The following is a 53,261-nucleotide window of genomic DNA, read 5'->3' on the forward strand; positions in this document are numbered from 1 at the left end:
CAAGGGTTTTCCTCCAGAAAGGTCGCCGTCGACACAGCAGACGGCCGAAAGACCAGAGTAACGCACAGAGGGGCCGGAGATATCTCCGACCCCTCTGCACAGTGGTTACTTGACGGAACCGCCGGCCGCCACGATCTTCTGCTCGGCGGAACCCGAGACCTTGTCGACCGAGACGGTGAGCTTCACCGCGATGTCCCCGTTGCCGAGGACCTTGACCTTCTCGTTCTTGCGAACGGCACCCTTGGCGACCAGGTCGCTGACGGTGACGTCGCCACCCTGGGGGTACAGCTCGGCGAGCTTCTCCAGGTTCACGACCTGGTACTCGACGCGGAACGGGTTCTTGAAACCGCGCAGCTTCGGGGTGCGCATGTGCAGCGGCATCTGCCCACCCTCGAATCCGACGCGCACGGTGTTGCGGGCCTTGGTGCCCTTCGTGCCGCGGCCTGCGGTCTTGCCCTTGGAACCCTCACCGCGACCGACACGGGTCTTGGCGGTGTTGGCGCCGGGGACCGGACGCAGGTGGTGCACCTTGAGGACGCCGGGACGCGAGGTCTCGGCCTCCTTCTTGGCAGCGGGCTTCTTGGCGGCCGGCTTCTTGGCCGCCGGAGCCTTCTTCGAGGCCTCAGCGGTCTTCGAAGCGGCAGCCTTGGGGGCGGCCTTCTTCGGAGCCTTCTCGGCCTCGACGGCTTCGTTCTTCTCAGCCATTAGTCGATCTCCTCAACCTTGACGAGGTGGGCGACGGTCCGGACGTAGCCGCGCGTCTGCGCGTCGTCGGGGCGGACGGTGGAGTCACCGATCCGCTTCAGACCGAGGCTGCGCAGCGTGTCGCGCTGGTTCTGCTTCTCGCTCACCTTGGACTTGACCTGCGTGACCTTGAGGCGCGCAGCCATCAGGCACCTACCTTCTGAGCGGCGGCCGCGTCGGCCTCCGCACGGACGAGACGCGCCGGGGCGACCTGGTCGAACTCGAGGCCACGACGCGCGGCGACCGCACGGGGCTCCTCGAGCTGCTTCAGGGCCTCCACCGTCGCGTGCACGATGTTGATCGTGTTCGACGAGCCGAGCGACTTCGACAGCACGTCGTGGATGCCGGCGCACTCGAGCACGGCGCGGACCGGACCACCGGCGATGACACCGGTACCGGCAGCGGCCGGACGAAGCAGCACGACACCGGCCGCGGCCTCACCCTGCACGGGGTGCGGGATGGTGCTTGCGACGCGGGGGACGCGGAAGAAGTTGCGCTTGGCCTCTTCGACACCCTTCGAGATGGCCAGGGGCACCTCGCGGGCCTTGCCGTAGCCGACGCCGACCAGACCGTTGCCGTCGCCGACGACCACGAGGGCGGTGAAGCTGAAGCGACGTCCACCCTTCACGACCTTGGAGACGCGGTTGATGGTCACGACGCGCTCGAGGAACTGGTTGTCGCCGCGGTCGCGCGAGTTGCGGTCGCGGCCGCCCTGGTTGCGGTCACGGCCGCCACGGCGGCCCTCACGCTGCTCGCGAGCGGGCTCAGCGGCCTCAGTCGAGGCTGCAGCCGTTTCGGTCACTTCGTTCTCCTTGATGTCACTCACAGTGCCAGCCCCCCTTCACGGGCGCCATCGGCGATCGCCGCGACACGACCCGCGTAGCGGTTGCCGCCACGGTCGAACACGGCCTCGGAAAAACCGGCGGCCTTCGCGCGCTCGGCGAGGAGCTCGCCGACCTTGCGGGCCTTGGCGGTCTTGTCGCCCTCGAAACCACGAAGGTCGGTCTCGAGCGTGGATGCCGAGGCGACGGTGTGGCCCTTGCTGTCGTCGACCAGCTGCACGAAGACGTGACGGGCCGAACGGTTCACGACGAGGCGCGGACGCTGCTCGGTGCCGACGATCTTCTTGCGAAGGCGGGCGTGACGACGCGCGCGGGCGTCGGACTTCGACTTCACAGCCATGATTACTTACCAGCCTTTCCGGCCTTGCGACGCACGACCTCGCCCGCGTAGCGGACACCCTTGCCCTTGTAGGGCTCAGGCTTGCGGATCTTGCGGATGTTCGCGGCTGCCTCGCCGACAGCCTGCTTCGAGATGCCGCTCACGGTGAGCTTGTTGTTGCCCTCGACCGTGAACGTGATGCCGGCGGGCGGGTCGACCAGGACCGGGTGCGAGAAGCCGAGGGCGAACTCGACCGAGCTGCCCTTCTGCTGCACGCGGTAACCGGTGCCGACGACCTCGAGGCCCTTGGAGTAGCCCTGGGTCACGCCGATGATGTTGTTGTTGATGAGCGTGCGGGTCAGGCCGTGAAGCGACCGCGACTCGCGCTCGTCGTCGGGGCGGGTGACGAGAACCTGGTTCTCCTCGACCGCGACCTCGATGGGGGCGGCGACCGTCAGGGTGAGCTCACCCTTCGGGCCCTTCACCGCGACCTCACGGCCGTCGACCGAAACGGTCACGCCCGCGGGGATCTCGATGGGAAGTCGTCCAATACGCGACATGTTCGTATCACCACACGTAGGCGAGAACTTCTCCGCCCACGCCCTTCTGCTCTGCCTGACGGTCGGTGAGAAGACCGGAGGAGGTGGACAGGATGGCAACGCCGAGGCCGCCGAGGACCTTCGGGAGCTCGGTGGACTTCGCGTAGACGCGCAGACCGGGCTTCGAGACCCGCTTGATGCCGGCGATGGAGCGCTCACGGTTCGGACCGTACTTGAGCGAGAGGGTGAGGTTCTTGCCCACGCGGGCGTCCGAGACCTCCCAGCCGGCGATGTAGCCCTCCTGCTGGAGGATCTCGGCGATGTGCGTCTTCAGCTTGCTCGACGGCAGGGTCACGGAGTCGTGGTGCGCCGAGTTCGCGTTGCGCAGACGGGTCAGCATGTCTGCGACCGGGTCTGTCATTGTCATGGTGTTCTTCTTTCGATCATGAGGTTCCGGCTGCCGTTACACGACAGACGGCCTGCGATGAGCACGCAATCTTCAATTGTACGGCACGCGGGGAGGGCGCCTTGCGGCGTCCCTCCCCGCGTCACCGGATCACGCCTGAGCGTCGTCGGCCTTGAACGGGAAGCCGAGGTGGCGCAGGAGCGCGCGGCCCTCGGCATCCGTCTTGGCCGACGTCACCACGGTGATGTCGAAGCCGCGGACGCGGTCGATCTTGTCCTGATCGATCTCGTGGAACACGCTCTGCTCCTGGAGACCGAAGGTGTAGTTGCCGTTGCCGTCGAACTGCTTGGCCGACAGACCGCGGAAGTCGCGGATGCGGGGCAGGGCGAGCGAGACCAGGCGGTCGATGAACTCCCACGCGCGGTCGCCGCGGAGCGTGACGTGCGCGCCGATGGCCTGACCCTCGCGCAGCTTGAACTGCGCGATGGACTTGCGGGCCTTCGTGACGATCGGCTTCTGGCCGGTGATCTTGGTGAGGTCGTCGACCGCACCATCGATCACCTTGCTGTCGCGAGCCGCCTCACCGACACCGGTGTTGACGACGACCTTGACGATGCCGGGGATCTGCATCACGTTCTGGTAGCCGAACTCGTCCTGCAGCTTCTGCTGGATCTCGGCCTTGTACTTCTGCTTCAGGCGCGGCTGGATCTTGCCAGCCTGCGCGGCAGTGTCGGTGCTCATCAGAGGTCCTTACCTGACTTCTTCGCGTAGCGGACGCGAACGGTGCGCTTCACGCCGTCCTTGGTCTGCTCCTCGACGCGGTGGCCGACGCGGGTCGGCTTCTTCGTCGAGGGGTCGATGACCTGGACGTTCGAGATGTGGATGGGCGCCTCGATGGTCTCGATGCCGCCCGTCTTCGTGCCGCGCTGCGTCTGGCCGACGCGCGTGTGCTTGGTGACGTAGTTGACGCCCTCGACGATGACGCGGTTCTCGGCCACGAGGACCTCGAGCACCTTGCCCTGCTTGCCGCGGTCGCCGCCCTTGTCCTGCTTGCGGCCGGTGATGACCTGAACCAGGTCACCCTTCTTGATGTTCGCCATGATCAGATGACCTCCGGGGCGAGCGAGACGATCTTCATGAACTTCTTGTCACGAAGCTCACGACCGACCGGGCCGAAGATACGGGTGCCGCGGGGCTCCCCGTCGTTCTTCAGGATCACGGCGGCGTTCTCGTCGAACTTGATGTACGAACCGTCGGGACGACGGGTCTGCTTCACGGTGCGGACGATGACCGCCTTGACGACGTCGCCCTTCTTCACGTTGCCGCCCGGGATCGCGTCCTTGACGGTCGCGACGATGGTGTCACCGAGGCCCGCGTAGCGACGGCGCGAGCCGCCCAGGACGCGGATGGTGAGCAGTTCCTTCGCGCCGGTGTTGTCGGCGACCTTGAGGCGGGACTCCTGCTGAATCACTTGGCCTTCTCCAGAATCTCAACCAGACGCCAGCGCTTGGTGGCGCTGAGCGGCCGGGTCTCGTTGATGAGGACCAGGTCGCCGATGCCGGCGGTGTTGCCCTCGTCGTGCGCCTTCACCTTGGAGGTGCGACGGATGACCTTGCCGTACAGCGGGTGCTTCACGCGGTCCTCGACCTCGACGACGATGGTCTTGTCCATCTTGTCGCTGACGACGTAGCCGCGGCGGGCCTTGCGGTAGCCGCGGGCGTCCGCGGGACGCACGTCGTGCTCGGCGTGCTCCACGGTCTCCGCCTTGACGGCAGCCTTCTTCTCAGCCATTACTCGGCCTCCTCCTTCGGCGCCTCAGCCGCGTCGGACTTCTTCGCCTTTGCCTTGGACGCCTTCTTGGCCGGAGCCTCGACCGGGGCGGGCGTCGCACGGATGCCCAGCTCGCGCTCGCGGATCACGGTGTACAGGCGCGCGATGTCGCGCTTGACGGCGCGGATGCGGCCGTGGCTTTCCAGCTGGCCCGTGGCCGACTGGAAGCGGAGGTTGAACAGCTCCTCCTTGGCCTTACGCAGCTCCTCGACGAGGCGCTGGTCTTCGAACGTGTCGAGCTCGCTGGGAGCGAGCTCCTTGGTGCCGATCGCCATTACGCGTCGCCCTCCTCGCGCTTGATGATGCGTGCCTTGAGCGGCAGCTTGTGGATGGCACGGGTCAGGGCCTCGCGAGCGAGCTGCTCGTTGACGCCCGCGACCTCGAAGAGGACGCGACCCGGCTTGACGTTTGCGACCCACCACTCGGGCGAGCCCTTACCGGAACCCATGCGGGTCTCGGCGGGCTTCTTCGTGAGCGGACGGTCGGGGTAGATGTTGATCCAGACCTTTCCACCACGCTTGATGTGACGGGTCATCGCGATACGAGCGGACTCGATCTGACGGTTCGTCACGTAAGCGGGGGTGAGAGCCTGGATGCCGAACTCGCCGAAGGAGACCTTCGTGCCGCCGGTGGCCTGGCCATCACGCTTGGGGTGGTGCTGCTTGCGGTACTTGACCTTGCGGGGAATAAGCATCAGGCAGACGCTCCTTCTGCGACGGGAGCCTCGTTGCGCGGGCCGCGGCGACGGTCGCCACGGTCATCACGACGGGACTTCGGTGCGTTCGCCTGCTCGCGAGCAAGCTCCTTGTTGGTCAGGTCGCCCTTGTAGATCCAGACCTTCACGCCGATGCGGCCGAAGGTGGTCTTGGCCTCGTAGAAGCCGTAGTCGATGTTCGCGCGCAGCGTGTGCAGCGGCACACGACCCTCGCGGTAGAACTCCGACCGGCTCATCTCGGCGCCGCCGAGGCGGCCGGAGACCTGGATGCGGATGCCCTTGGCGCCGGCGCGCTGAGCGCCCTGCAGACCCTTGCGCATCGCGCGACGGAACGCCACACGAGCAGACAGCTGCTCGGCGATGCCCTGGGCGACGAGCTGAGCGTCGGCCTCGGGGTTCTTGACCTCGAGGATGTTCAGCTGGATCTGCTTGCCGGTGAGCTTCTCGAGGTCGCCGCGGATGCGCTCGGCCTCGGCGCCACGACGACCGATGACGATACCCGGGCGCGCGGTGTGGATGTCCACACGCACGCGGTCACGGGTGCGCTCGATCTCGATGTTGCTGACGCCGGCGCGGTCCAGCTGCGTCTGCAGCAGGCGACGGATCTTGATGTCCTCGGCGACGTAGTCCGCGTAGCGCTGACCCGGCTTCGTCGAGTCGGAGAACCAGCGCGAGACGTGGTCGGTGGTGATGCCGAGGCGGAAGCCGTACGGGTTTACCTTCTGTCCCATTACTTGCTCGCCTTCTTGTTGCTGTCACCCTCGGCCGCGGCAGCGACCTCCGGCGTCGAGAGCACGACCGTGATGTGGCTCGTGCGCTTCTTGATCTGGAAAGCGCGACCCTGAGCGCGGGGCTGGAAACGCTTGAGCGTCGTGCCCTCGTCGACGTACGCGTTCTTCACGTACAGGTCCTGCTCGTCGAGGTACTCGCCGTCGCGATCCGCCTTCACCTGCGCGTTGGCCATGGCCGACGCGACAAGCTTGTAGATCGGCTCACTGGCGCTCTGCTGTGCGAACTTCAGGATCGCGAGAGCTTCCTGGGCCTGCTTGCCCTTGATGAGCGCGACGACACGACGAGCCTTCTGAGGGGTCACGCGGATGTGTCGCACGCGTGCGATGGACTCCACCATTTCTCTCTCCTCTATCGCCCCCGCGTCAGCGGCGGCGGCCCTTCTTGTCGTCCTTCTCGTGGCCGCGGAAGGTGCGGGTGGGCGCGAACTCGCCCAGCTTGTGGCCGACCATGGTCTCGGTCACGAACACGGGGATGTGCTTGCGACCGTCGTGGACGGCGATGGTGTGACCCAGCATGGCCGGGATGATCATCGAGCGTCGCGACCAGGTCTTGATGACGTTCTTCGTGCCGGCTTCGTTCTGACCGACCACCTTGCGAAGCAGGTGCTCGTCGACGAAGGGGCCCTTCTTGAGACTGCGAGGCATCTTCTCTTACTCCTACTTGCGCTTCTTGCCGGCGTTGCGACGACGCACGATGTACTTGTCGCTTTCCTTGTTCGCGTGACGGGTGCGGCCCTCGGCCTGACCCCACGGCGTGACCGGGTGACGACCACCGGAGGTCTTGCCCTCACCACCACCGTGCGGGTGGTCGACCGGGTTCATGGCGACACCGCGCACGGTCGGGCGGACGCCCTTCCAGCGCTTGCGGCCGGCCTTGCCCCAGTTGATGTTGGACTGCTCGGCGTTGCCGACCTCGCCGATCGTGGCGCGGCAGCGGGCGTCGACGTTGCGGATCTCGCCCGACGGCAGACGGAGCTGCGCGTAGGGACCGTCCTTGGCGACCAGACGCACCGAGGTGCCCGCCGAGCGAGCCAGCTTCGCGCCTCCGCCGGGGCGGAGCTCGATCGCGTGGATCACGGTACCGGTGGGGATGTTCTTCAGCGGCAGGTTGTTGCCCGGCTTGATGTCGGCCGACGCGCCCGACTCGACGATGTCGCCCTGGCTCAGCTTGTTCGGCGCGAGGATGTAGCGCTTCTCGCCGTCGAAGTAGTGCAGCAGCGCGATGCGTGCGGTGCGGTTGGGGTCGTACTCGATGTGAGCGACCTTGGCGTTGACGCCGTCCTTGTCATTGCGACGGAAGTCGATGACGCGGTACTGGCGCTTGTGGCCACCACCGATGTGACGGGTCGTGATGCGGCCCTGGTTGTTGCGGCCACCGGTCTTCGACAGGGGGCGCAGCAGCGACTTCTCCGGCGTCGATCGGGTGATCTCGGCGAAGTCGGCCACCGACGAACCGCGACGACCCGGGGTCGTGGGCTTGTACTTGCGAATAGCCATGATTGTCCTTTATCCCCCGGATCAGCCGATTGCCGTGAAGATGTCGATGGTGCCCGACTTCAGGGTCACGATGGCGCGCTTGGTGTCCTTGCGCTTGCCGGTGCCGAAGCGGGTGCGGCGGGCCTTGCCGACGCGGTTGATCGTGTTGACCGCCGCGACCTTGACGCCGAAGATCTTCTCGATGGCGAGCTTGATCTCGGTCTTCGAGGCGCGCGGGTCCACGAGGAACGTGTACTTGCCCTCGTCGATGAGCGAGTAGCTCTTCTCGGACACGACCGGCTTCAGGATGATGTCGCGCGGGTCCTTGTTGAGAGCGGTCGCCAGGACGGATGCCTGCTCGGTCATGCCGAGACCTCCTCGGTTGCGCCGGTCTTCGAGGCGATGAACGCCTCGAGCGCGGCCTTGGTGAAGACGATGTCGTCGGAGACGAGCACGTCGTAGGCGTTCAGCTGGTCGAAGGTGAGCCAGTGCACGTTCGACAGGTTGCGAACGCTCTTGACGGTCACTTCGTCGTCACGCTGGGTGACGACCAGGATGTTCTTCGACGGGGCGACCTGGGCGAGCAGGCTCGCGGCGGTCTTCGTCGAAGGCGTGGAGTCGATGCCGAAGGTCTCGACGGCGTGCAGACGCTCACCGCGGAAGCGGTCGCTCAGCGCGCCCAGCAGGGCGGCGGCGATCATCTTCTTGGGGGTGCGCTGCGCGTAGTCGCGCGGCTTCGGGCCGTGGACGATGCCACCACCGGTCATGTGCGGCGCACGGATGGAACCCTGACGGGCGTTACCCGTGCCCTTCTGCTTGAAGGGCTTGCGACCGGCACCGGAGACCTCACCGCGACGCTTGGTCGAGTGGGTGCCCTGACGCGCAGCGGCGAGCTGGGCGACGACGACCTGGTGGATGAGCGGGATGTTCGTCTTGACGTCGAAGAGTTCGGCGGGCAGCTCGATGGAGCCGGCCTTCTTGCCGTCGGCCTTCAGGACGTCGAGCGCGAGAGTCGAGTCAGCCATGATCAGGCACCCTTCACTGCGTTGCGGACGTAGACGACGCGGCCACGCGCACCGGGGACGGCGCCCTTGACGAGCATGAGTCCCTTCTCGGCGTCGATGGCGTGCACCGTGAGGTTCAGGACGGTCACGCGCTCGCCACCCATACGGCCGGCCATGCGCATGCCCTTGAAGACGCGGCTCGGGGTCGACGATGCGCCGATGGAGCCGGGCTTGCGGTGGTTGCGGTGTGCACCGTGGGAAGCCGAGACGCCCTTGAAGTTGTGGCGCTTCATGACACCCGCGGTGCCCTTGCCCTTGCTCGTGCCGACGACGTCGACCAGCTGGCCCGCCTCGAACAGGCCGTCCACCGTGAGCTCCTGACCGAGTGAGTAGTCAGCAGCGTCCGCCGTGCGGATCTCGGTGACGTGACGGCGCGGCGTGACGCCGGCGGCCTCGAAGTGAGCCGTGAGGGGCTTGTTCACCTTGCGGGGGTCGATCTGACCCGCGGCGATCTGGACGGCGTTGTAGCCGTCCTTCTCGGGCGTGCGGATCTGCGTGACCACGTTGGGGGCGAGTTCGATGACGGTGACGGGAACGAGCTTGCCGTTCTCGTTCCACACCTGGGTCATGCCGAGCTTGGTGCCCAGCAGTCCCTTGGAAACCTTTGCGTTGATGTCAGCCATGTCGATCCTCAGAGCTTGATCTCGATGTTGACGTCAGCCGGCAGGTCGAGACGCATCAGCGAGTCGACGGCCTTGGGCGTCGGGTCGACGATGTCGATCAGACGCTTGTGGGTGCGCATCTCGAAGTGCTCGCGGCTGTCCTTGTACTTGTGGGGCGACCGGATGACGCACACGACGTTCTTCTCGGTCGGAAGCGGCACGGGGCCGACGACAGTCGCGCCCGCACGGGTCACGGTGTCGACGATCTTGCGCGCCGACGTGTCGATGACCTCGTGGTCGTACGACTTCAGGCGAATGCGGATCTTCTGTCCCGCCATTGTCTGCTCACTCTCTATAAGGCGTCTTACCGTCCTGGGCCGGGTGACCCAGGGGCATTGGACGCACGTCGGCGCTGTTCACGCCTCGGCACTCGACCGGCTCCGGAGAGCAGGTCTGCGCACCACTGTTCTTCTGTCAGCCCGCGCGCCTCTCAGCGCACGGCAGAACCTCTCAGCAGAGGTGTCGGGGATGTTCTCCTACCCGCGGCCTAGAACCCTGCTGCCTCACGAAGAGACGCCGTCTATGCACTGCCCTGGTAGTGATCCGGTCGGCACGCACAGCGCACCCCCGGAATGTGGAACCTATCTATTGTGCCATGGGGGATTTCGGTTGTGCAAACCCGGGCGTGTCGCGCTTCGCGACGGGCCTCTCCGACCGAGTTGAATGGCGCGGCATCCGCCGGGAGATCGCGGGGCGAGGCATCCCCATGCCTCGCCCCGCGTGGGGATGCGTTCAGTGCGAGGGGGCACACCGAACGCGAGGATCCGGGCGTGAAGGGACACCCCGATCCTCGTCGGAGGCATGGCGGATCGCCCGCAGCAGCGGTGTCGCAGGCCGGCGCACGAAGGGCGCCGTCGACGCATCGATCCCCACAGTCAGTTCCCCAGTCAGGTGCGCGGCGAACCGCGCGATTCGGGAGGGCGAACCCCTTCGCACTCCCCGCCGCAAGATCCCCAGGCGGCAGAAGCGATCGTATCGGAAAAGGGGCCCCTCCGTGAAGAGGAACCCCTTTTCCGTGTCACGCGTGTCTACTCGTTGCCGACCGCCTTGTCCGCGCTGTCGCGGATCTCGTCGATCTTGTCCGCCGCGCCCGGAGCGATCTTCTTGGCGAAGTCCGCGACGCCGTCGAGGACCTTGTCGCTGACGTCCTCGGCCTGCTCGCTCTTGACGGCCTCGGCGATCTTGTCCTTGTTCTGCTCGTAGAGGTCCTTGCCCTTGTTCACGGCGTCGTTGATCGACTCTTCGATACCCATTGCATCCCCTTCTCGGTCGCTGCGCCGACGAGGAAGCGCGTCGGCCTTCTCATTCTGTCCGTCGACGGCGGTCAGCGGAAGCCTCCGCCATGACTGTGCTGGAAAACGACGACGGGGCCGGACCCGAAGGTCCGACCCCGTCGTGGCTGAGGTTTCGACTCGCGCTCTGCTTCGCAGCGCTCGCTCAACCTGACTCGATGCCGCGTCAACGCGGGCTACGCTCGCATTGACCCGGCCCGAATCACTTGATGATCTTCGTGACCGTACCGGCGCCCACGGTGCGTCCACCCTCACGGATGGCGAAGCCGAGGCCCTCCTCCATGGCGATCGGCTGGATCAGCTCGACCGTCATGTCGGTGGTGTCGCCGGGCATGACCATCTCGGTGCCCTCGGGCAGCGAGATGACGCCGGTGACGTCGGTGGTGCGGAAGTAGAACTGCGGACGGTAGTTCGTGTAGAAGGGGTTGTGGCGGCCACCCTCGTCCTTGGACAGGATGTACGCGGTGCCCTCGAAGTCGGTGTGCGGCGTGACCGAACCCGGCTTCACGATGACCTGACCGCGCTCGACCTCTTCGCGCTTGGTGCCACGGAGAAGAAGACCGCAGTTCTCGCCGGCCCATGCCTCGTCGAGCTGCTTGTGGAACATCTCGATACCGGTGACGGTCGTCTTCTGCGTCGGGCGCAGACCCACGATCTCGACCTCGGAGTTGATGGCCAGCGTGCCGCGCTCGGCGCGACCCGTGACGACGGTGCCACGACCGGTGATCGTGAAGACGTCCTCGACGGGCATCAGGAACGGCTTGTCCTTGTCGCGCACCGGGTCCGGGATGGACTCGTCGACGGCCTCCATGAGCTCGAGGATCGCGTTGACCCACTTCTCGTCGCCCTCGAGAGCCTTCAGGCCCGAGACGCGGACGACCGGAGCGTTGTCACCGTCGAAGTCCTGGCTGGAGAGCAGCTCGCGGACCTCGAGCTCGACGAGCTCCAGGATCTCCTCGTCGTCGACCATGTCGCTCTTGTTCAGCGCGACCAGCAGGTACGGAACGCCGACCTGCTTGGCGAGCAGGACGTGCTCGCGCGTCTGAGCCATCGGGCCGTCGGTGGCGGCGACCACGAGGATCGCGCCGTCCATCTGAGCGGCACCGGTGATCATGTTCTTGATGTAGTCGGCGTGACCCGGGGCGTCGACGTGCGCGTAGTGGCGCTTCGGCGTCTCGTACTCGACGTGCGAGATGTTGATCGTGATACCGCGCTGGCGCTCCTCGGGAGCGGAGTCGATCGACGCGAAGTCGCGCTGAACGTTGGTCGCCGACGGGTACTTGTCGGCAAGAACCTTCGAGATCGCTGCGGTGAGCGTGGTCTTGCCGTGGTCGACGTGACCGATCGTTCCGATGTTCACGTGCGGCTTGGTCCGCTCGAACTTGGCCTTGGCCACTGGGTCCTCCTCAGGACGTTCGTGTAGAGATTCCCGGGCACTGGATTGTGACCGGTTCTCTACGGTGTTTGATTCTCAGTTTAGTAGAGAGAGCTTTATGAAGTTGTGCGTTGTCCGGTCGGCTCCGAGCGGGGCCCGGAGCCGACCGGGCAAGGGCTTACTCGCCCTTGGTCTTCTGGACGATCTCGTCCGCCACGGCCCGCGGGACCTCGGCGTAGGAGTCGAACTCCATCGAGTACACGGCACGACCGGACGTCTTCGAACGCAGGTCGCCGATGTAGCCGAACATCTCGGACAGCGGGACCTGGGCACGGACGACCTTCACGCCCGCGGCATCCTCCATCGACTGGATCTGACCACGACGCGAGTTCAGGTCGCCGATGACGTCGCCCATGTACTCCTCGGGAGTGCGGACCTCGACGGCCATCAGCGGCTCGAGCAGCACCGGGTTGGCGCGGCGCACGGCCTCCTTGAAGCCCATGGAGCCGGCGATCTTGAACGCCATCTCCGAGGAGTCGACGTCGTGCGAGGCGCCGTCGAGCAGGATGGCCTTCACGCCCACCATCGGGTAGCCCGCCAGAGCACCGGCCGCCATGGCGTCCTGGAAGCCCTGGTTGGTCGGCTCGATGTACTCGCGCGGGATGCGGCCACCGGTGACCTTGTTCTCGAACTCGTACGTCTTCTCGGCGTCGAGCTCGAGGGGCTCGATGGTGAACTGGATCTTGGCGAACTGGCCCGATCCACCCGTCTGCTTCTTGTGGGTGTAGTCGTGCTTCTCGACGGCCTTCTTGATCGTCTCGCGGTAGGCCACCTGGGGCTTTCCGACGTTCGCCTCGACGCGGAACTCGCGCTTCATGCGGTCCACGAGGATGTCGAGGTGCAGCTCGCCCATGCCCTTGATGGTCGTCTGACCGGTCTCGGGGTTGAGCTCCGTGCGGAAGGTCGGGTCCTCCTCGGCGAGCTTCTGGATCGCGAGACCCAGCTTCTCCTGGTCGGCCTTCGTCTTCGGCTCGATCGCGACCTCGATGACGGGCTCGGGGAACGTCATCGACTCGAGGACGACCGGCTGAGCCATGTCGGCCAGGGTGTCACCGGTGGTGGTGTCCTTCAGGCCGATGACGGCGTAGATGTTGCCGGCGGTCAGCTTGTCGACCGGGTTCTCCTTGTTGGCGTGCATCTGGAAGATCTTCCCGATGCGCTCCTTCTTGCCCTTGGTCGAGTTGATGACCTGGGCGCCGGACTCGAGCTCGCCCGAGTACACGCGCACGTAGGTCAGACGACCGAAGAACGGGTGGACGGCGACCTTGAACGCCAGCGCTGCGAAGGGGTCCTTCGCGTCGGGGTGACGCTCGATGATCTTCTCCTCGTCCTTGGGGTCGTGCGCCTCGATGGCGGGCACGTCCAGGGGCGAGGGAAGGTAATCGACGACCGCGTCCAGCATGGGCTGCACACCGCGGTTCTTGAACGCCGAGCCGCAGAGGACCGGGTAGATCTCGCTCGCGATGACCAGCTTGCGGATCGCGCCCTTGATCTCGGCGACGGTGAGCTCCTCGCCGCCGAAGAACTTCTCCAGAAGCTCCTCGTCGGTCTCGGCGACCGTCTCCAACAGCTGCTGGCGGTAATCCTCAGCCTTGTCCTTGAGGTCGGCGGGGATCTCCTGCACCTCGTAGGAGGCGCCCATCGTCACGTCGCCCTTGGCGTCGCCCGGCCAGACCAGCGCGCGCATCTCGATGAGGTCGACGACGCCGACGAAGTCGTTCTCGGCACCGATCGGCAGCTGCAGCACGAGGGGCTTGGCGCCGAGGCGGTTGATGATGGTGTCGACGGTGAAGTAGAAGTCGGCGCCCAGCTTGTCCATCTTGTTGACGAAGCAGATGCGCGGGACGTTGTACTTGTCCGCCTGACGCCACACGGTCTCGGACTGGGGCTCGACGCCCTCCTTGCCGTCGAACACGGCGACCGCACCGTCGAGGACGCGGAGCGAGCGCTCCACCTCGACCGTGAAGTCCACGTGACCGGGGGTGTCGATGATGTTGATCTGGTTCTTGTTCCAGAAGCAGGTCACGGCGGCAGACGTGATCGTGATGCCGCGCTCCTTCTCCTGCTCCATCCAGTCGGTGGTCGAGGCGCCGTCGTGCGTCTCGCCCAGCTTGTGGTTGACGCCCGTGTAGAACAGGATGCGCTCGGTGGTGGTGGTCTTGCCGGCATCGATGTGCGCCATGATGCCGATGTTGCGGACCTTGCTCAGGTCGGTGAGCACGTCTTGTGCCACAGGAGTGTCCTTATCTTTCTTGCAGGGATGCTGCGAGGAGAGGGAGGGTGCCCGCCCCCGGCGCGAGTCCGGGGACGGGCGAAGCTGTTACCAGCGGTAGTGAGCGAACGCGCGGTTCGACTCGGCCATCTTGTGCGTGTCCTCACGGCGCTTGACCGCGGCACCGAGACCGTTCGAGGCGTCCAGGATCTCGTTCTGCAGACGCTCGGTCATCGTCTTCTCACGACGGCCCTTCGCGTAGCTGACGAGCCAGCGCAGCGCGAGCGTGTTCGCGCGGTGCGGCTTGACCTCGACCGGAACCTGGTAGGTCGAACCGCCGACGCGGCGGCTGCGGACCTCGAGGGTGGGGCGGACGTTGTCGAGCGCCTTCTTGAGCGTCGCGACGGCGTCCTGGCCGCTCTTGGCCTCGACACCGGCGAGGGCGCCGTAGACGATCGACTCGGCGAGCGACTTCTTGCCGTCGACGAGGATCTTGTTCACGAGCGACGTGACGATCGGAGCGCCGTAGACCGGGTCGTTGACGACGGGGCGCTTGGGGGCGGGACCCTTACGAGGCATCTAACTCAACCCTTCTTCGCGCCGTAGCGGGAACGAGCCTGCTTACGGTTCTTGACGGCCTGGGTGTCCAGGGCGCCACGGACGATCTTGTAGCGCACACCGGGGAGGTCCTTCACACGACCGCCGCGGACGAGCACCAGGGAGTGCTCCTGCAGGTTGTGGCCCTCGCCGGGAATGTAGGCGGTGACCTCGGTGCCGTTGCGCAGCTTCACACGGGCGACCTTGCGCATCGCCGAGTTCGGCTTCTTCGGGGTGGTGGTGTAGACGCGGGTGCAGACCCCGGCCTGCTGCGGGTTCGACTTCAGGGCGGGCGCCTTGGTCTTCGAGACCTTGGGCGAACGACCCTTGCGAACCAACTGCTGAATGGTTGGCACGTTCTCTCCTTGTTGTGCTGCACGGTGACAGCGCGATGGATTTCACATCATGACCCACCGGCACGTCGGATCCGACGAGCCTTTGGTGTGGTGGGTATGCCGTGGGGGCGGACCGGTATCGGACCGGCGCCCTGCATGCGGGCACGCCGAGACGTGCACACACCTGATCAAGTGTAATGCCGCGTCACATACTCGGTCAAATGAGTCCGCGCCCCGCATCGCGGTACCCTGAGAACGTGGAGCGCTCGCTGGAGACGCAGGTCGACCAGGCCGTCGAGGCCTGGCTGCGCTGGGTGCCGCGCTGGGAGCCGGCAACCCACCGCGGGCGGGTCGCGCCCTGCCGTCGTTGCCTGGGCTCCCCCGTGCTCTCCGCCGTCGGCATCGGCGGCAACGTCCCCCACGGCGTCCAGCACGGGCTGTCCACCCGCATCAAGACGATCGTCGACCACGCGGTCGCCGACTACACGGCGCAGAACCTTCCGATGCTGCAGCGCGAACTGGACCAGCAGGCGGCGCGCAATCGCGCGCGCAGCTACCGCCCGGGGGAGGATCTCGCTCCCGAGTTCGAGGGCATGCCGCTGGACCCGGATCCGATCCCCGGAGCACCGTTCCTCTTCACGATCGCGGGTCTGGCCGATCAGGAGGCCGCCGAACTCCCCCCGCTTCCGCCGCTGACGGACGAGGCCAAGGCCGCACTCCGCCAGGAGGTCACGCTCGCCGACGAATACGCGAATCTCGTCGGACGCGAGATCTGCGGAATCCTGCTGCGGCACCGTCTGGCCGTGCAGGCAGCGATCTCGCAGTACGTGGAGCCGCAGATCGAGGCGATGCTCGAGGAGCTGACCCGGTCGCTCGACGCCCCCTTCGACCCCGACGCCCTCTAGCCTGCGGGATCTCCGGTCTACTCGTCGTGCTCCCACGGCCAGGTCGGATGCTGAGCGCGCGTCCGTCGCAGGGCCACGCCGCCCCAGGCCGCGACGGATGCGGCAGCGAGGATGACGAGGCTCGGCCCCGTGGTGACCAGGCCACCCGCCACGGCGAGCGCAACGACGACATCGCCCGCGGCGAGCAGGACCCCCGCCGAGACGACCATCAGGTGCACGAGGACCGTCGCCAGCGCCGTCACCCACACCGAGCGGTAGACGGGACGGGAGATCCGCACGGCCAGCCACTCGACACCCGCGAACGCCGCGACGGCCGCGGCCATCCCGATCGCACCGGGCGCCGGGCCGAGATCGGGAACCGCGATGACGTCAGTATCCGTCGCGAAGCTCAGCGCACCGAGGCCGACGATCGCGAGCGCGAAGAAGCTGATCGTCGACAGCACCAGCGCCAGGACAGCCGAAACCCCCGCGGGCTCGGGCCCGCGGGGGTTCGGCGTGGAGGCGTCCGTGGTCACCTCGGCAGTGTCGGACCGGCCTCGAGCGTGCGCTCGTACTCGCGCTGCGCCTCGGCGTTCAGCTCGGTCTTGCGTGCGCCGCTGCGGGCGACCCATGCGCCGAACCAGATCGTGAGCTCACGGCCCAGCACGAAGGCGGCGATCGCGAGCGGGGAGAAGAGCTGCTCGTTGACCAGCTCGGCGCCCTGAGAAGCGGTGATCATCCAGAACGGCGCCTCGAAGAGCTGGCCGAGGATGAACCCGAAGTACGAGGCCACTCCGACGAGCAGTCCGAACACCACCCACAGGCCCCAGCGGCCGCGGTTGATGATCGCGCCCAGCAGCCAGAACGACAGGAAGAACACGACGACCGGCGTCCAGAAGCCCCAGGTCGTCAACGGTGCGAGTGCCGCCTCGCCGATGTTCGCTCCGGTGACGTCCCCGTGGATCGCACCGAGCGCGAGCACGACGCCCAGGAACAGCGCCGCGAACACGGCGGTCGCCAGCAGGCCGATGGCTCCGGCGGTGCCGCGGTTGCCCCGGTCGCGGGGCGGCTCCGGCGCCTGGACGAAGATCGGCTGCAGCGCGGCGGGCGCCGCGGCGGCGGCCACGACGGGCTCGGACGGCAGAACGTGGGTCTCGGCATCCGACGGCTGGTCGTAGACGGAGGTGACCGAATACGGCTCCTCGGCCACGATGTTCGCGCGCTCGTTCAGCGCGTCGGTCGTGGTGGCGGCGACGGCCACCTCGGTGACCTCGTCGTCGGATGCGGCCGGCACCGGGGTGTCGACCGACGGGGACTCGCCGCCCGCGATGCCGTCACGCGCGGCGGGGATGCCGTCCGGCAGTGCGCCGAACGTGCCGGGGTGCTCGCGCTCGGCCGCTTCGAACGCGGCCAGATCGGGGTCGACGGGTGCATCCGCCGTCTCGGCGGGGACATCGGCACCGGCGGCGGCGGCCTCTTCGAGACCGGCCTTGGCGCTGTCGACGACGTCGTTCACGTCGGCCGGCTTCTCGGGCTGGGGAACCTCGGGGTCACTCATGGGGGCGCCTCTCGTCGGATATGTGCACTGCGAGGGTATCGCCGCGCGAGCAGGCGCCCGCGGAGGCGTGCCGACGTGTCCGCGTGTCGGTCGCGTCACGGAGTGAGCTGGCGGAGGCCGTTGCCCACCACCTCGAGCACAGCCGGTCCGGCCGGCACCGCGAGCCACAGCAGTGCGCCGACGACACCGGCGCACAGCATGCCGACGATCCAGCTGATCACCGGATTGCGCCCTCCCACGCGAGCCATGTCCTCACCGTACGACGGCGGGAGCGGACCGACCGGAAGCAACGCCGCGCCGCCGCGCTTCGCGCGGGTTCTGCGCCACTTCTCGACGAATGCGCCGGTTGTTTCGTGACGCATTCGTCGAAAGGTGTGGCAGACGCGTAGGTGGGGCGGGGCCGGCTGAGCGAGGACAGGACGGCTGGGCGGATCGACGCGCGTCAGCGCTCGGTGCGGCCGCGCAGGCGCCAGAGCAGCCACAGTCCCGACGCGGGCACGAGCAGGATGCCGATGAGCAGTGCCCCGGACCAGACGACGTCGTACCAGGCCGGCACGAGCGGGTTGACCGTCTCGGTGATCCCGCTGCCGGATTCCTCGACGGTGGCGACCACGCTGAACGAGCTCCACACGAGGATCGAGAACGCCGCGGTCACGAACGGGATCAGGACCGCGACGACCTTCTCCCACACCCGCCACAGCGTGCTGAAGCACACCAGCACGACCCCGACGATCCACCCCGCGAAGGGCAGCACGATGCCGCCGAAGCTCAGCGTGAGGGCGGCGGCGATGGCGAAACCGCGGGTGCCGGTCGCCGGCGGTCTGCCTCCCGCCGGGGCGGCGACCGGCGGAGCGACCATCACGACCGGCGGGACCGGGACCTCGTCCTGCGCTTCGCGGGCGATGTCCGCCGGGTCGCCGAGCGCGGCGATCCGGGCGGCGATGGCCTCGGCATCCCGTCCTTCGAGCTCCTCGGCGATTCCCGCCCTGATCTCGCTCGCGACGCCGTGCGGCAGATCGCGCATCGCAACGTCCAGGCGCGTCAGGTACTCGGTGCGCAGCCGGTCGGCATCCGTCTCGATCATGAGGGCTCCTCTCCCACGATGCCCGTGACGACACGGGCGAAGGGCGTCCATTGCACGCGGAACTGCGCGAGCTGGGCGGTTCCGGCATCCGTCAGCCGGTAGTACTTGCGGACGGGACCGGTCTCGGAGGGCTGATCGAAGGTCGTCACCCAGCCGTTGTCCCGCAACCGTCCGAGCAGCGGGTACAGGGTGCCGATGCTCGCGATCAGTCCCGCGCCCGTCAGTGCGTCGGACAGCTCCCACCCGTACATCGGCTGCCGCGAGAGCAGGCCGAGCACGCAGTACTCGACCACCCCCTTGCGCATCTGCGCCCCGACATCCGCTGCCATGCATGACAAGATAGCATGCGTCGCACGATACCGATCCCGCCCGTCAGCTCCAGCCGAGGCGTCGGGCCACCGCGTCCGCCGCTGCCGCGGGGAACTCCGCCCAGCCCGGTTCGAGCTCGCGCAGCAGCGCGAACAGGGCGCGCGCCGCGCGTTCCGGCTCCTGCGCGACGGCCTCGGCGATCCGCGAGGCCCAGTCCGGATAGTCCTGTTCGAACCGGCGCACCGGGTCGATCGTGTCGCGGGAGGCCGACGTTGCGCCGGCGCAGCGTCCGCGCACGGCCCGGACCAGATGCACCACGGCCCACTGACGGATGAACGCCCCGCCATTGAGCACTTCCCCGCGTCGGACGCGCCCGGTGCCGATCAGCAGCTTCACCAGGACGAGTCGAACGTCGTTCGCGGGATCGAACCGATCGCTGCCGGCGGCGCGCTCACGCGCCTCGGCGATCAGCGTCGCCGTGGTGCCTGCGGCGTCATCGACGAGCACAGTCGCCTCGCGGGCCTGCGCCCCGGCGAGCTCCGCGGCTTCCGCGAACGCGAACTCGAACACGTGCCCGTCGTCGTAGAGGGCGACGAACCCGATCTCGCCCTCGCGAGCCGTCAGCACGATCCGATCCTCCTCGGGGAGCCAGCTCAGATCCGACCGCAACATGGTCCCGCGGCCCGGCTCGACGACGGCGAAGAAGTCATGATCGGACCATTCGTCGCGCCGAAAGCGCGCGTCGTCCGAGGCCGAACCGAGCAGCACGAGGCCGAGCATTCCCGGGGTTGCGGCAACACCCTCGGCCAGGCCGCGACTGAGAGCGTCGTACCGCCGCGGATCGGTCATCCTCGGGGAGCCGTCACGCCGGGCAGGCTCCACGCCGCGAACGCGGGCCCGCTCGCGGCGAGCGCGGTCGCTCCGTCGGATGCCGGGACCAGCGTCGCGTCGCCCACGAGCGCGTCCGCCCGTTCGGCGCCGCTCAGCGCGCCGGGTGCGAGCGCGACATCCGCCCCGCCGCGCGTGGCCAGCACGAGCACGCACTCCTCGACGCTCTCCCGGACGAACACGACGGTCTCGTCGTCGACGTGCAGCCACCGCAGCCCGCCGGTGCCGAGCACGGCGTGCTGCCGGCGCAGGCCGATCAGCGTCCGGTACAGCACGAGATGCTCCGCCGTCTCGGGTTCTGTCTCGCTCCCCCACGGCATCGGCGTCCGGCTCGCCTCGCCGTCGGCGCCGGTCAGCCCGAACTCGTCGCCCGCGAACACGACCGGCAGTCCGGGCAGCGTCATCGACAGGCCGAGGGCGACCGGCACCGTTCCGGGCGCCGCGTTCGTCGCGAAGCGCCCGGTGTCGTGCGTGTCCAGGGGCTGCATGTTGCCCAGCCGCACCCGCCACGGGATGCCGGCGGTGAAGCGCGTGACCGCGTCGACGAAGTCCGCTGCGGTGTAGCGCGGGATGCCGCCGATCGGCTGTCCGAAGAACCACGGCTCGGTGCGCTCCTCCCCCTCCGCCGTCAGGTACGGCGCACCGGTGGGGGTACTCAGCCACCCCCACAGCGGGCGGGTGAACGAGGGATAGGTCATTGCGCCGTGCCATCCGTCGCCCTGCAGGTCGCTCGCCGCATCGTTCGTCGACTCCCCGAGCAGGATCGTGTCGGGATTGATCCGCAGCATCGTCTCGCGCAGCAGCTGCCGGACCTCAGCGTTCAGGTCGACGTCTCCCAGTCGTCCGGTCATGTTGGCGACGTCGATGCGCCAGCCGTCCGCGTTGTACGGCGGCTTCAGCCACTTCGCGACGATCGAGTCCTCTCCGGAGACGAACGCCTCGCGCAGCTCGGGCGATGCCCAGTTGAACTTCGGCAGCGTGCGCGTGCCCAGCCACGACTCGTACTCGGTGTTCCCGGCATCCGTGAAGTAGTAGTAGCTCTCCGTCTCGGCGCCGGGATGACCGTACGCCTGCTGGAACCACTCGTGCCGGTCGCCGGAATGGTTGCTCGTGAGATCGCCGATGACCCGGATGCCGCGGGAGTGCGCCTCCTCGATGAGGCGGATGTAGGCCTCATCGCCGCCCAGCAGGGGATCGATCCGGTCGAAGCTCGCGGCGTCGTAGCGATGGTTGGAGGCCGCCGGGAACACCGGCGTCAGGTAGAGGATGTTGACGCCCAGCGACACGAGGTGGTCGAGGTGCTCGATGATCCCGGGGATGTCGCCGCCGTAGAACTGCTGCGAGCGACCGGGCATGACCGGGTCCACCGGATCGTCCCAGGCTGCAGGGATCGCCCATTCCGGCGTCGGGTGCTCGTCGGCCTGCGCCGAACGGGCGAAGCGGTCGGGGAACACCTGGTACATCACGGACTCGTGCAGCCACGCCGGCGGGGCCTCGTTCGCGACGAGTGCGAAGTCCTCGGCATCCAGTGTCTCCCCGCGGTGCAGGCCGCTCTGGTTGAGCCACTCCACCGTGCCGTCGGCGTGCACGAGGACGAATCGATAGCCGTGCCGCGGATTGCGCACGGTGACCGGCGCCTCCCACCATTCCCAGCCGTCGGCCTCGCCGACGCGCGTCGCGTCGGTCCATTCCGGCTCGTGATCGGGGTTGGAGCGGGTGCGCACGGCATCCAGGGGCCCGTACCCGGCGGGCACGCGCAGCCGGACCGTGACGACGTCGCCGAGAGCGGGCGCCTGGTCCGACACGTACAGGCCGGAACCGTCGTGATGCGGAAGGAGGGTGGTCATGTGCTGTCCTTTCGGGAGACGCCGGCGATGCACCATCGCCAGATCGATCGACGTGGTTGCACGGCCGGATGCCATGACAGAGCCCCTGAATTGTGCGTGTTCGGTTATCGGATCACTTGACGCTGCCGGCGGTGAGACCGCCGACGATGTACTTCTGCAGCGCGAGGAACAGTGCGACCGGCAGGATCGCGGCGAGCACGGCCCCTGCCGCGAAGATACTCCAGTTCTTGGAGAACTCGTCGGAGATGAACTTGTACAGTCCCACCGCGAGGGTCTGCTTGTCGGGGTCGATGAGGATGACGCTGGCGAGGACGAACTCGCTCGAGGTGCCGATGAAGCTCAGCAGCCCCACGACCGCCAGGATCGGCGCCACCAGACGGAGGATGATCGTGAAGAAGATCCGGGCGTGGCCGGCGCCGTCGATCTTCGCCGCCTCGTCGATGGATGCCGGAACGGTGTTGAAGAAGCCGTACATGAGATAGGTGTTGGCTCCCAGCGCGCCACCGAGATACACCATGATCAGGCCGATCTGGGAGTTCAGTCCGATCGCGGGGAAGATGTCGCCGATCGTCACCATGAGCAGGAAGATCGCGACCATGGCGAGCATCTGCGGGAACATCTGCACGACCAGCAGAGCCGTCAGGCTGAACCGGCGGCCGGTGAACCGCATGCGCGAGAAGGAGTACGCGGCGAGCGCCCCCAGGAGCACGGTGCACACGGCGGTGATCAGGCCGATCACGAGCGTGTTGACGAACCAGGCCCCGTAGGGATGGGTGCTGCTGGTGAACAGCGAGACGTAGCTGTCGATGTTGAAGTTGCTGAACAGCGCATTGGCCGTCAGCAGCGTCCCGCCCGGGTTGAGCGATGCGGAGAAGATGTACAGCAGGGGGAACAGGGCGAAGACGCCGACGACGATGCCGACGAGGTGGCGCCAGCCCGTCTCGCGGAAGTACTTCTTGAACGGGCGCCGGGGCTCGCGGCCCCCACCGCGGACGCCGGCTTCGGTGACGATCGCGCTCGTGGACGGTGCGACGGTGCTCGTGCTCATGTCAGTTCAGCTCCTCGAGTGCCTTGGTGCGGCGGAACGCGATCACGGAGATCGTCGCGACCAGGATGAAGATGATGATCGAGAAGGCGCTGGCCAGGCCGTAATCCGATTTCGAGCCCACGAACGCCACCTTGTAGACCATGGTGATGAGGATGTCGGTCGCGCCGACGTTGACGCCGGCCTCCACGTCTCGCGGCCCGCCGCCGGTGAGCATGTAGATCAGGCTGAAGTTGTTGAAGTTGAAGGCGAACGACGAGATCAGCAGCGGCGCGACCGCGACGAACAGCAGGGGGAGCTTGATCGAGCGGAACACCTGCCAGGCGCTGGCGCCGTCGACGCGGGCGGCCTCCTGCACGTCCTCCGGGATCGCCTGCAGAGCCCCCGTGCAGATGAGGAACATGTAGGGGAATCCGAGCCACAGGTTCACGAGCAGGATGCTGAACTTCGCCAGCCACTCATTCGTCAGCCACGGGACCTGGGCCCCGCCCAGCAGCACCTGGTTGATGAAGCCGAACTCCTGGTTCATCATGCCCGCCCACACCAGCGCGGAGAGGAAGCCGGGGAACGCGTAGGGCAGGATCATGATCACGCGGTAGTACCGCTTGGACTTCATCCGCGGATCGTTGAAGACGATGGCCACGAACAGCCCCAGCGCGAAGCACGTGAACACCGACAGGAACGCGAACACGAACGTCCAGATCAGCACCGAGAAGAACGGTGCACGGATGGACTCCTCGGTGAACGCGCGGACGAAGTTGTCGAAGCCGACGTTGATCTGCCAGCCCGGCATGAGCTCGGTGCCGTCCTCGGCCGTGAACGCCCCGGTGCCGATGTCGGAGTAGACCACGCCCGTGCGCGTGTCGGTCATCGTGTCGGCGTCCTCGTCGTACACGAGCTTGGAGAGGTACACGTAGGCGGTCGAGCCGTCCGGAGTGCGCAGGGCGCCGTCGTTCGGGTCGTCGCTGAGCGGCACCGCCATGTCGGCGATGGCCTCCTGGTTCTGCACGATCTGCGCGAAGCCCAGCGTGTTGTATCCGGCCAGCCCGACGGCCTTGCCGCCGTCCATCTCCGCGCCGTCGACCTCTTCGAGCGGCCGCTCCTCGCCGCCGATCGAGACGTCGCCGTCGGGGCTGGTGACGAGGAACGAGAACTGCCCGAGCTGCTCGACGACCGTGAGGTCGTACGCCGGCGAGTCCGGGACCCGTTCCTGCGCGGAGAGCATGAGCGAGTTGACCGCGCTCTGCTTGTCGCTGTTGTGTCCGGTGCCGTAGTTCGTGAACGCGATGTAGCCGGTGTAGACGGCCGCGAACACCTGGAACACGAACAGGAAGACGAGCCCGGGGATGAGGTACTTCGCCGGCAGGTTGCCCCGGCTGAAGTAGATCCAGTTCGCCCCGCCGGTGACGAGGAGGACGATGATCGCGGGGACCCACTGATCGCTCTGGACGAGGACGAAGATCGCGTAGAGCGCGAGGGCGTCGATGATGCCCAGAGCCACCACCTTGAACAGCAGCAGCTTCCAGCCTCCGCCGGCGTGCTCGGCCAGTCGCGCGGCCTGGCGCTGGCGCTTCGTCGGCGCGGATGCCGCGGTGTCGCGGTCTTCAGTGGTGGGCGTCGTCATCGGCTTTCCTCGTTCGAATCCCCTGGAGCAGGACAGGATCGGCGCGGCACCTCAGCGGATGCCGCACCGATCCGTCGTCGTCACTTCTGGATGGCGGCCTGGATGTCGGACGTCATCTTGTTCCAGAGCTCGGTCGGGTCGCCGGAGCCGTTGATGATCGCGGCCTCGGTGACGCCCCAGAACTCCCACACGGCGCCCATCTCGGGGATGCTCGGCATCGGGACGGCGTTCGCGCCGATCTCGCCGAAGCCGGCGGTGATCGGGTCGCTCTCGACGGCGGCCTCGAAGGCGCTGGTCAGTGCGGGCGTGCGACCGCCGACCTCGTACAGCGCGGTCTGGACCTCTTCGCTTCCGATGTAGTTCGTGAGGAACTCGTTGGCGGCGAGGCGGTTCTCGCTCTGGGAGCTGAGGAAGAAGCCCTGGACACCCGCGAAGGGCTGCGCGTCCTGGCCGCCGGCCGCGGGGATCGGGTCCACCGCGATGTTGAGTCCGGCTTCCTCCGCCGCCGGGACGTTCCACGGACCGGTGAGGAAGAACGGCGACTTGCCCGCGACGAAGTTCTCCTTCGCGAGGTCACCGGTGATGTTGGTGTTGAGGATGCCGGCTGCGCCCTGAGCAGCGAGCCAGTTCGCGAACTCGACGCCGCCCTCGTTACCGATCTGCAGGTCCTCGGGGTTGTAGCTGCCGTCGTCGTTCGTGCCGAAGACCGGAGCGCCGAACGAGGTCTGGAACGGGTACAGGTGGTACGGGTCGGATGCTTCGGGGTCGAGACCGACGAGGAAGGCGTACTCGGTGCCGGCCGCCTTGCCCTTGGCGATCATGTCGTCATACGACGTGGGAGCCTCGGGCGCGAGGTCGGTGTTGCGCAGCAGTCCGATGTTCTCGATCGCGTACGGGACGCCATAGGTCTGGCCCTCGTAGCTCCACGCGTCGACGGCGACCTTCTCGAAATCGCCGGCCTTGTCGCCGAGCTCGACCGGGGCGACGACGCCGTTGGTGGCGAGCACGCCGAGCCAGTCGTGCGCGCCCACCGCGATGTCCGGTCCCTCGCCGGTCGGAACCTGCTGCACGAACTGGTCGCGGATCTCGCCGAACTCCTTCTGCACGAGCGTGACCTCGACGCCGGTGTCCTCGGTGAAGGAGGCCGCGGCATCCTCCAGGACCTCCGCACGGTCGGCGTCCACCCAGACGGTGATCTCGCCGGAGAACTCGGCGTCGCCGGAGCCGGTGTCGCTGCCGCCGCCGGTGGAGCAGCCAGCCAGCGTCAGGGTGGAAATCATGGCGATGGCGCCCGCGGCGACGATGCCCCTCTTGTTCACCTTCATTGGTGTGTGCCTCTCTGAGTGCTGATGGCCTGCAGGACTGCAAGCGCTTACAGTATGCAACGAGTTCACCCGCTTCCGCAACGACCTGTACGGCCGATACCAACCTGTGACCGTCGACGGAAGGAACCGACTCCAATGGAAGCGCTTCCAAGAGTTCCCGGCAAGAGCAGGCTCGCTACACTGCCTGTATGGCTGACAGCTCCTTTGACATCGTCTCCAAGGTCGACCACCAGGAGGCCGAGAACGCTCTGAACCAGGCACGCAAGGAGGTCGAGCAGCGCTACGACTTCAAGGGCACCGACGCCTCGATCGCGTGGAGCGGCGAGCAGATCCTCATCAAGGCCAACTCCGAGGAGCGCGCGAAGGCGGTGCTGGACGTGTTCCAGTCCAAGCTCATCAAGCGCGGAATCTCGCTGAAGAGCCTCGACTCCGGCGAACCCTTCGCGAGCGGCAAGGAGTACCGCATCGTGTCCTCGCTCAAGGACGGCATCTCCTCCGAGAACGCGAAGAAGATCAGCAAGATCATCCGCGACGAGGGCCCCAAGGGCGTGAAGAGCCAGATCCAGGGCGACGAGCTGCGCGTGCAGTCCAAGAGCCGCGACGACCTGCAAGCCGTGATCGCGCTGCTCAAGGGCAGTGACCTCGACGTCGACCTGCAGTTCGTCAACTACCGCTGAGAAGGGGCACCCCTCGACCCGGATCGCATACTGATATACGGGTGGAGATCCTCAAGACTGGAGAGCGGTGTCTCTTCACGGGGGACGGAGGAGTCCGTCCGGTGGGGACCGGAGGACGCGCGGCGACGGCCGCGTGACACCGCCTGTGGCCGGCCGACGCGTGTGCTTCCGCCGGCCACAGCACACATGGGTTTGGCATCGGAGCGCCGTTCGTGATGTAGTTGCCCTCCCAGCCGCATCGTGGCGGCCGGGACAGCAGGAGCACTGGGGGCAGGTCGATGACTGGGGACTCGCGACGGATCGGACGGGCGAAGCATCTGCTGGCGGAGGAGGTCTTCCGCCATCTCGGCACCGCGATCGTGAACGGCGAACTGGCACCGAAGGAGCGCATCCGCGATGCGGAGATCGCTCTGCAGCTGCACGTGTCGCGTATGCCGATCCGGGAGGCGCTGCAGCGTCTCGAGCGCATCGGTCTCGTGCGCATGTACCCGAGCCGCTACACCGAGGTCACCGAGGTGACGGAGCGCGTGATCGACGAATCCCGCGAGTTCGCCGCGTACCAGGCCGGTTCGTCGCCCGTCTTGCCGCTGAACGCATGAACGCGGACGAGCGGGCGGATGCCGCAGCCCTCGTGGACGCGATGACGGCGGCGGTGGACGACCCGATCCGCTACTCGACCGCGCGCAATGCGGCCTTCCTGCACCTCTCCGAGCACTGCGGCAACGGACTCCAGCACGGTCTGCTCCGCGAGACCAGCATGGCCCTGGCACGAAACTTGCGCGGCACGACGCCGGCGGATCTCGACCGGACCGCACTGGTCACCCTGCACGCCCGCCTGCGCGACGCCCTCCTCGCCGAGGATCCGGAGGCCGCCGAGCAGGTCAGCCGCGCCCTCTTCGGAGTCTGATGGTCGCCGCCCACCCCGTGACCCAGGCGTCCAGTCGGCGGTAGGCGTCCTCGCGCGCGTCGTGGCGCGACAGGAACACGTCATGCAACGCACCGTCGATGCGCTCGACCGTCACGGACGTACCGAGCTTGAGCGCGGCCCGGGCGATGTCGTCGACGACGAGGACGCTGTCCGCGGAGGTCAGCTCCTCCGACCAGCGCGTCGGGACCGCGGTCCGTGCCGACAGCAGCACGCACACCGGCGCGTCGATCGCGAGCCCCGCGGCCACTCGCGCGTGGCCGACGAGGATGGCGTGCAGCCAGCCCGCGTGAACCGTCATGGTCTGCTCCGGCCGCCATGCCAGGTTGACCTCCATCGGATCATCCGGATCGGCCGCCTCCGCCTGCGCACGCGTGTAGAACCCGAGGTCGACCTGCGGCGCAGCATCCTTCGGCCACCAGCGCGCGCCGAGCTCGACCACCGGGGCGATCGCCTGACGGATCGGGCCGAGCTGGAACTCCAGCCACGGCGAGTTCAGGATCACCGCCGACGCCCGGCCCGGATTGCGGGACGCCCACAGGCTCAGGATGAGTCCCCCTGTGGAGTGCCCGAACAGCACGAGTCGCCGACCGGATGCTGCGCCCTCCGCCATCGCCTCCAGCGCAGCCTCGATGTCCTCGTCGTAGGTCGCGAGGTCCGCGATGTAACCCGGCGTCTGCCCCTCCCGGAGGCTGCGCCCGTACTTGCGCAGGTCCAGGGCGAAGAAGCGAGCCCCCCGTTTCGTCCAGAACCGTGCCAGCCGCTTCTGGAAGAAATAGTCCGACCAGCCGTGCACGTAGAGAACGTCCACGTCGGCGAGTTCCGCGACGGACGGGGGCTCGGGCAGACCGCGCACCCGCTGCAGAAACCTCTGCCACCTCCCGACCTCTGCCGGTGGTGTCGGCACGGCACGCACCAGGGTGGCGACGACCTCGCCCTCGGCGTCCTCGCCGAGCGGCAGGGTCCGCTGCTCGAACCCGTCGCCCAGGACATCAGGGCCCCAATGCGTCATGTGCCCAGGGTACCGATCCGGCGGCGCGGCCCGGCTGATGCCCCGCCCCGGCGCTCAGTCCCGGGAGATCTGCACCATCTCGTCGCGGTCGACGACCTTGATGCGGGCGCGGCCCTCGGGAGCGCCGAGGGCGATCTCGTGCTGGTCGAGGCGGTGCCAGCCGTCGAGGTCGGTCCACGCCACCCCGCGCTCGGCGAGCAGAGCCGGGATCGCCTCCTCCGACGGGTCCTCGGGCTGCCACCACGAGCCCTGGTCGTTGACGAGGTGCTGCACGGTCTCCATCGCGTCGGACTTCGTGTGGCCGATGAGCCCGACCGGTCCGCGCTTGATCCATCCCGTCGCGTACACGCCGGGGACGCGCTCGTTCGAGTCCTTCGCGAGCACCTGCCCTTCGTGGTTCGGGATCACGCCGTGCTTCTTGTCGAAGGGCACCCCCGGAAGCGGCGAACCGAAGTAGCCGATCGCGCGGTAGAGCTGGCCGATCGCGACCTCACGCATCTCGCCGGTGCCCTGAACGCCGCCGGAACCGTCCGGCTGCGTGCGCTCGTACACGATCGCCGCGACGCGGCCCTCGGCATCCTTCCGGATCTCCACCGGACGGGCCCAGAAGTGCAGGTGCAGGCGACGGGATGCCTCGCCGCCGGCGTTGTTCGCCCCCGGCCGGGTGCGCCACTGCTGCAGCACGCGGTCGATGACCTTGACCTGCTTGTTGCTGGCGACGGCCGCCTTGGACGCCTCGTCGTAGTCGAAGTCCTCGTCGTACACGACCATGTCGACGTCGCGCAGCTCGCCGAGCTCGCGCAGCTCGAGCGGGGTGAACTTCACCTGGGCGGGGCCGCGGCGTCCGAACACGTGCACGTCGGTGATCTTCGACGCCTCGAGTCCGGCGTGCACGTTCGCGGGGATCTCCGTCGGCAGCAGGTCCTCGGCGTGCTTGGCGAGGATGCGCGCCACATCGAGCGCCACGTTGCCGTTTCCGAGCACCGCGACCGATTCGGCATCCAGCGTCCACTCGCGCGGCACGTCGGGATGCCCGTCGAACCAGCTCACGAAGTCGGCCGCCCCGAAGGATCCGACGGCGTCGACGCCGGGGATGTCCAGGGCCGTGTCGCGGATCGCTCCGGTGGCGAAGATCACCGCGTTGTAGTGCTTCTTCAGATCGGCCATCGTGATGTCCTCGCCGAAGCGGACGTTGCCGAAGATGCGGATGTCGCCGCGGTCGAGCACGTCGCGGAGGGCGCCGATGACGCCCTTGATGCGCGGGTGGTCCGGTGCGACGCCGTAGCGGACGAGGCCGTACGGCGCGGGAAGCTGCTCGAAGAGATCGATCGAGACATCGAAGGAACGCTCGGTCTTGAGCAGGATGTCGGCGGCGTAGATGCCCGCGGGGCCTGCCCCGACGATGGCCAGCCTGAGCTTGGTCATGGTTACCTTTCGGATGCTGCTGCGACCGGCCAGCGTCAGCTGCTGCGGTCGGCGAGGGTCTCGGCGAAACGGGTCAGCGCCTCGCGCACGGTGCCCGCCGGCAGCGGCTCGAGCACGGCGATGGCGTCGCGCGTCCAAGTGCGGGCGAGTTCGAGGGTCTGCTGCGTGACGGCGTGGTCGCGCAGCTCGGCGAGCGGCTCGTCGAGGATGCCGGGATCAGCGCCCTCGGCGATCCGGGCGACGCCGTCGTCGATGCGGGCGGCGAGCGCCTGCGCCTCGGCATCCTGACGCGCCTTCAACAGGAGGTAGGGCATCGTCGGCACCCCGGCGCGGAGGTCCGTCCCCGGGACCTTGCCGGTGTCCTCGGGCTTGGCGGACAGGTCGATGACGTCGTCGATGAGCTGGAAGGCGACGCCGACCTTCTCGCCGTACACGCGCAGGGGTTCGTGGTAGGTCTCCGGCGCGTTCGAGAAGATCGCGCCGGCCTGGGTCGCGGCGGCGATCAGAGAACCGGTCTTGTCGGCGAGCACCTGGATGTAGAACTCGATCGGGTCGTCGCCCGGCTGCGCTCCCACGGTCTCGTGCAGCTGTCCGAGGACCAGGCGCTCGAAGGTGTCGGCCTGCAGTCGGATGGCTCGGTCCCCGTACTTCGCCATGAGCTGGCTGGCGCGCGAGAAGAGGATGTCCCCCGTGAGGATGGCGACGCTGTTGCCCCAGACCGCGTGCGCGGCCGGCACTCCCCGACGGCGATCCGCGCCGTCCATGACATCGTCGTGGTACAGCGACCCGAGATGGGTCATCTCAAGCGCCTTGGCGATGTCGATGACGGCGGGGATGTTGCCCTCGCCCAGCTGCGCGGTCAACAGGGTCAGGACGGGGCGCACGCGCTTGCCGCCGGCTTCGAGGAGGTAGCGGCTGGCGGCGTCCGCCACCGAGTCCGCGACGCGCAGGTCGACCGCGAGTCCTTCCTCGACGAGTTCGAGGCCGTCCTCGATCCGCCGCGCGATGCGCCGGGCCGCAGGACCGATGAAGACGCGGTCGCTGAAGCCGAGTCGGCTCGCCAGGCGCGAACCCGGCGCTGTGGGGCTCGAAGTCACGTCTGCCAGCCTACCCGTCCCGGCCGCAGGGCCGATCACGCCGGTTTGGTCGCCCGGTGCAACGCGACGATCCCGAGACTCAGGTCACGATGGGCGACCTCGGTCCATCCCGCCTCGCGGATCCAGGCGGCGAGCGTCTTCTGGTCCGGCCAGTCGCGGATCGACTCGTTGAGGTAGTCGTACGCCTCGCTGTTGGTGCCGGCGAGGCGTGCGACGCGGGGCAGGATCTGCGCGTTGTAGAACCGGTACAGCGCGCGGAACACGGGGTTCGGCGGTGTGGAGAACTCGTTGATCAGCAGCCGACCGCCCGGCTTCGTGACGCGCAGGAGCTCGCGCAGCGCTTTCTTGGGGTCCTGGACGTTGCGCAGCCCGTAGGACATCGTGACCGCATCGAACTCGTCGTCCTCGAACGGCAGGTCGGTCGCGTCGGCCTCGACGAAGGACAGGTTCGGGAGGTGACCGTGGCGCCGGCGCCCCTCGGCCAGCATGCCCGGCGAGAAGTCGGCGGCGACGACCTCTGCGCCGCTGCGGGCGAGGGATGCCGAGGACGAGGCGGTCCCGGCGGCCAGGTCGAGGATGCGCTCCCCCGGCCGGGGCGCGACGGCGCGCGTGGCGGCGGCACGCCACAGCGCGTCGTTGCCGAACGTCATCACGACGTTGGTGCGGTCGTAGCCCGCGGCGACCTGGTCGAACATGCCGCTGACGCGCGACGGGTCCTTGCCGAGATCGGCGCGGTTGGGCTCAGTCACGCTCCCAGTCTAGGCACGCCGTTCGTTTCCGCCCTCCGTTCGTTGAGCGAGGACGGCGGAGCCGGACGAGTCGAAACGGGCTGCGTGCCGAGGCTCATTCGCGAAACTGCGTTTCGACTCGCTTCGCTCGCTCAACGAGCGAGGGATGTGACCTCCCGTTCGTTGAGCGAGGACGGCGGCCCGACGCCCCTCCGCTCGTTGAGCGAGGACGGCGAAGCCGGACGAGTCGAAACGGGCTGCGTGCTGAGGCTCATTCGCGAAACTGCGTTTCGACTCGCTGCGCTCGCTCAACGAGCGAGGGGACGGAAGCCCAACGAGCGAGGGACGGAAGCCCCACGAGCGAGGGACGGAAGCCCCACGAGCGAGGACACGGCAGCTCGACGAGCGGAGGGGCGGCCGCTCAGCGAGCGAGGGGACGGTCGAGACCGAGGGCCGCGAGGCGGTCGAGCCAGGCATCTCCGGTCGCGTCGTCGAAGGGAGCGACCTGCCCGCGCACCCGCTCCTCGAGGTCGAGGGTCAGCGCCTCGAGGCGCTCCATCACGTCGGCCGGGTATCCGTACTGGACGCTGTGCTCCGCCCACTCATCGCGATCGTCGACGTAGGTCCCCTGCGCGTTCGTGCGACGGATGACGTCGAGGTCCATGTCGATTCCTGTTGCGAGCAGAGGGTCGTCCGACCAGCGCACATCCCACGCGATGTCGATGTAGACGCGCAGGTCGCGCGGATGATCCCGATTGACCGTGAGGGCGAAGTCGGCGGAAGGCGGCACGAGCGTGACGTTGGGCGTCTCGGCATCGAAGGCCGCTCCGGGCCGGAAGCTGTGGTAGCCCGCCGGCTGCCCCACCCAGTCGCCCCACTGGTCGGCGCCGAGGTAGACGCATTCGTGCCGCCAGTGCGGGGAGCCGTCCCACTTGCGCCACTGGAAGATCATCTCGGTGCCGGGGGCGGGGCGGTCGCTCATCCGCCCAGCCTATGGGCGTTCACGCAACCTCGTTCGTTGAGCGAGCGGATCGAGTCGAAACGCGGCGCACCTCTCCTCGTTCGTTGAGCGAGCGAAGCGAGTCGAAACGCGGTCTCACCAACGGGCCTCAGAGTTCGGTCCGTTTCGACTCGGGCGGCTCCGCCGTCCTCGCTCAACGAACGGAGGGCGAAGCGGCTCCGCCGTCCTCGCTCAGCGAACGGAGCCACACCACCTCGTTCGTTGAGCGAGCGGATCGAGTCGAAACGCAGGCTCACCAACGGGCCTCAGCCTTGAGCCCGTTTCGACTCGGGCGGCTCCGCCGTCCTCGCTCAACGAACGGAAGGGAAAGCGGCTCCGCCGTCCTCGCTCAACGAACGAAGGGCGGGACGGGCCGCCGTATCCTGGGAGGGTGAGCGAACGCCTCGTCGTGCAGACCCGTGAGATCGAACCGATCGAGGATCTGCTGGCCTATGCCGACCCCGCCGCACCGCTGGCGTGGCTCCGTCGAGGCGACGGACTGGTCGCTGCGGGATCGGGTGTCGCGGCCACCATCCGGGTCGCCGCAGGCGAAGGGCCCTCGCGGGCCGCGATCGCCGCGAAGTCCTGGCGCTCGTTGTGCGCCGAGGCCGAGATCGACGATCCGATCAGCCTTCCCGGTACGGGACTCGTGGCGTTCGGAGCGCTGACCTTCGACGAGGAGTCGGCGGCGGACAGCATCCTGACCGTGCCGTCGATCATCCTCGGCAGGCATCGCGGGCGCAGCTGGATCACCCGGATCGGCACCGCTCAGGACAGCGCGCCGATGCCGGAGGCCGTCGAGTACGGACCGCATTGGGCCGGCACGGTCGGCCCGGGCGCGCAGACCCCCGAGGGATATCAGGCCGCGGTCTCCGCCGCGCTGGAGCGCATCTCCGCCGGCGAGGTCAGCAAGGTCGTGCTCGCCCGCGACCTCGCCGGAACGATCCCGGCCGGATCGGATCTGCGCCGCCTCGTTCGTGCCCTCTCGACCGGCTACCCGGACACCTGGACCTTCGCCGTCGACGGTCTGATCGGCGCGAGCCCGGAGACCCTCGTCACGGCGCACCGAGGCAGCGTCACGGCGCGCGTCCTGGCCGGCACGATCGGCCGGGGTGCGGATCCGGATGCCGACACCATCGCCTCGGCATCCCTGGCGTCGAGCACCAAGGACCTCGACGAGCACCAGTACGCCGTGCAGAGCCTGCTGGTCGCGCTCCGCCCGCACGTGCGGGCGATGGCCGCGAGCGAGCAGCCGTTCCTGCTGAAGCTGCCGAACCTCTTCCACCTCGCCACGGACGTCGAAGGCGAGCTCTCGGACGGCGAGTCGGCGCTCGATCTCGTCGGCGCCCTGCATCCGACGGCCGCCGTCGCCGGGACGCCGACCGATGCTGCGATCACCGCGATCCGGGAGCTCGAACCGTTCGATCGCGGCCGCTACGCCGGGCCGGTCGGCTGGGTGGATGCCGCAGGAGACGGCGAGTGGGCCATCGCGCTGCGCTGCGCGCAGTTCCGCGCGGAGACCGGCTCGGATGCTCCGATCGCGGTCACCGCGTACGCCGGCGCGGGCATCGTCGCCGGCAGCGATCCGGAGACCGAGCTGCTGGAGACGCGCGTGAAGTTCCGGCCCCTCGTGGACGCGCTGGCGTAGCGTCCGGCGGCGTCAGCTCGCCGCCAGGCGGCGCTTCTCCGCCTCCACGTCGAAGTCCGCCTCCGGCCACCGCGGATCGATGTCCTGCAGCACGCCGAGCAGCAGCTCCTGCACCGCGAGCCGCGCGTACCACTTGTGATTCGCGGGGACCACGTACCACGGCGCGGCGTCCGTCGAGGTCCGCTCCAGCGCGGTCTGGTACGCCGCCATGTACCTCGGCCACAGCATCCGTTCGTCGACGTCGCCGGGGTTGTACTTCCAGTGCTTGTCCGGTCGCTCGAGCCGCTCCATGAGCCGCTCCTTCTGCTCTTCGGGCGAGATGTGCAGCATCACCTTCACGATGCGCGTCCCCGATGCGACCACCCGCTGCTCGAAGTCGTTGATCGCACCGTAGCGGCGCTCGATCTCGTCCGGTTCCGCGAAGGAGCGCACCTTCCCGATCAGCACGTCCTCGTAGTGAGACCGGTCGAAGACGCCGATGTAGCCAGGGGCGGGCAGTCGCCGCTCGATCCGCCAGAGGAAGTCGTGGGCGAGCTCCTCCTCGGTCGGCGACTTGAAGGCTGCGAGCTCGACGCCCTGCGGGTCCACGCCGCCCACGACGTGCCGCACGATGCCGCCCTTGCCGGCGGAGTCCATGGCCTGCAGCACCAGGAGCACGGCATCCTGCCGGTCGCCTGCGCGGCTGCCCGCCCACAGTCGTTCCTGCAACTCGTCCAGCTCGTGCACGCGGGCCGCCAGGTCTTTCACGCCGTGCTGCTTACCTCCGCGGTATCCCGGGGTGCCGTCCGGATCGACGTCGGACAGGCGGAAGCCGTCAGCCACCCGCAGGATCTCGGAGGGGTCCGCATGCCATCCGTGCGCGCTCATTCGCCCATCATCCCCGATCGCGGTCCCGCGCGGGTGCTGCCACACCTTTCCGCATCCGCCACAGGAACGAACAGGCGCATCCGTCGAGAAGTGTCGCAGAACCCGAGGAGGGCGAGGACGCGAGTCAGCGCGGCAGCGGGACCTCGATGAGCTGCCGGCCGCCGGACGGAGCGGTGAGCGCCTGGTCGAGAGCGGCACGGGTCGTCACACGCAGGTACTCCCAGCCGTAGGCGAGCGCGAGCTGCTCCAGCCGCACGGTGTGCGGCGTGTAGAACGCGCGGTCGAGATCCTCTCCCGGCGCCTCGGAGGCGACCTCCAACGAGTCGAAGATGGTCCCTCCGCCGTCGTTGCCGACGATCACCTGCAGGCGGGGCTCCGGCTCGTCCGGCGGGAGCAGCAGCGCGCCGACGTCGTGCAGCAGCGTCAGATCTCCCAGCAGCACGCGCGTGACGCCGGGGGCACCGGCCGCCTGGCTCGCGATCGCGATGCCCGTGGCCGTGGCGATCGTCCCGTCGATGCCGGCCAGCCCGCGGTTCGCGTGCACCGGCACCTTCTTGCCCGGAAGCACCGCGTCGGCCACGCGGACCAGCCGCGAGGATCCGAAGACGAGGCGGTCGTGCGGCCAGGTCGCTCTCCACACGGCGTCCGCGAGCAGTGCGCGGTCCAGTGGTCGACGAACGCTCGCCAGCTCCGCCCGGACCGCGTCGCGTCGGGCGCCGGAGTCCGCCGAGAGCAGACCCTCCGCGTCCGGGGCCGGCTCGCTGAGGTCGACGGATGCCGCGGCCGACGCCGCGCGCCACGCGTCGAGCCAGGACCGGTCGGTGTCCGGGCCGGCGACGACGACGGATGCCGCGGCCGCCGTCCGGCCGTTGAGGTCCAGTGCTTCGCCACCGCCCCGGACCGCGATGGTCTCGACGTCGGCACGCCGCAACAGCGCCGTCACCTCGCGACTGAGGGTCGGATGCCCGAACACGATCGCGCGCTGGATCCGCCCGCCGAGGGCCGGGTCGCGCAGGAGCTCGCGGTACCCGTGGACGAGGTTGCGGCCGTATCGCGCGCCGCTGACGATCTCGGCGATCAGCGGCCACGAGCCGGCGTGCGCGACCTCCTCGGCATCCGGGCCCGCGTCCGCTCCGGCGATGACGACGGTGCGCGGACCCTGCTCGATGCGCATGGGCGGCTCGACCTCGACGGCGGCTGCGCCCGGGCCGGGCCGCGCCGTGACGGACGCCGGCAGCGCGGCAGAGAGCGGTTCGCGCGCCGGGAGGTTCAGATGCACGGGTCCGGCGACGCCGTGCAGGGCGGAGGCCGGCACGGTCGCGGAGGCGCGCGGTGCGTCCGTCGAGGCTCCCAGAGCGACGGCCACGGCTTGTGCGCCGAGGTCGGTCCAGTCGAATCCGGCGTCGTCCCCCGGAACGGGCGCGTCGACGCTCCATCGCGCGAACGGGTCGAACAGCCCGGGCTGGACCGTCGCCTGGTTGGCTCCCACCCCGCGCAGCTCGGGCGGGCGGTCGGCTGTGAGCAGCAGCAGCGGGACGCCGGCGTGGAACGCCTCCATCGCGGCGGGCAGCAGGTTCGCTGCAGCGGTCCCCGAGGTGCACACCACGGCGACGGGCAGACGCTGCTCGCGGGCGATGCCGAGGGCCGTGAATCCCGCCGCGCGCTCGTCGATCCGCACGTGCACGCGCACGGCGTCCTGGCGGGCGAAATGGGTCGCGGCGAGCGCGAGCGCCTGAGAGCGCGACCCGGGCGAGATCACGACGTCGCGCAGACCGTTCGCGATGAACGAGGCGAACAGGGATGCCGCGGCATCCGTCGCCGGCGAGGCCGTCACGGCCGCGGTTCCGCCGGACCGTCGGTCTCGTCGTCCAGGCGGGCGAGCTCCTCCTCCAGACGGCGGATGCGATCGTCCTGCTCGGTCTTGCTGATGCTGCGCAGGAACTCCGGATCGTCGTCCGGGGCGACCGTGCGCGATCCCCCGCCGCCGCCTGCCCGGAAGCGTCCGATGGTGAACCAGAGGATGCCCCCGATCACCGGGATCAGCACGACGATGGCGATCCACACGCCCTTGGACACGCCGCGGTGCCGCGTCGCCGGCTGCACCGCGCAGTCGACGATGCTGAACACCCAGAAGACGAGGGCCAGCAGGCCTCCGATGAACAACAGTCGAACCACATCACCAGTCTAGGCGGGTCGGGTGCCGGCCGGGCCCGGGAGTCGCCCCGCGGCCTCCCGCCGACAGTCTCTCCCGGCCACAGCGATGTCCGGGTCGATGCGGGTGCTCATCGGAACACTCCGCACCGACCCGGACGCGCTCACACGGCGGGCGTCACGCGCGCCGGCGGCGCCAGATGAGCGTCGCGGCGCCCGCGAGGAGCAGCGCGAGCGCCGTCGCGGCCAGACCCAGCGGAAGCGGACCGCCCGTGAGCGGCAGCTCGTTCACCCCAGGGGTGCCGGGCTGGGCAGGATCGGTCCCGCCCTGACCGGGCTCCTGCGGGGTCCCCGGGTCCACCGGAGTCTCCGGGTCGACCGGGACGTCGCGCACGATCACGCCGGCATCCCAGGTCGGATCGATCCCCTGGGTCGCGCGGACATCGGCCCACGGGTACTCCTGGGTCAACCGCGTGTTGTCCTCGCCGAGCACGATCGTGGCGGTGAGGCCCTTCGTGGGATCGGCATCGGAGTCGACAGCGTCGTCCCCGCCGGCATCCGCCGTGGTGAAGGCGTAGACCTCCTGCTGACGCTCGGTCAGCGTGAACTTCACGCGGTACTCGCCCGCCGGGAGCTCGTCGAACAGGTAGCGTCCGCGGTCATCCGTCGTGGTGGTCGCGATGACCTTCCCGTCCTGGATCAGCTCGACCGTGACACCGGGGAGGACCTGCTCGGCGTCGTCCTGCACACCGTCCCGGTCGGCGTCGATCCACACGACGTCGCCGATGGCGTACGTCTTGTCGGGCTCGACGGTCTCCCCGGGGGTGTTGAACAGCACGACGTCGGCCGATCCGCCGTTCTCGTCGACGACGATCCGGCTCGGCTCGGAGGCCTTCTGGTAGCCGGCCGGTGCGACGTCCTCACGCAGCCAGTACGTGCCGGTCTCCTCGACGACGGGCGTCGCGCCCTCAGCGGTGACGATCTTCCCGTCCACGACGCGCAGATCCTTCAGCACGACCGTGCTGCGGTCCGCGGCGAGGACGGAGAAGCGGGCACCCGGATCGGTGATCAGCTTCGCCGCATTCGTGCTGTCGCGCTTGAGCAGGCTGAGCGGATAGTCGTTCGTCGGCGTGATGGTGGCGCCGACGGAGCCGATCACGTTCGTGATGCCGACGTTCGCCTCGTGCTCGACGACGCGCACCTTGAAGTGCAGCGCCACCGCCTGCCCCGAGACGAGGCGTCCTCGGGCGAGCGTCACCGTGTCCGACTCCACGTCGTAGGACGCGACGATGTTCGAGCCCGGGATGGCGTACGTCGCTCCGCTCGTCGTGCTCCCCTCGGTCACCTGATCCTCGGGCACGAATCCCACGAACTCGACGCCGGCCGGCAGCACGTCCACGACGTCCTCGACCATGTTCGAGAACGTGCCGTGCGGCATCAGCTCGACGCGGTAGATGAACTCGTCCTCCACCAGGGCGCCCTCGGCGTCGGTCTCGACGCGGAGGTTCGACGTGAAGGAGTCGTTCGCGGCGTCGTAGACGCTCTTGCGCACCTCCATCTCGTTGCCGAAGGTCGTCGCCGTCGTGCTCGAGCTCGACGTGTAGACGATCTCCTGGTCGGCACCCTCGTACCGTGCGGAGTTGTCCACGTCGATCGTCTGCTTGCCCTGCAGGACATGCGTGGGCAGCGTCACCGTGATGTTCCAGGTGTCGGTGTACGGCGCCGGCGCGTCCGCGCCCCACGAGGCCTGCTTCGGGAACGCCGCGTTCGGCGTGATCACCAGGTCGCCGGTCTCATCCAGCGCGACATCGAACGTGTCTCCGTCGAGCGGGTAGTTCCACGCGTAGGTGCCGGTGATCGATTCCTTGATCTGCGGAAGCGTCTCCTCCGTCACGTCGAACACGTCGTGATCGATGTCGTCCACGATGCGCGAGGACGCCGCGTCTCCCACGCCCCGTCCTACGGTGAACGTGTACGGGATGAGCGCCGCCGTGCCCGAGGTGACGGTGATCGTGCCGCCGCGGGTGGTCTTGGCGAACCGGGACGGATCGTCCACCCCGCCCGAGGTGTCCTTCGGCACGATGATCGTGGTCGAGGCCCCCTTGGCCTCGTACCGTCCGTCGGCGTAGACGAAGTAGGCGTTGTTGTCGACGCGGTATCGCGTGTCGTACGGCGTCTGCGAGGCGGCCCAGGACGGGAGCGCCTCGATGGTGGCCTTCGCCGTGAGCGTGTACTTCTTCGTGACGTCCTTGCCGATGTTCACGTAGAGGGTGCGGCCCGAGATCGCGTACATGCCGACGTAGGCGTCGGCGGCGATCGCCTGCTCGACATCGCCGGTCAGATCGGATGCCGGAGCCAGCGCGATCTGCTCGCCGTTCTGGTCGGTCACGTGCAGGAATCCGTCGTCCTCGACGTTCCAGGACGCCTGATCCGCCAGCGTGTCGCGGATGACGACGTTGCGCGTCAGGGCGAAGGGCCCGTCGGCGAAGTCCGCGAACACGGTGAGGTCCGCGCCGAGCGTGTAGGTCACCGGGATGCCGTCGGCCAGTTCGCCTCCCGCCTCGAGCCGCTCGTCCAGAGCGACCTCGGTGCGGTCCACGGTCTTGCTGAAGGCGGTGCCGGTTCCCGGACGCTCCTGCCCCTTCACGGTGCCGCCGATCCGCGTCTCGGTCGTGCTCGTGCGGCCGTTGATCTCGGCGGAGTTGGTCAGCACCACGGAATAGCTGCCGCCGTCGAGCGGGTCCACGGCGTCGTACGCGGCCTGCAGTTCGTCGCGCAGTTCGGCGAGCGCCGCGGGATCCGCGATCTTCGCCGCGTAAGTGAACGTGTAGACGGAGCGTGCCTCGGCCTCGAACTCGTGGGCGAATGATCCGCCCGAGATGTCAGGCAGTTCGGCGAGTTCAATGCGCGTCGGGTTCAGACCGTTCTCGTCGCGGACGACCTTCGATCCGGACAACGAACCGGGGACGAACGCGAGGTGATCGCCGAGCGTGTCGGCGATCGTCACGCTGCGCGCCTGAGCACTGGAGACCGTGATCGTGTAGGGAATCTCGATGTCCAGGACGCTCTCGTCGAAGACGACGGTCCCGTCGACGATCGTGTGCGGGATCGACACGCCGGACACGGTCTTGCGCGCCCCGTCGTTCACGTTCTGGGGGTTGTCGCCCTGCTCGGTGACGATGACCTTCTGCGTCGTCCGCTCGCCGTCGACCTCCCAGACGAGGTCGCGGACCTCGGACTGCTCGACCACGTCGACCGTGAAGCTCAGATCCAGCACGCCCTGGTTGACGTCCGCAGGGAACGGATCGCTGAAGGTCACCACGAGCCGCCCGGCGTCGTTGACGGCCAGCGATTCGACGGCGGTGTTCCCCGCCGGGACGACCAGCGCCGGCTCGGGGATCGTGATGCCCTCGGGCAGTGCGATCTCGACCACGGCTCCGTCGTCCATGCTCCCGTAGCCCAGTTGCAGGCGGTAGGTTCCGCCTTCGGTCAGCACCGGCATGCCGTTGTGGTTGGTCCCGGATTCCACCGGGAACAGCGTGACCTTGCCGCCCGCCGCGAACGCCGGAGTGCTGAGGCCTCCGACTGCGAGCAGAGCGACCAGGATCCCGGCCAGCCAGTGGACGAATGTGCGCGCGCGCGAGCGCGGCGCGATGTGTTCGGACATTTCTCCCCTTAGTCCCCGTGTGTACGCCGAAAGGCGCGTGAAGATCACGCGCCTGTGCGTCGGCACCGCTGGGGCGGCACCATGAACGACGGGCCCTTCGGGTAGGCCCGTCACCCATGAGAGTTCATCCCGTTGCATCCATTACGCGGAAACCGCAAGAATCTTCCGACACGTGCGACACAGGCGCCTCCCAGCCGCTCCGCACGGCCTGTCAACCCCCTCCCGAGGTCGCTTCGTCGATTCGAGACTCGAGCCGACGGAAGGAAGCATGCGCATGACGGCAGAACTGCTCCAGCGGGAGACCGGAGAACTCCAACGGGAGACCGGAGAATGAGGGCGCTCACCTGGCAGGGGACGCGCCGCGTCAGCGTCGAGGACGTCCCGGATCCGACGATCCAGGAGCCGACAGATGCGATCATCCGCGTCACGTCCACCGCGATCTGCGGCTCGGATCTGCATCTGTACGAGCTTCTCGGGCCCTTTCTTGATCCCGGCGACATCCTGGGTCACGAAGCGATGGGCGTGGTCGTCGAGACAGGCACCGCCGTCACCGAGCTGTCGGTCGGTGACCGGATCGTCGTACCGTTCAACATCGCGTGCGGGCATTGCTTCCTCTGCCGGCGCGGGTTGCAGTCGCAGTGCGAGACGACCCAGGTGAAGGAGTACGGCAGCGGAGCCGCCCTGTTCGGGTACACGAAGCTGTACGGGCAGGTTCCGGGCGGGCAGGCGGAACTTCTCCGCGTGCCCCTGGCGGACTACAACCACATCCGCGTCCGCACGGGACTCCCCGACGAGCGCTACCTGTTCCTCAGCGACATCCTGCCCACCGCCTGGCAGGCGGTGGACTACGCGCAGGTCCCGGAGGACGGAACCCTCGCTGTGCTCGGGTTGGGACCGGTCGGACAGCTCGCGGCCCGGATCGGGGCCTTTCACGGTCACCGCGTCATCGCGGTGGACCCGGTGCCCGAGCGACGTGCCATGGCGGAGCGACACGGCGTGCTGGCCTACGATCTCACCGACACGATCGTCCAGGATCTGGTCGCGGCCGCCGGTGGGCGTGGTTTCGACTCGGTGATCGACGCGGTGGGCATGGAAGCGCACGGGCACCGGGCTGTGGCCGTGGCGCAGCGTGCGACCGGGCTGCTCCCCGATGCGCTGGCGCGCGGAGTGATGGGCAAGGCCGGGATCGATCGTCTCGGCGCCCTGTACAGCGCGATCGACCTCGTCCGCCGCGGCGGCACGGTGTCGGTCAGCGGCGTCTATGCGGGCGACGCGGATCTGCTCCCGATGAAGACGCTGTTCGACCGGCAGATCACCGTGCGGATGGGGCAGTGCAACGTGAAGCGCTGGGTCGACGAGCTGCTGCCGCTCGTCGAGGACCCCGACGACCCGCTCGGCGTGATGGATCTCGTCACCCACCGTGCTCCGCTGGAGGATGCGCCCGAGCTGTACGGGACGTTCCAGCGCAAGAAGGACGGATGCATCAAGGTGGTGCTGCGACCGTCCGCATCGGAGTGATGCCTGCCCGGCCGACCGGGAGTGGACGCGGCGGCGGGAGTCGAACCCGCAACGCTCTCAGGTATGAGCCGGAGCCCGGGACCGCCCGGACCGCCGCGATGTCGTGCGACGGGGTCGACGTTACCTGGCCGTGACCATCGTGGCCAGGGTCGCGACCTGGGATAAACCTATGAGTCGACGGATGACGCTTCGTGACGCGGGTCCGGCGGCTCGGCGCCCAGGGCGCGCAGCGCGCGCTCGAGCGATTCGCGCAGCTCGGACCGCTCCGGCTCGGGGAAGTCCGTGACGTACTCGACGCCGGCCGGGATGTAGAGCATTCCGTACAGCGCCTCGCGCCAGTCGCCGCCGCCGATCGGCCAGCGCGTGCGTGCGGCATCCTCCGCGGTCGCGCCCTGCGCCCACACGCCGAAGTGCTCCTGCATCTCCTCCAGCGGCAGGTCCATGACGACGTCGGCCTCGACCTTCTGCGGGGACCAGGACGTCGCGAGCAGGATGCGCTCGGCCACCTCCTCTTCGCTGATCGCGCGCGGCGAGAAGAGCACGCGGGTGTGCTCCACCTCGTCGATGCGATCCACGCGGAAGGTCCGCCAGTCGTCCCGGTCGAGGTCCCAGCACAGCAGATACCACTTGCGGTCGGCGGGCGAAAGCACGTGCGGCTCGACCCGGCGGGTGCTGCGGACCCCGGCGGCGTCCGTGTACCGCAGCCGCACGCGCTCCCCGTCGCGCGCGGCGAGCGCGAGCTCGCCGAGCACGACGGGCGACACGGCGGGCCCCTGCCCGAGGCGCGAGGGATGGACGGCCGAGGCGAGCGCGTTCACTCGGCGACGCAGAACCGCCGGCAGCACCTGCTCCAGCTTTGCGAGGGCCGTGAGCGACACCTCGGGGCCGCCGACCAGCTGCTGCGTCGCCGCGACGCGCAGCCCGATCGCCATCGTGACCGCCTCGTCATCGGTGAGCAGCAGCGGCGGCACGGCGCTGCCCGCCTCGAGACGATAGCCCCCGGCGGACCCAGGAGCCGATTCGACCCGATAGCCGAGCTCGCGCAGACGGTCGACGTCGCGCCGCACGGTGCGTTCGGTGACGGCGAGGCGTCTGGCGAGTTCTGCTCCCGACCAGTGCCGATGCGTCTGCAGCAGGTTGAGCAGCGCGAGTGCTCGCGAGGTGGTGTCGGTCATGTCCTCAAGATTGTCTCATCATGCGGACAGGATCTGTCCGCATCGATTTCTACGCTCGGTGCATGGCACACGAACACATCATCGAGACCGAGGGCCTGACCAAGGTCTTCACCGTCAAGAAGGCACAGGTCCCCGCCGTCACCGACCTCACCTTCGCAGCGAACCGGGGCGAGCTCGTCGCGTTCCTCGGTCCGAACGGAGCAGGCAAGTCCACCAGCCTCCGCATGCTCACCACGCTCATTCCCCCCACGTCAGGCACGGCACGCGTGGTCGGCCGCGACATCCGCGCGGATGCCGCGGGCGTGCGCGCCCGGATCGGCTACGTCGGTCAGCTCACCAGCGGCAGCTTCGCGCAGCGGGTGCGCGACGAGCTGCTCAGTCAGGGCGCCTTCTACGGGATGTCCAAGAAGGCCAGTGTCCGCCGCGCGGACGAGCTCATCGAGTCGCTCGACCTGGCGGGATTCGCCACCAGAACGGTGCAGCAGCTCAGCGGCGGTCAGAAGCGCCGCCTCGACATCGCGCTCGGCCTGATGCACGCGCCGCCGCTGCTCTTCCTCGACGAGCCGTCCACGGGCCTGGATCCGCAGAGCAGGGCGAACCTGTGGGAGCACATCCTGCAGCTGCGCCGGGAGCACGGCACCACCGTCTTCCTCACGACCCACTACCTGGAGGAAGCCGACCGCTACGCCGAGCGCGTCATGGTGATGGACCGCGGCCGCATCATCGCGGACGACCACGCCGACGCACTGAAGGCGACCCTCGCGGGAGACGTGCTGACCTTCGGCTTCGCGGATGCCGCGGAGGCGGCCTCGGCGCTGCCGATCATCGCGCGGCTCACGGACCGCGACGTGACGCGCGACGACGCCTCGCTCTCCCTGGCCGTCCCCGAGGGCAACCGCCTGCTGCCGGCGGTGATCCGCGACCTGGACGCCGCGGGGATCTCCGTCCGCAGCGCCACCGGAGTCCCGCCGACGCTGGACGACGTCTTCCTCGCCCTCACCGGTCGCACGCTGCGCGAGGCGGGAGAGGGCGAGGAGGCCCCGTCGGCGGACGACGAGGCCGGCGCCCCGGCATCCGACCTCGCGGACAGCGCGGCCGACACCTCATCCCAGACAGGAGCACTCCGATGACCACCGACACCCTCGTGCGCGCCAACCTGGTGCGCGACACCCGCAATGTCCTCGTGCGCGAGCTCAAGCCGACCCTGCGCGATCCGTTCACGCTGATCTTCAGCCTGCTCCAGCCGCTCGTGTTCCTCGGCCTGTTCGCGCCGTTGCTCGTCGGCGGCTCCGGTGAGCCGGCCGGCGAGACGCTGCAGTGGTTCGTGCCGGGCGTCCTCGTCATGATCGTGCTGTTCGGCACGGGAGCGACCGGCTCCAACCTGCAGTACGAGATGATGACCGGCTCCCACGAGCGCACCCTGGTCGCTCCGCTCGCGCGCTCCTCGCTGCTCATCGGACGCGCCCTCAAGGAGATCGCGCCGATCGTGGTCCAGGCCCTGATCATCGTGCTCATCGCGTGGCCGTTCGGCTTCACGATCGATCCACTGGGGCTGCTCGTGGGCCTCGCGCTGCTGGCCGTCTTCGGTGTCGGGCTCGGTTCGCTGTCCTACGCACTCGCTCTCGGGACGAAGGACCGCGAGTGGCTGTTCTGGGGCGTGCAGCAGTCGCTGATCTTTCCGCTGCTCATCCTGTCCGGCATGCTGCTGCCGCTGGACGACGGACCGGCATGGATGCGCGTGGTCGCGTCGGTCAACCCCGTCAACTGGGTCGTCCAGGCCGAGCGCGCCCTGTTCGCCGGGGACTTCGCCGACGCGGCGATGGCGTGGGGCTGGGTGTCTGCGGCCGCTGTCGCGGTCGTCGGACTCGCGGTCGGCATCCGAGCCATCCGGCGCAGCAGCTGACGACGTCCCTGTGCGGCATCCGAGCACGGATGCCGCACAGGCGCGCCGCCTAGAATGTCCGGGTGAAGAAGCTGCCGCCCCTCCTCGTGTACTCCGTGCTGCGGCTGCTGGCGTTCCTGGTTCCCCTGGCCGTCATGTGGCTGTTCTTCCCGATCCTGCGCGAGTACTGGTGGCTGACCGCGATCTTCGCCGCACTCATCGGCACGAGCATCTCGTTCCTCTTCCTGCGTCGCCCGCTGACCGAGGCGTCCAGCGACATCCACGAGCGCCGGACGGCCCGGGCCGAGGGCCGGACGCAGAGCACAGCCGCCGAGGACGCCGCCGCAGAGGATGCCGCGACCGCCGAGGACTGAGATCCTCGGCGCACCGGATCAGCCGACGAACGCCCAGTACAGCGCTCCCGCGTACAGCACGGACGTGAGCGACGTGAGCCCCAGCGCGATGACGAGTTCGCCCGCCCGCCGATAGCTCCAGACGATCGCGAGCGCCGGAAGGCCGGCCAGGAGCGCGAGCAGCGCGAGCCACCCGATCGGGTAGAGCAGCGCGATGAGGCTCGAGATCACGAACGGCACGAGCAGGAACAGCGTGTACAGCACCTGCGTGGCCCGCTTGCCGATGAGCACCGTGAGCGTGCGCTTGCCGGCGACGCGGTCCTGGTCGATGTCGCGCAGGTTGTTCGCGAGCAGCACGGCGCATGCGAACAGGCCGGCCGCGACGGCTCCCAGCCACGCCTCGTGCGGCAGGGCGAACGCCTGGACCCAGGTCGTTCCGAGGGTGGCGACGAGTCCGAAGAACACGAAGACGAAGACCTCGCCGAGCCCGAAGTACCCGTACGGGCGCTTGCCGCCGGTGTAGAACCAGGCGGCGACGATGCACACCGCGCCGACTGCCAGCATCCACCACTGCTGCGTGCGGATCACGATCGACAGGCCCGCGACGGCGGCGAGGGCGAAGAACACCAGGGCGACGGTCAGCACGCGCCGCGCAGGAACGCGGCCCGAAGCGGTCAGGCGGGCGGGTCCCACGCGGTGCGCATCGGTGCCGCGGATGCCGTCGGAGTAGTCGTTCGCGTAGTTCACGCCGATCTGCAGCAGGACGGCTACGGCCAGGCACGCGAGCGCGATCACCCAGTGCAGGTTCGGGTCCACCAGCTGGGCGGCACCGGTGCCGATGACCACGGGGGCGACGGCGAGCGGCAGGGTCCTCAGGCGCGCCGCCCCGACCCAGTCCCGGACCGTGACCGGCCCCGCCTCGACGACGAGGCGCTTGGCCGGGTTGCCGCTGGTACGGGTCGGCCGGCGCTTGGTGTTCTTCTTGCGGTTCGAGGATGCTGCCACGGAGGGAATCCTAGTGGCAGCATCCTTGCCCCACCTGGGGGTCAGCGGCGCGTGAACGTGATGTGGGTCACACCGCTCTCGGCGACCTCGCTCGTGATGTCATAGCCGTCCTCGAACCCGCGCAGACCGTCCCAGAGCCGGATCCCCTGGCCGAGCACGATGGGGACGACCGCGACGTGCAGCCGGTCGACGAGCCCCGCGGAGAGGAACTGCCGGACCACGTCGACGCCGCCGCCGACGCGCACGTCCGCGCCTGCGGCCGCCTCGGTCGCGCGGCGGAGGACCTCCTCGGGTGACGTATCGACGAAGTGGAACACCGTGCCGTTGTCGAAGGCGATGGATGGGCGCGGCACATGGGTGAGCACGAAGACCGGGCACGAGAACGGCGGCTCGTCGCCCCACCAGCCCCGCCACTCGGGGTCTTCGCCGTGGAGGTGCAGACCGAACATCCCCGCGCCCATGATCTCGGCGCCGATCCCCTGGAAGTACGCGCTGGCGTACTTCTCCTCCACACCGGTCGTGCCCGCCCCCGACGTGTCGCCGAAGACGCGCTCCTGCATCGTCCGGGTGCCCGTGTACGCGGCGACGAGACGCATCCAGTCCCGGCCGATCGGGTCCTCCGGCGTCTGATCCGCTGTCGCCGCGAATCCGTCGAGGGAGATGTTGAGGTCGACGCGCACGGTCATGCGTTCTCCTTTCCGGACTGCGGGTTGGTGGCCTTCCCGTCCAGCCACAGCGTGTCGGACGGGTCGGCGTGCGCGCCGTCGGTGCCGACGTGCTTCGCGCTGATCTGCGGGCCCTTCGTGATGACGTGCACGAGGGCCATGCCATAGCCGCGTGAAAGGTCGTAGTCGGCCTTGAGCCATTCGAGGATGGGTGCGGCCTTGGTGTCCGCGCCGAATCCCTTCTCCGCGGCGAGGTCGATGAACTGCCTCGGGGTGAGCCCCGTCTTGGTCTCGATGTTGTCGAGGTAGGCCTGGAAGGACATGCGTCTCCTGGTTTCGTCAGTCCTCGTCGAGGAACGTCTGGATCATGATGGCGGACGCGTGGATGCACAGGATGCGCAGCACGCCGGTGCCGGCGTTCACGAATCCGTGCGGCACGCGCGCGGCGACCGTCGCCGTGTCGCCGGCGACGGCGTCGAAGGTGTCCCGGCCGCGCGTGATGCGCGCGACGCCCTCGAGAACCACCCAGGTCTCGGAGTAGGGATGCCAGTGCAGTCCCGGCCCTTCGCCCGGCTGATTCTCGACGTAGAAGTAGGACACGTCGGCGCCGTGCTCGGCACCGACGAACTTGCGGCTTCGACCGGAGCCGAGGCGGATGTCCTCCGCGGCGACGACCCCTTCGGGGAATGGTGTGCGGTTCATGACTTCAGTCTCGACAGGGCCATGGCCGCGTCCTAGAGTTTCGATGTGGATCGAAATACGGCTCCGGTGGAGGGCGTCGAGCATCCCGATCACCGGGTCGAGTTCCACCTCACGCCGGGCGACATCCAGGCAGTGCGGTTCGGCATCTCCCCCGGGCACGAGCTCGCGCACGCCGTACGCGTACTGCTGCGCCCGGCCCAGCATCCGCTCCAGTGGGGCTGGCTGCGCACGGTGCGGGATCGCCTCCCCCGCGAGAGCTTCGGCCTGCTGGCGGCCGTCATCGGCGATGACGGGTACATGCCTGACTTCCTCACGGCCGCGCCGCGTTGGGACATGACCGCCGAGGAGGAGCTCGACGCCCTGCGTTCGGCGGAGCTCGATCCCATGCGCGTCGACTTCGGCAAGATGGTGCTGCGATCGAGCGGTGCCCGGCAGCGGGCCCTGCAGGACATGCGGGAGCATCCCGTCCGCGCACGTCGTCTGATCGCGCAGGCCTGGTCGGACGTGTGGGACGCGGCGATGGCCCCGGTGTGGCCGCAGTTGGAGCGGTTGCTGCGCGCCGACATCGCCGCCCGGTCGCGCACGATCGCGACGTCGGGCATCCACGCGATGGCCGGCGACCTGCACCCGAACGTGAGCTGGGGCGACGGAGCGGTGCGCGTCCGCCTGCGCCGTCACAGCGAGCAGGTGGACTGCCGCGGCAGTGGTCTGGTCCTCGTACCGAGCGTCATGTCGTCGTGGGGGTGCATGGTGCTCACCGAGCCCCCGGCGCAGCCGACGCTGTTCTATCCGGCTCGGGGCGTCACGGCAGGCTGGGCGCGCGACGCCACGGAGATCGCTGCAGCCCTCGGCGCTCTTCTGGGTCCCGCGCGCGCCGGCATCCTCCTGTCTGCGGGGTCCGCGCGCACCACATCGCAGGTGGCAGCGGACGCCGGGATCGCGGCGTCGACGGCATCTCATCACCTGACGGTGCTGCGCGAGGCGGGGCTGGTCGGGAGCGAGCGCAGCGGGAACCGAGTGCTGCATCTGCGCACCCCGCTCGGCGAGGCGATGGTGGGCGCGGTGCTCTGAGCGCCGCGGCAGGTCACTCGGCGGGGACGACGGGACGATTCTCGTAGAACGTCTGCAGGACGACCGTGGTGCGCGTGCTGACGTTGGCCGCGAGGCGCACGTCGCGCACCAGCTCCTCCAGCGCCCGCGGGGAGGGGACGCGGACGAAGAGCATGTAGCTCGCATCTCCGGCGATCGAGTGGCAGGCCTCGATGGCCGAGAGGTGCTCGAGAAGCTCGGGGGCGTTGTCGGGCTGCGCGGGGTCCAGGGGCGTGATCTCGATGAAGGCCGAGAGAGGCTTCCCGACCCGCTCGGCATCGACCAGCGCACGGTAACCCGTGATGATGCCGCGCGCTTCGAGGCGCTTGAGCCGGGACTGCACGGCGGAGGTCCCCAGCCCCACGGCATCGGACAGCTGCGCGAGGGTGGCTCGCGCATCCCGGGAGATCTCGGCCAGGATCGCGCGGTCGACAGCATCATCCATGCATGGAAGAATATCGGTTGCATCCGGTATCCACCGGAGAATTTCCGCCAATCGTCCGGATCGGAGGTCCCGATGTCCACTCTTCCTGCTGTCAAGGCCATCATCGGCGAGCCCGAGGTCGTCGAGGACGCTCGGACCGCAGAGTCGAGCGCTGCCTGGCGGATGCTGAAGGACGCCGCGATCGCGATCCGGGAGCTGCAGGTCAAGGACGGGTCGATCCCGGACGCCGCCGACCACGACGCCGCCCGGGCGCACGTCGCCGCGATCATCGCGGGCATCCGCGCCCTCTCCCCCGCGTTCCCGCACGACGCCGAATACCTGGCGGCTTCGGTTGAGGACTTCCGGCGCTGGGCGGACACCGGCTTCGGCGTCCCGGACTTCCTGGACTCGCTCGTCGCGTTCCAGCCTCAGCAGCACCGCGTCGACGGCATCCGGCATCTCGTCGTCTTCCCGATGTACACGCAGAACGGATCGAGCGACCGGCTCGTCGAGGCGCTCATCGTGCAGGCGATCTGGCCCGACTTCGTCGCCGAGCTCGAAGCCGGCGACTACGGCAACAAGCTGTTCGTGTCCCTGCGGCTGATCGACTTCACACCCGGATACGACACGAACTCGGCGGTGCTGTTCCCCGAGACCGTCGCGATGCGCGAGATCCCGCCGTTCACGTGGGGGGCGATCTTCCAGGATCGCGAGGCGGCGCGCTATCGGCGCGTGGTCCGCGCCGCCGCCGAGATCACCAAGCTCGACCTGCCCGCGGAGGCCGCGCGGATGCTGGACGACCAGGATCTGACCGAGAAGACGTTCGTGATGTGGGACATCATCCACGACCGCACCCACATGCGCGGAGACCTGCCCTTCGATCCGTTCATGATCAAGCAGCGGATGCCGTTCTTCCTCTACTCGCTGGAGGAGCTGCGGTGCGACCTGACGGCGTTCCGCGAGTCGGTGGCGATCCAGCGACGGCTCGCGTCCCGCGCCGCGGACGGGGAGGACCTGTCGGATGCCGAGCGGGAGATGCTCGAGCACGCGGGCCTCGTGCAGTACGCGGTGATCTTCGACCGGATCTTCCGGTTCGCGATCACCGGCACGCGGGTGCGCAACTACGACGGACTCGGCGGGCAGCTGCTGTTCGCGTGGCTGCACCAGCGCGGCGTGCTGCACTGGACCGACACGGCCCTCGCGTTCGACTGGGACGGCGTTCCGGATGCCGTGATCGCCCTCGGCTCCGCGATCGACGAGCTGTACTGGCGCTCGATCGACCGGCCGAAGACCGCGCACTGGCTCGCCGCGTACGAGCTCGTCAGTTCGGTGGTGACGCCGAACCCGGCATCCGCGTGGGCGCGCGGCCTCCCGGACGAGGTGCTCGCCGGCGCCCCCAAGGGGTACACGGATGCCGTGCTCCCCGACGAGTTCCCGCTGTCGATGTTCTTCGAGGCCCTGGAGAAGAAGATGCGCGATGTGATCGCCTCGACCTCCGGGATCCGCGGGACGGACGACTGACCGGGCGATCGCGCCCTCGGAAGGAGCCGGAATGAGCCAGACGGGGGCCGCAGGGCGCGTGGTGCTGGTCGCGGGGGCGACCAGTGCTGCGGGGAGGGCGGTGACGCGTGCGCTGGCGGGGGCCGGCGCGCGCGTCATCGCGACCGGGCGTTCATCGGAGCGGCTCGCGGAGCTGCGGGATGCCGGCGCCCGGGTCGAGGTGGCGGACGCGACGTCGTTCGCCGCCATGTCTTCGCTCGCCGCCCGGACGGGCCGGGTGGACGGGGTCATCCCGCTGGTCGGCGGCTGGCGCGGAGGCGGCGGCCTCGCGGGGCAGGGCGACGAGGACTTCGACGCTCTGCTGCCCGCGCTGCAGTCGGTTCGCGCGACGAGCCGGGCGTTCGACGCAGCGCTTCGAGCGTCGGACGCCGGCCGGTTCGCGATCGTGTCGTCGACCGCCGTCGCCCGCCCTCTGGCCGGCGGGGCGAACTACGCAGCCATCAAGGCCGCGAGCGAAGCCTGGACCAGGGCCGTGGCGCATGGTTACGCGAAGTCCGCGCGGGACGCCGGGGAGACGCTTCGCGCGGCAGCCGTCGTCTTCCGAGCGAAGAGCCTGCATCCGGATGCCCTGGCTGCCGCTGTGCTCGCCCTCTGGGATACCGACGCCTCCGCGCTGAACGACCGGATCATCGATCTCTGAGCGGTTCCGCGACACCTTTCGACGAATGCGCCAGCAAGGACGTGGCGCGGATGCCGAGAGGTGTCGCAGAACCCGTTTCGGCGTTCAGGGCCGGTGTTCGGGGATCTCGGGCGGCATGCCACGCACGGGCGGCGGAGCGTCCGGAGAGTGCGCAGAGCCGGATGCCGCGGCATCCTGATGCTCGTCGGCCCCGGCGTGCGCCTCGGCATCCGGGCCGACCTCCTGCTCCGGAGCCGTGGCGTACAGCTCACTGAGCTTGCGGTACGAACGCGTGAGGAAGGCGACGCCCGCGGCCACGACCAGGACGATCCCCGCGAACAGGCAGATGAGGGCGATGCCGCGGGCCTCTCCCTCGCCCAGGAGCCAGCCCCACTGGCGCTGACCGGCCGGGCTGTCCATGTACGGGATGACGAGGAACTCGGCGATCGGGGCGATGAGGAACGCCGTGATCGGAGCGGCTGCCGCCTCCATCGCCGCGGCGACGCCGAACACGCGCCCCTGCCGCTCGAACGGCACGACCTTCTGGATCACGGTCTGCTCCGCCGCCTCGGCCGGCGGCACCAGCATCATGTAGACCCACATGCCGACGACGTACAGCGGCCACCATTCCCGCAGCATGAACACAGAGCCGAGCAGCCCCATCGCGATCACGACGAGCAGCAGGGTCCGCACAGGCCGCTTGCCGAGCCCGAACTTGGCGACCAGTGCACCGCCGATGAGGAAGCCCGTCGAGGAGAACGCCAGCGCGAAGCCCCACTCCTGCGCGTTGAACAGCGTGAGCCCGTAGGGGTCCATCAGCGCCATGTACACGCCGCCGATGAGATTGTTGAACGTGGAGAAGACGATCAGCGCGAACAGTCCCGGTGCCAGCCGGATGGCCGTGACGCTGCCGCGGAAGTCCAGGGCGCTCGGCGCGTCGGGATCCGGGTGCGGCTCGCTCTCGGGGATGCGCACGAAGAGCAGATGCAGGAACGTCAGCCCCATCGCCGCGATCGCGATGAGGAGCGTCCAGCCCATGCCGAGGAATCCGATGGACAGGCCGGAGAACACGCTGGTGACGAGGAACGCGATGCCCTGCACCGTGCCGACCAGGCCGTTCGCGTTGGCGCGCTTGTCCTCTTCGATCAGCAGCGTCACGGTCGTCGAGAGGGCGATGTTGCGCAGCTGCTCGATGACGCCGCCGAACAGGATGATCCCGGAGAACAGCCAGAACCAGGGCGCTCCGAGG

64 protein-coding genes and 1 tRNA gene (2 of these 65 only partly in view) are annotated in these 53,261 nt (G+C 68.6%); 12 read left to right on the forward strand and 53 right to left on the reverse strand.

Going from position 1 to position 53,261, the window contains the following annotated elements; translation table 11 throughout:
* The 26 genes from secY to rpsL all read right to left on the reverse strand — a co-directional run.
* Nucleotides 1-3, reverse strand: the 5' end (the start) of a protein-coding gene (gene secY / locus AC3RXZ_RS15445; RefSeq protein ID WP_243229802.1) for a preprotein translocase subunit SecY. The gene continues 1,320 nt to the left of window position 1, outside the view; only the first 3 of its 1,323 coding nucleotides appear in the window; its start codon is at nt 1-3; its stop codon lies off the left edge, out of view.
* Nucleotides 4-105: 102 nt separating this feature from the next.
* A complete protein-coding gene (gene rplO / locus AC3RXZ_RS15450; RefSeq protein WP_243229801.1) occupies nt 106-705 on the reverse strand; it encodes a 50S ribosomal protein L15 in 600 nt (199 codons plus the stop codon).
* Nucleotides 705-890 (reverse strand): 50S ribosomal protein L30, encoded by a 186-nt coding sequence (rpmD, locus tag AC3RXZ_RS15455; RefSeq protein ID WP_243229799.1) that lies wholly within the window; start codon nt 888-890, stop codon nt 705-707. The genes rplO and rpmD overlap by 1 nt, the downstream gene beginning before the upstream one ends.
* The gene (gene rpsE / locus AC3RXZ_RS15460; protein WP_374208984.1) at nt 890-1,570 is read right to left on the reverse strand and encodes a 30S ribosomal protein S5; all 681 of its coding nucleotides are present in this window, start codon (nt 1,568-1,570) and stop codon (nt 890-892) included. Before rpsE ends, rpmD begins: the two co-directional genes overlap by 1 nt.
* The gene (gene rplR / locus AC3RXZ_RS15465; RefSeq protein ID WP_243229798.1) at nt 1,567-1,926 is read right to left on the reverse strand and encodes a 50S ribosomal protein L18; all 360 of its coding nucleotides are present in this window, start codon (nt 1,924-1,926) and stop codon (nt 1,567-1,569) included. The genes rpsE and rplR overlap by 4 nt, the downstream gene beginning before the upstream one ends.
* A 2-nt stretch (nt 1,927-1,928) precedes the next feature.
* On the reverse strand, nt 1,929-2,465 hold the full coding sequence (rplF, locus tag AC3RXZ_RS15470; protein WP_243229796.1) for a 50S ribosomal protein L6: 537 nt from the start codon (nt 2,463-2,465) through the stop codon (nt 1,929-1,931).
* 7 nt (nt 2,466-2,472) lie between these two features.
* Entirely contained in the window at nt 2,473-2,871 is a 399-nt protein-coding gene (gene rpsH, locus AC3RXZ_RS15475) for a 30S ribosomal protein S8 (protein ID WP_243229794.1), read from the reverse strand.
* 129 nt (nt 2,872-3,000) lie between these two features.
* On the reverse strand, nt 3,001-3,591 hold the full coding sequence (gene rplE / locus AC3RXZ_RS15480; RefSeq protein WP_243229793.1) for a 50S ribosomal protein L5: 591 nt from the start codon (nt 3,589-3,591) through the stop codon (nt 3,001-3,003).
* The gene (gene rplX, locus AC3RXZ_RS15485) at nt 3,591-3,950 is read right to left on the reverse strand and encodes a 50S ribosomal protein L24 (protein WP_243229792.1); all 360 of its coding nucleotides are present in this window, start codon (nt 3,948-3,950) and stop codon (nt 3,591-3,593) included. Before rplX ends, rplE begins: the two co-directional genes overlap by 1 nt.
* A 2-nt stretch (nt 3,951-3,952) precedes the next feature.
* Nucleotides 3,953-4,321, reverse strand: coding sequence for a 50S ribosomal protein L14 (gene rplN / locus AC3RXZ_RS15490; RefSeq protein ID WP_067354309.1), 369 nt, complete (start codon nt 4,319-4,321; stop codon nt 3,953-3,955).
* Entirely contained in the window at nt 4,318-4,641 is a 324-nt protein-coding gene (gene rpsQ / locus AC3RXZ_RS15495) for a 30S ribosomal protein S17 (protein ID WP_243229791.1), read from the reverse strand. Before rpsQ ends, rplN begins: the two co-directional genes overlap by 4 nt.
* Nucleotides 4,641-4,955 (reverse strand): 50S ribosomal protein L29, encoded by a 315-nt coding sequence (gene rpmC, locus AC3RXZ_RS15500; protein ID WP_243229790.1) that lies wholly within the window; start codon nt 4,953-4,955, stop codon nt 4,641-4,643. Before rpmC ends, rpsQ begins: the two co-directional genes overlap by 1 nt.
* Nucleotides 4,955-5,374 carry a 50S ribosomal protein L16 gene (gene rplP, locus AC3RXZ_RS15505; RefSeq protein WP_067354305.1) on the reverse strand — a complete coding sequence of 140 codons (420 nt, stop codon included), beginning with the start codon at nt 5,372-5,374 and terminating at the stop codon, nt 4,955-4,957. The genes rpmC and rplP overlap by 1 nt, the downstream gene beginning before the upstream one ends.
* Nucleotides 5,374-6,126, reverse strand: a complete 753-nt coding sequence (rpsC, locus tag AC3RXZ_RS15510; RefSeq protein ID WP_067354301.1) for a 30S ribosomal protein S3 — start codon at nt 6,124-6,126, stop codon at nt 5,374-5,376. The genes rplP and rpsC overlap by 1 nt, the downstream gene beginning before the upstream one ends.
* On the reverse strand, nt 6,126-6,524 hold the full coding sequence (gene rplV / locus AC3RXZ_RS15515) for a 50S ribosomal protein L22 (RefSeq protein ID WP_243229789.1): 399 nt from the start codon (nt 6,522-6,524) through the stop codon (nt 6,126-6,128). The genes rpsC and rplV overlap by 1 nt, the downstream gene beginning before the upstream one ends.
* Nucleotides 6,525-6,549: 25 nt before the next feature.
* Nucleotides 6,550-6,831, reverse strand: coding sequence for a 30S ribosomal protein S19 (gene rpsS / locus AC3RXZ_RS15520; RefSeq protein WP_223170705.1), 282 nt, complete (start codon nt 6,829-6,831; stop codon nt 6,550-6,552).
* Nucleotides 6,832-6,843: 12 nt separating this feature from the next.
* The gene (gene rplB, locus AC3RXZ_RS15525; RefSeq protein ID WP_121060525.1) at nt 6,844-7,683 is read right to left on the reverse strand and encodes a 50S ribosomal protein L2; all 840 of its coding nucleotides are present in this window, start codon (nt 7,681-7,683) and stop codon (nt 6,844-6,846) included.
* Between the two features lie 21 nt (nt 7,684-7,704).
* Entirely contained in the window at nt 7,705-8,028 is a 324-nt protein-coding gene (rplW, locus tag AC3RXZ_RS15530; RefSeq protein ID WP_243229788.1) for a 50S ribosomal protein L23, read from the reverse strand.
* Nucleotides 8,025-8,687 carry a 50S ribosomal protein L4 gene (gene rplD / locus AC3RXZ_RS15535; RefSeq protein WP_243229787.1) on the reverse strand — a complete coding sequence of 221 codons (663 nt, stop codon included), beginning with the start codon at nt 8,685-8,687 and terminating at the stop codon, nt 8,025-8,027. Before rplD ends, rplW begins: the two co-directional genes overlap by 4 nt.
* 2 nt (nt 8,688-8,689) lie before the next feature.
* The gene (gene rplC / locus AC3RXZ_RS15540; protein ID WP_243229786.1) at nt 8,690-9,349 is read right to left on the reverse strand and encodes a 50S ribosomal protein L3; all 660 of its coding nucleotides are present in this window, start codon (nt 9,347-9,349) and stop codon (nt 8,690-8,692) included.
* 8 nt (nt 9,350-9,357) lie between these two features.
* A complete protein-coding gene (gene rpsJ / locus AC3RXZ_RS15545; RefSeq protein ID WP_017201594.1) occupies nt 9,358-9,666 on the reverse strand; it encodes a 30S ribosomal protein S10 in 309 nt (102 codons plus the stop codon).
* A gap of 750 nt (nt 9,667-10,416) precedes the next feature.
* Nucleotides 10,417-10,641, reverse strand: coding sequence for a hypothetical protein (locus AC3RXZ_RS15550; RefSeq protein WP_243229785.1), 225 nt, complete (start codon nt 10,639-10,641; stop codon nt 10,417-10,419).
* A gap of 241 nt (nt 10,642-10,882) precedes the next feature.
* The gene (gene tuf, locus AC3RXZ_RS15555) at nt 10,883-12,076 is read right to left on the reverse strand and encodes an elongation factor Tu (protein ID WP_243229784.1); all 1,194 of its coding nucleotides are present in this window, start codon (nt 12,074-12,076) and stop codon (nt 10,883-10,885) included.
* Between the two features lie 157 nt (nt 12,077-12,233).
* A complete protein-coding gene (fusA, locus tag AC3RXZ_RS15560) occupies nt 12,234-14,348 on the reverse strand; it encodes an elongation factor G (protein ID WP_491494612.1) in 2,115 nt (704 codons plus the stop codon).
* Nucleotides 14,349-14,435: 87 nt separating this feature from the next.
* On the reverse strand, nt 14,436-14,906 hold the full coding sequence (gene rpsG / locus AC3RXZ_RS15565; RefSeq protein WP_243229782.1) for a 30S ribosomal protein S7: 471 nt from the start codon (nt 14,904-14,906) through the stop codon (nt 14,436-14,438).
* Between the two features lie 5 nt (nt 14,907-14,911).
* The gene (gene rpsL, locus AC3RXZ_RS15570; protein ID WP_013584051.1) at nt 14,912-15,280 is read right to left on the reverse strand and encodes a 30S ribosomal protein S12; all 369 of its coding nucleotides are present in this window, start codon (nt 15,278-15,280) and stop codon (nt 14,912-14,914) included.
* A gap of 236 nt (nt 15,281-15,516) precedes the next feature.
* Here rpsL and AC3RXZ_RS15575 point away from each other — a divergent pair, with 236 nt between their 5' ends.
* Entirely contained in the window at nt 15,517-16,164 is a 648-nt protein-coding gene (locus tag AC3RXZ_RS15575) for a spermidine/putrescine ABC transporter substrate-binding protein (RefSeq protein ID WP_243229780.1), read from the forward strand.
* A 17-nt stretch (nt 16,165-16,181) separates the two neighbouring features.
* Here the strand turns inward: AC3RXZ_RS15575 and AC3RXZ_RS15580 are convergent, their stop codons facing one another.
* From AC3RXZ_RS15580 to AC3RXZ_RS15625, 10 genes are all read right to left on the reverse strand, one after another.
* Nucleotides 16,182-16,679 (reverse strand): DUF6121 family protein, encoded by a 498-nt coding sequence (locus AC3RXZ_RS15580; RefSeq protein ID WP_243229779.1) that lies wholly within the window; start codon nt 16,677-16,679, stop codon nt 16,182-16,184.
* Entirely contained in the window at nt 16,676-17,701 is a 1,026-nt protein-coding gene (locus AC3RXZ_RS15585) for a cytochrome C assembly family protein (RefSeq protein ID WP_491494613.1), read from the reverse strand. Before AC3RXZ_RS15585 ends, AC3RXZ_RS15580 begins: the two co-directional genes overlap by 4 nt.
* Nucleotides 17,702-17,796: 95 nt before the next feature.
* Entirely contained in the window at nt 17,797-17,949 is a 153-nt protein-coding gene (locus AC3RXZ_RS15590) for a hypothetical protein (protein WP_243229777.1), read from the reverse strand.
* A gap of 194 nt (nt 17,950-18,143) precedes the next feature.
* Nucleotides 18,144-18,785, reverse strand: a complete 642-nt coding sequence (locus tag AC3RXZ_RS15595) for an HAAS signaling domain-containing protein (RefSeq protein WP_491494614.1) — start codon at nt 18,783-18,785, stop codon at nt 18,144-18,146.
* The gene (locus AC3RXZ_RS15600) at nt 18,782-19,114 is read right to left on the reverse strand and encodes a PadR family transcriptional regulator (RefSeq protein ID WP_243229775.1); all 333 of its coding nucleotides are present in this window, start codon (nt 19,112-19,114) and stop codon (nt 18,782-18,784) included. Before AC3RXZ_RS15600 ends, AC3RXZ_RS15595 begins: the two co-directional genes overlap by 4 nt.
* A gap of 43 nt (nt 19,115-19,157) precedes the next feature.
* Entirely contained in the window at nt 19,158-19,943 is a 786-nt protein-coding gene (locus tag AC3RXZ_RS15605; RefSeq protein WP_491494615.1) for a hypothetical protein, read from the reverse strand.
* Nucleotides 19,940-21,829 (reverse strand): glycoside hydrolase family 13 protein, encoded by a 1,890-nt coding sequence (locus tag AC3RXZ_RS15610; protein ID WP_491494616.1) that lies wholly within the window; start codon nt 21,827-21,829, stop codon nt 19,940-19,942. Before AC3RXZ_RS15610 ends, AC3RXZ_RS15605 begins: the two co-directional genes overlap by 4 nt.
* A 112-nt stretch (nt 21,830-21,941) precedes the next feature.
* Nucleotides 21,942-22,877: a sugar ABC transporter permease gene (locus tag AC3RXZ_RS15615; protein WP_491494617.1), complete on the reverse strand. Its 936-nt coding sequence runs from the start codon at nt 22,875-22,877 to the stop codon at nt 21,942-21,944.
* Nucleotide 22,878: 1 nt separating this feature from the next.
* Entirely contained in the window at nt 22,879-24,498 is a 1,620-nt protein-coding gene (locus AC3RXZ_RS15620) for an ABC transporter permease subunit (protein ID WP_491494618.1), read from the reverse strand.
* Nucleotides 24,499-24,578: 80 nt separating this feature from the next.
* Nucleotides 24,579-25,823 (reverse strand): sugar ABC transporter substrate-binding protein, encoded by a 1,245-nt coding sequence (locus AC3RXZ_RS15625; protein ID WP_491494619.1) that lies wholly within the window; start codon nt 25,821-25,823, stop codon nt 24,579-24,581.
* A gap of 188 nt (nt 25,824-26,011) precedes the next feature.
* Between AC3RXZ_RS15625 and AC3RXZ_RS15630 the strand changes: the two genes are divergently transcribed.
* From AC3RXZ_RS15630 to AC3RXZ_RS15640, 3 genes are all read left to right on the forward strand, one after another.
* The gene (locus AC3RXZ_RS15630; RefSeq protein ID WP_243229769.1) at nt 26,012-26,500 is read left to right on the forward strand and encodes a YajQ family cyclic di-GMP-binding protein; all 489 of its coding nucleotides are present in this window, start codon (nt 26,012-26,014) and stop codon (nt 26,498-26,500) included.
* Nucleotides 26,501-26,778: 278 nt separating this feature from the next.
* Nucleotides 26,779-27,099, forward strand: coding sequence for a GntR family transcriptional regulator (locus AC3RXZ_RS15635; RefSeq protein ID WP_491494620.1), 321 nt, complete (start codon nt 26,779-26,781; stop codon nt 27,097-27,099).
* Nucleotides 27,096-27,407 (forward strand): FCD domain-containing protein, encoded by a 312-nt coding sequence (locus AC3RXZ_RS15640; RefSeq protein WP_491494621.1) that lies wholly within the window; start codon nt 27,096-27,098, stop codon nt 27,405-27,407. Before AC3RXZ_RS15635 ends, AC3RXZ_RS15640 begins: the two co-directional genes overlap by 4 nt.
* Here AC3RXZ_RS15640 and AC3RXZ_RS15645 read toward each other — a convergent pair.
* From AC3RXZ_RS15645 to AC3RXZ_RS15665, 5 genes are all read right to left on the reverse strand, one after another.
* Entirely contained in the window at nt 27,382-28,437 is a 1,056-nt protein-coding gene (locus AC3RXZ_RS15645; protein ID WP_491494622.1) for an alpha/beta hydrolase, read from the reverse strand. The genes AC3RXZ_RS15640 and AC3RXZ_RS15645 overlap by 26 nt on opposite strands.
* A gap of 54 nt (nt 28,438-28,491) precedes the next feature.
* Nucleotides 28,492-29,862 carry an FAD-dependent oxidoreductase gene (locus AC3RXZ_RS15650; protein ID WP_491494623.1) on the reverse strand — a complete coding sequence of 457 codons (1,371 nt, stop codon included), beginning with the start codon at nt 29,860-29,862 and terminating at the stop codon, nt 28,492-28,494.
* A 35-nt stretch (nt 29,863-29,897) separates the two neighbouring features.
* Complete coding sequence (locus AC3RXZ_RS15655; protein ID WP_243229764.1) at nt 29,898-30,959, reverse strand: polyprenyl synthetase family protein; 1,062 nt, start codon at nt 30,957-30,959, stop codon at nt 29,898-29,900.
* Between the two features lie 35 nt (nt 30,960-30,994).
* A complete protein-coding gene (ubiE, locus tag AC3RXZ_RS15660) occupies nt 30,995-31,654 on the reverse strand; it encodes a bifunctional demethylmenaquinone methyltransferase/2-methoxy-6-polyprenyl-1,4-benzoquinol methylase UbiE (RefSeq protein ID WP_243229926.1) in 660 nt (219 codons plus the stop codon).
* Between the two features lie 454 nt (nt 31,655-32,108).
* Nucleotides 32,109-32,669, reverse strand: a complete 561-nt coding sequence (locus tag AC3RXZ_RS15665) for a DUF402 domain-containing protein (protein ID WP_491494624.1) — start codon at nt 32,667-32,669, stop codon at nt 32,109-32,111.
* A 409-nt stretch (nt 32,670-33,078) separates the two neighbouring features.
* Between AC3RXZ_RS15665 and AC3RXZ_RS15670 the strand changes: the two genes are divergently transcribed.
* Entirely contained in the window at nt 33,079-34,335 is a 1,257-nt protein-coding gene (locus tag AC3RXZ_RS15670) for an isochorismate synthase (protein WP_243229762.1), read from the forward strand.
* A gap of 12 nt (nt 34,336-34,347) precedes the next feature.
* Here AC3RXZ_RS15670 and AC3RXZ_RS15675 read toward each other — a convergent pair whose 3' ends face one another.
* The 4 genes from AC3RXZ_RS15675 to AC3RXZ_RS15690 all read right to left on the reverse strand — a co-directional run bounded on the left by AC3RXZ_RS15675 (nt 34,348) and on the right by AC3RXZ_RS15690 (nt 41,020).
* Nucleotides 34,348-35,202: a polyphosphate kinase 2 family protein gene (locus AC3RXZ_RS15675; protein ID WP_243229761.1), complete on the reverse strand. Its 855-nt coding sequence runs from the start codon at nt 35,200-35,202 to the stop codon at nt 34,348-34,350.
* 124 nt (nt 35,203-35,326) lie between these two features.
* A complete protein-coding gene (menD, locus tag AC3RXZ_RS15680) occupies nt 35,327-37,036 on the reverse strand; it encodes a 2-succinyl-5-enolpyruvyl-6-hydroxy-3-cyclohexene-1-carboxylic-acid synthase (protein WP_491494625.1) in 1,710 nt (569 codons plus the stop codon).
* Entirely contained in the window at nt 37,033-37,377 is a 345-nt protein-coding gene (locus tag AC3RXZ_RS15685; RefSeq protein ID WP_243229759.1) for a PLD nuclease N-terminal domain-containing protein, read from the reverse strand. Before AC3RXZ_RS15685 ends, menD begins: the two co-directional genes overlap by 4 nt.
* A gap of 154 nt (nt 37,378-37,531) precedes the next feature.
* Nucleotides 37,532-41,020, reverse strand: a complete 3,489-nt coding sequence (locus tag AC3RXZ_RS15690; protein WP_491494626.1) for an SdrD B-like domain-containing protein — start codon at nt 41,018-41,020, stop codon at nt 37,532-37,534.
* A gap of 330 nt (nt 41,021-41,350) precedes the next feature.
* Between AC3RXZ_RS15690 and AC3RXZ_RS15695 the strand changes: the two genes are divergently transcribed.
* Nucleotides 41,351-42,538: a zinc-dependent alcohol dehydrogenase gene (locus AC3RXZ_RS15695; protein WP_491494627.1), complete on the forward strand. Its 1,188-nt coding sequence runs from the start codon at nt 41,351-41,353 to the stop codon at nt 42,536-42,538.
* A gap of 22 nt (nt 42,539-42,560) precedes the next feature.
* On the opposite strand, the gene AC3RXZ_RS15700 is transcribed toward AC3RXZ_RS15695, so the two are convergent.
* Both AC3RXZ_RS15700 and AC3RXZ_RS15705 read right to left on the reverse strand, forming a co-directional pair.
* Nucleotides 42,561-42,636: transfer RNA gene (locus tag AC3RXZ_RS15700), tRNA-Met, on the reverse strand.
* Between the two features lie 69 nt (nt 42,637-42,705).
* A complete protein-coding gene (locus tag AC3RXZ_RS15705) occupies nt 42,706-43,713 on the reverse strand; it encodes a helix-turn-helix transcriptional regulator (protein WP_491494628.1) in 1,008 nt (335 codons plus the stop codon).
* 62 nt (nt 43,714-43,775) lie between these two features.
* Here AC3RXZ_RS15705 and AC3RXZ_RS15710 point away from each other — a divergent pair, with 62 nt between their 5' ends.
* The 3 genes from AC3RXZ_RS15710 to AC3RXZ_RS15720 all read left to right on the forward strand — a co-directional run bounded on the left by AC3RXZ_RS15710 (nt 43,776) and on the right by AC3RXZ_RS15720 (nt 45,969).
* Nucleotides 43,776-44,843, forward strand: a complete 1,068-nt coding sequence (locus tag AC3RXZ_RS15710; RefSeq protein WP_491494629.1) for an ABC transporter ATP-binding protein — start codon at nt 43,776-43,778, stop codon at nt 44,841-44,843.
* Nucleotides 44,840-45,616 carry an ABC transporter permease gene (locus AC3RXZ_RS15715; RefSeq protein ID WP_491494630.1) on the forward strand — a complete coding sequence of 259 codons (777 nt, stop codon included), beginning with the start codon at nt 44,840-44,842 and terminating at the stop codon, nt 45,614-45,616. Before AC3RXZ_RS15710 ends, AC3RXZ_RS15715 begins: the two co-directional genes overlap by 4 nt.
* Before the next feature lie 62 nt (nt 45,617-45,678).
* Complete coding sequence (locus tag AC3RXZ_RS15720; protein WP_491494631.1) at nt 45,679-45,969, forward strand: DUF4229 domain-containing protein; 291 nt, start codon at nt 45,679-45,681, stop codon at nt 45,967-45,969.
* An 18-nt stretch (nt 45,970-45,987) separates the two neighbouring features.
* Here the strand turns inward: AC3RXZ_RS15720 and AC3RXZ_RS15725 are convergent, their stop codons facing one another.
* The 4 genes from AC3RXZ_RS15725 to AC3RXZ_RS15740 are packed head-to-tail and all read right to left on the reverse strand — an operon-like array spanning nt 45,988 to nt 48,320.
* The gene (locus tag AC3RXZ_RS15725; protein ID WP_491494632.1) at nt 45,988-46,953 is read right to left on the reverse strand and encodes a 1,4-dihydroxy-2-naphthoate polyprenyltransferase; all 966 of its coding nucleotides are present in this window, start codon (nt 46,951-46,953) and stop codon (nt 45,988-45,990) included.
* A gap of 41 nt (nt 46,954-46,994) precedes the next feature.
* Nucleotides 46,995-47,639, reverse strand: coding sequence for a dihydrofolate reductase family protein (locus AC3RXZ_RS15730; RefSeq protein WP_491494633.1), 645 nt, complete (start codon nt 47,637-47,639; stop codon nt 46,995-46,997).
* Nucleotides 47,636-47,941, reverse strand: coding sequence for a DUF4287 domain-containing protein (locus tag AC3RXZ_RS15735; RefSeq protein ID WP_243229750.1), 306 nt, complete (start codon nt 47,939-47,941; stop codon nt 47,636-47,638). The genes AC3RXZ_RS15730 and AC3RXZ_RS15735 overlap by 4 nt, the downstream gene beginning before the upstream one ends.
* Before the next feature lie 16 nt (nt 47,942-47,957).
* Nucleotides 47,958-48,320, reverse strand: a complete 363-nt coding sequence (locus AC3RXZ_RS15740) for a cupin domain-containing protein (protein ID WP_491494634.1) — start codon at nt 48,318-48,320, stop codon at nt 47,958-47,960.
* A gap of 45 nt (nt 48,321-48,365) precedes the next feature.
* Here AC3RXZ_RS15740 and AC3RXZ_RS15745 point away from each other — a divergent pair, with 45 nt between their 5' ends.
* Nucleotides 48,366-49,391 (forward strand): ArsR/SmtB family transcription factor, encoded by a 1,026-nt coding sequence (locus tag AC3RXZ_RS15745; RefSeq protein ID WP_491494635.1) that lies wholly within the window; start codon nt 48,366-48,368, stop codon nt 49,389-49,391.
* A 13-nt stretch (nt 49,392-49,404) separates the two neighbouring features.
* Here AC3RXZ_RS15745 and AC3RXZ_RS15750 read toward each other — a convergent pair whose 3' ends face one another.
* Nucleotides 49,405-49,854 (reverse strand): Lrp/AsnC family transcriptional regulator, encoded by a 450-nt coding sequence (locus AC3RXZ_RS15750; RefSeq protein ID WP_491494636.1) that lies wholly within the window; start codon nt 49,852-49,854, stop codon nt 49,405-49,407.
* Between the two features lie 72 nt (nt 49,855-49,926).
* Here AC3RXZ_RS15750 and AC3RXZ_RS15755 point away from each other — a divergent pair, with 72 nt between their 5' ends.
* Together AC3RXZ_RS15755 and AC3RXZ_RS15760 are read left to right on the forward strand one after the other, a co-directional pair.
* A complete protein-coding gene (locus AC3RXZ_RS15755) occupies nt 49,927-51,354 on the forward strand; it encodes a DUF6421 family protein (RefSeq protein WP_243229747.1) in 1,428 nt (475 codons plus the stop codon).
* 31 nt (nt 51,355-51,385) lie between these two features.
* On the forward strand, nt 51,386-52,033 hold the full coding sequence (locus AC3RXZ_RS15760) for an SDR family NAD(P)-dependent oxidoreductase (RefSeq protein ID WP_491494637.1): 648 nt from the start codon (nt 51,386-51,388) through the stop codon (nt 52,031-52,033).
* An 84-nt stretch (nt 52,034-52,117) separates the two neighbouring features.
* On the opposite strand, the gene AC3RXZ_RS15765 is transcribed toward AC3RXZ_RS15760, so the two are convergent.
* On the reverse strand, nt 52,118-53,261 hold the 3' portion of the coding sequence (locus AC3RXZ_RS15765) for an MFS transporter (protein ID WP_491494638.1). Its footprint extends 311 nt past the window's final position; only the last 1,144 of its 1,455 coding nucleotides appear in the window; the start codon falls outside the window, past its right edge; it ends in the stop codon at nt 52,118-52,120.

Source organism: Microbacterium cucumeris, assembly GCF_058349845.2.

What these genes read in the sequence shown, in the direction of transcription:
- AC3RXZ_RS15600 (WP_243229775.1), bottom strand. Translation starts at nt 19,114, where the DNA reads ATGGCAGCGGATGTCGGGGCGCAGATGCGCAAGGGGGTGGTCGAGTAC.
- rplR (WP_243229798.1), bottom strand. Translation starts at nt 1,926, where the DNA reads ATGGCTGTGAAGTCGAAGTCCGACGCCCGCGCGCGTCGTCACGCCCGC.
- AC3RXZ_RS15640 (WP_491494621.1), top strand. Translation starts at nt 27,096, where the DNA reads ATGAACGCGGACGAGCGGGCGGATGCCGCAGCCCTCGTGGACGCGATG.
- AC3RXZ_RS15735 (WP_243229750.1), bottom strand. Translation starts at nt 47,941, where the DNA reads ATGTCCTTCCAGGCCTACCTCGACAACATCGAGACCAAGACGGGGCTC.
- AC3RXZ_RS15635 (WP_491494620.1), top strand. Translation starts at nt 26,779, where the DNA reads ATGACTGGGGACTCGCGACGGATCGGACGGGCGAAGCATCTGCTGGCG.
- rplO (WP_243229801.1), bottom strand. Translation starts at nt 705, where the DNA reads ATGGCTGAGAAGAACGAAGCCGTCGAGGCCGAGAAGGCTCCGAAGAAG.
- AC3RXZ_RS15740 (WP_491494634.1), bottom strand. Translation starts at nt 48,320, where the DNA reads ATGAACCGCACACCATTCCCCGAAGGGGTCGTCGCCGCGGAGGACATC.
- AC3RXZ_RS15585 (WP_491494613.1), bottom strand. Translation starts at nt 17,701, where the DNA reads ATGAGTGACCCCGAGGTTCCCCAGCCCGAGAAGCCGGCCGACGTGAAC.
- rplB (WP_121060525.1), bottom strand. Translation starts at nt 7,683, where the DNA reads ATGGCTATTCGCAAGTACAAGCCCACGACCCCGGGTCGTCGCGGTTCG.
- AC3RXZ_RS15695 (WP_491494627.1), top strand. Translation starts at nt 41,351, where the DNA reads ATGAGGGCGCTCACCTGGCAGGGGACGCGCCGCGTCAGCGTCGAGGAC.
- rplP (WP_067354305.1), bottom strand. Translation starts at nt 5,374, where the DNA reads ATGCTTATTCCCCGCAAGGTCAAGTACCGCAAGCAGCACCACCCCAAG.
- rplV (WP_243229789.1), bottom strand. Translation starts at nt 6,524, where the DNA reads ATGGTGGAGTCCATCGCACGCGTGCGACACATCCGCGTGACCCCTCAG.
- rpsQ (WP_243229791.1), bottom strand. Translation starts at nt 4,641, where the DNA reads ATGGCTGAGAAGAAGGCTGCCGTCAAGGCGGAGACCGTGGAGCACGCC.
- AC3RXZ_RS15705 (WP_491494628.1), bottom strand. Translation starts at nt 43,713, where the DNA reads ATGACCGACACCACCTCGCGAGCACTCGCGCTGCTCAACCTGCTGCAG.
- AC3RXZ_RS15605 (WP_491494615.1), bottom strand. Translation starts at nt 19,943, where the DNA reads ATGACCGATCCGCGGCGGTACGACGCTCTCAGTCGCGGCCTGGCCGAG.
- AC3RXZ_RS15550 (WP_243229785.1), bottom strand. Translation starts at nt 10,641, where the DNA reads ATGGGTATCGAAGAGTCGATCAACGACGCCGTGAACAAGGGCAAGGAC.
- AC3RXZ_RS15590 (WP_243229777.1), bottom strand. Translation starts at nt 17,949, where the DNA reads ATGGCTCGCGTGGGAGGGCGCAATCCGGTGATCAGCTGGATCGTCGGC.
- AC3RXZ_RS15615 (WP_491494617.1), bottom strand. Translation starts at nt 22,877, where the DNA reads ATGAGCACGAGCACCGTCGCACCGTCCACGAGCGCGATCGTCACCGAA.
- AC3RXZ_RS15730 (WP_491494633.1), bottom strand. Translation starts at nt 47,639, where the DNA reads ATGACCGTGCGCGTCGACCTCAACATCTCCCTCGACGGATTCGCGGCG.
- rplX (WP_243229792.1), bottom strand. Translation starts at nt 3,950, where the DNA reads ATGGCGAACATCAAGAAGGGTGACCTGGTTCAGGTCATCACCGGCCGC.
- AC3RXZ_RS15755 (WP_243229747.1), top strand. Translation starts at nt 49,927, where the DNA reads ATGTCCACTCTTCCTGCTGTCAAGGCCATCATCGGCGAGCCCGAGGTC.
- AC3RXZ_RS15630 (WP_243229769.1), top strand. Translation starts at nt 26,012, where the DNA reads ATGGCTGACAGCTCCTTTGACATCGTCTCCAAGGTCGACCACCAGGAG.
- rplF (WP_243229796.1), bottom strand. Translation starts at nt 2,465, where the DNA reads ATGTCGCGTATTGGACGACTTCCCATCGAGATCCCCGCGGGCGTGACC.
- rpsC (WP_067354301.1), bottom strand. Translation starts at nt 6,126, where the DNA reads ATGGGACAGAAGGTAAACCCGTACGGCTTCCGCCTCGGCATCACCACC.
- rpmD (WP_243229799.1), bottom strand. Translation starts at nt 890, where the DNA reads ATGGCTGCGCGCCTCAAGGTCACGCAGGTCAAGTCCAAGGTGAGCGAG.
- rplE (WP_243229793.1), bottom strand. Translation starts at nt 3,591, where the DNA reads ATGAGCACCGACACTGCCGCGCAGGCTGGCAAGATCCAGCCGCGCCTG.
- AC3RXZ_RS15645 (WP_491494622.1), bottom strand. Translation starts at nt 28,437, where the DNA reads ATGACGCATTGGGGCCCTGATGTCCTGGGCGACGGGTTCGAGCAGCGG.
- rplD (WP_243229787.1), bottom strand. Translation starts at nt 8,687, where the DNA reads ATGGCTGACTCGACTCTCGCGCTCGACGTCCTGAAGGCCGACGGCAAG.
- rpsJ (WP_017201594.1), bottom strand. Translation starts at nt 9,666, where the DNA reads ATGGCGGGACAGAAGATCCGCATTCGCCTGAAGTCGTACGACCACGAG.
- AC3RXZ_RS15665 (WP_491494624.1), bottom strand. Translation starts at nt 32,669, where the DNA reads ATGAGCGACCGCCCCGCCCCCGGCACCGAGATGATCTTCCAGTGGCGC.
- AC3RXZ_RS15620 (WP_491494618.1), bottom strand. Translation starts at nt 24,498, where the DNA reads ATGACGACGCCCACCACTGAAGACCGCGACACCGCGGCATCCGCGCCG.
- rpsH (WP_243229794.1), bottom strand. Translation starts at nt 2,871, where the DNA reads ATGACAATGACAGACCCGGTCGCAGACATGCTGACCCGTCTGCGCAAC.
- rplW (WP_243229788.1), bottom strand. Translation starts at nt 8,028, where the DNA reads ATGACCGAGCAGGCATCCGTCCTGGCGACCGCTCTCAACAAGGACCCG.
- AC3RXZ_RS15710 (WP_491494629.1), top strand. Translation starts at nt 43,776, where the DNA reads ATGGCACACGAACACATCATCGAGACCGAGGGCCTGACCAAGGTCTTC.
- AC3RXZ_RS15675 (WP_243229761.1), bottom strand. Translation starts at nt 35,202, where the DNA reads ATGAGCGCGCACGGATGGCATGCGGACCCCTCCGAGATCCTGCGGGTG.
- AC3RXZ_RS15690 (WP_491494626.1), bottom strand. Translation starts at nt 41,020, where the DNA reads ATGTCCGAACACATCGCGCCGCGCTCGCGCGCGCGCACATTCGTCCAC.
- AC3RXZ_RS15625 (WP_491494619.1), bottom strand. Translation starts at nt 25,823, where the DNA reads ATGAAGGTGAACAAGAGGGGCATCGTCGCCGCGGGCGCCATCGCCATG.
- rpsG (WP_243229782.1), bottom strand. Translation starts at nt 14,906, where the DNA reads ATGCCTCGTAAGGGTCCCGCCCCCAAGCGCCCCGTCGTCAACGACCCG.
- rplC (WP_243229786.1), bottom strand. Translation starts at nt 9,349, where the DNA reads ATGGCTGACATCAACGCAAAGGTTTCCAAGGGACTGCTGGGCACCAAG.
- AC3RXZ_RS15750 (WP_491494636.1), bottom strand. Translation starts at nt 49,854, where the DNA reads ATGGATGATGCTGTCGACCGCGCGATCCTGGCCGAGATCTCCCGGGAT.
- AC3RXZ_RS15760 (WP_491494637.1), top strand. Translation starts at nt 51,386, where the DNA reads ATGAGCCAGACGGGGGCCGCAGGGCGCGTGGTGCTGGTCGCGGGGGCG.
- rpsS (WP_223170705.1), bottom strand. Translation starts at nt 6,831, where the DNA reads ATGCCTCGCAGTCTCAAGAAGGGCCCCTTCGTCGACGAGCACCTGCTT.
- AC3RXZ_RS15715 (WP_491494630.1), top strand. Translation starts at nt 44,840, where the DNA reads ATGACCACCGACACCCTCGTGCGCGCCAACCTGGTGCGCGACACCCGC.
- AC3RXZ_RS15595 (WP_491494614.1), bottom strand. Translation starts at nt 18,785, where the DNA reads ATGATCGAGACGGATGCCGACCGGCTGCGCACCGAGTACCTGACGCGC.
- AC3RXZ_RS15650 (WP_491494623.1), bottom strand. Translation starts at nt 29,862, where the DNA reads ATGACCAAGCTCAGGCTGGCCATCGTCGGGGCAGGCCCCGCGGGCATC.
- rpmC (WP_243229790.1), bottom strand. Translation starts at nt 4,955, where the DNA reads ATGGCGATCGGCACCAAGGAGCTCGCTCCCAGCGAGCTCGACACGTTC.
- AC3RXZ_RS15610 (WP_491494616.1), bottom strand. Translation starts at nt 21,829, where the DNA reads ATGACCACCCTCCTTCCGCATCACGACGGTTCCGGCCTGTACGTGTCG.
- ubiE (WP_243229926.1), bottom strand. Translation starts at nt 31,654, where the DNA reads ATGTTCGACCAGGTCGCCGCGGGCTACGACCGCACCAACGTCGTGATG.